Here is a 47,636-nt window from a genome sequence, read left to right as displayed (position 1 = left end):
CCCCTGCCCCCTGCCCCCTGCCCCCTGCCCCCTGCCCCCTGCCCCCTGCCCCCTGCCCCCTGCCCCCTGCCCCCTGCCCCCTGCCCCCTGCCCCCATTTTCGTGAGCAGACTGGCTCGGTACGTCAAGCAATCGAGCGTATTCCTCTTTAATCATGAAATAACATTCGCAAGATGTATCTTCCAAACCTGACCGATTCAGGATGGTAATCATTCCTCGCTTGTAGCTAATGATTCCGGCTCGGCTGAGTCTACCTGCTACCTCCGTAACACTAGTGCGACGACAGCCTAGCGTCTTAGCAATATATTCCTGAGTTAGCACGAATGTATCTGATTGTACGCGGACAGCGATAAAGAGCAACCAACGAGCCAGCCGTCGTTCTATAGTGTGGAGGCTGTTGCAGGCGAGTGTTTGTGTAACCTGAGTGAACAGCCCATGAGTGTAACCCAACAGCAAACTTTGAAGCTCTCCACCTCGCTTAAACTCGGCTTGGAGCAACTCTGTCTTCATCATCATAGAGCTGCCTGCAATCTGTACAAACGCAGTTGTATTTGTAATGTTACTGCCCCAAATTACAGGAATACCTACCATGCCATCATTGCTCACTATGCCAGCTTCGACAGTCGAGCCATTTTGCTGGATACAGATCAAAGAAACCATTGACTGATGGGGAAAATAGACGTGTGTTATTGGTTCATTGGCTTTGTAGAGGATTTGCTTAACTGAAAGCTCGACTCGCTCTAGATAGGGAACTAGGCGTTGATATTCAGCCTCTGAAAGAGCAGCAAGGATCTGATTTTCTATTGGTAGATGAGGTTGGTTAGAAACTGACATGGAGAACCTACAAGTACAACTGTTCCTGCAAAAGCAACTGATGAACTTGAGAGATAGCCAGTAACTAGCCCCAATATGTCAAAAGGTGGTTTTATATCTAGAAGTTGTAAACTTCACAACTTAGAACGCTAGATTAAATCGTATTTTGAGAAAATTGTAATTCAGTACCGATTTCTTTCAGTATAGTTCTAAAAAACAAACGAAGAAGCAGGGAGAAGAGTTTCCCCTCTGCCTCTGTATCGAATGGCACTAAGAAAAGCTGAAACCTCCTTGCTGGCAGGGTGTGGGAGGTGTGGGAGGATGGGGAAGCAATGCAGCATTTGTTGATATGCAGTTATTCAATTTCTCCTCTTTCTCCCCACACTTCCCCCACTCCCCCCACTCAAAAATCTTGTTATATCAGGGCTTTGCGATTAACAAGCGTGCCATTCGCCTCTGTATCCTCATTCCCTTTTAATAGGGCCACTTCCAATCGCGAATTTCTGGCATATCGTCGCCGTACTTCTGAATATAATGTTTGTGTTCGATCAGCTTATCTTGCAAATGCTGTTTGACATAAGCTGCCTTATATCCTAATTTTGGTACGCGCTCAATTACGTCCATCACTAGATGGAAGCGATCGAGTTCGTTAAGAACAACCATGTCAAAGGGGGTGGTGGTAGTTCCCTCTTCCTTGTAGCCACGCACATGCATCTGCTCGTGGTTAGTGTGGCGATAGGTTAAGCGATGAATCAACCAGGGATAGCCATGAAAGGCAAAGATAATGTGTTTATCTGTGGTGAAAATCGTGTCAAAGTCTTTTGCGCTCAAACCGTGGGGATGTTCGCTTTTTGGCTGTAGTGTCATCAAATCGACTACGTTCACTACCCGCACCTTTAACTCAGGGAAGTGCTGGCGCAGAATATCCACAGCCGCTAAAGTTTCTAAGGTGGGAATATCCCCAGCACAAGCCATTACTACATCTGGATCGCCGTCTTTGTCGTTGCTTGCCCATTCCCAAATACCGATGCCTTTGGTGCAATGCTTGATAGCAGCATCCATGTTTAGGTATTGCAATGCTGGTTGCTTTCCAGCAACGATGACGTTGACATAGTTACGGCTTCTGAGACAGTGATCGGTTACTGATAGCAAAGTATTGGCATCGGGCGGCAGATATACGCGAACGATTTCTGCTTTTTTATTAACTACATGGTCAATAAAACCGGGGTCTTGGTGGGAAAAACCGTTATGGTCTTGCCGCCAAACGTGGGAAGTGAGTAGGTAATTGAGGGAAGCAATCGGTCTACGCCAAGGAATATCTCTGGTCGTTTTCAGCCATTTGGCGTGCTGATTGAACATTGAGTCAATGATGTGGATAAACGCCTCGTAGCAAGAGAAAAATCCGTGGCGTCCGGTGAGGAGGTAGCCTTCTAACCATCCTTGACAATTAGTTTCGCTGAGAATTTCCATCACCCGACCGTCGGGGGAAAGGTGGTCATCTTCCGGGAGGATCTGGGCTGCCCAATCCCTGTCTGTAGCTTCTAGCACAGCACCCAAACGATTCGATACCGTTTCATCAGGGCCGACGATGCGGAAGTTGCGGCTTTCTTGGTTAAGTTGCATGATATCCCGGAGGAATTTTCCGGCAACTTGAGTAGCTTCAGCGATCGCTTGCCCTGGTTTGAGAACATCTACGGCATACTTTTGAAAGTCGGGCATCTTCAGGTCGCACAGCAAAATACCGCCGTTAGCGTGGGGATTATCACCCATACGTCGATGACCTTTGGGAGCCAATTCTGCTAATTCGGGAATCAGCTTACCGTTGCTGTCGAAGAGTTCTTCTGGTTTGTAACTCTTCATCCAATCTTCTAGGAGTTTCAGGTGTTCTGGCTGTTTCGCTATGTTGCCAAAGGGAACTTGATGCGATCGCCAAAAACCTTCAGTTTTTTTGCCATCAACTTCCTTGGGCCCTGTCCACCCTTTGGGGGTTTTCATCACAATCATCGGCCACTGCGGACGTTCGGTGAAACCATGTACGCGGGCTTCTCTTTGGATGCTTTGAATTTCAGCGATCGCTATATCTAGAGTCGCCGCCATCTGCTGGTGGACATCTGCGGGATCGTCACCTTCTACAAAGTATGGCTTGTAGCCGTAGCCCACCAATAAGCTTTCTAATTCCTCATGGCCGATCCTTGCCAATACTGTTGGATTAGCAATTTTATATCCATTCAAGTGCAGAATCGGAAGTACAGCCCCATCATGTACGGGGTTAAGAAACTTGTTGGAATGCCAGCTAGTTGCTAAAGCACCTGTTTCCGCTTCGCCATCTCCGACAACAGCAGCAACAATTAAGTCAGGGTTATCAAAGGCAGCACCAAAAGCGTGGACGAGGGCATAACCTAATTCCCCGCCTTCGTGGATCGAACCAGGAGTTTCCGGTGCAACGTGACTGGGAATCCCACCAGGGAAAGAAAACTGCTTGAAGAGTTTCTGAATTCCTTCAGCATCCTGGGAGATGTTGTGGTAGTACTTGGTGTAAGTGCCTTCTAGGTAGGTGTTGGCTACCAGTCCAGGGCCTCCATGACCGGGGCCAGCAATGTAGATTGTGTTGAGGTCATATTTTTTGATGACCCGATTCAGGTGAGCATAGATAAAGTTCAGCCCTGGTGTGGTTCCCCAGTGCCCTAAGAGTCTGGGTTTGACGTGTTCCAGCTTTAGCGGTTCTCTCAGTAGCGGATTGTCGAGTAGATATATCTGCCCAACCGAAAGATAGTTAGCTGCACGCCAGTAGGCGTTTATCTTCCGTAATTCTTCATCAGTTAAAGGCTTTGTTTGTGGAGTCGTAGCTAATGTCATTTCGACACTCCATTACAAAAGGATTTTGATGGATTCATCAGTAAGTAATGATACTTGTTTCCCAGATGATGGCCATCTAACCGATGATGAATTTTATCAGCCTTTGTGACTATATTCCTTGGCTTTGGGCACAAGATGGAGAGCAATGTCTAGAATGAGCTACCCTTATGCTACTAATTAATAGTATCAATCAGCATTTTCTTCGTCATAATTATCTAGTTGTAAAGTGTAATCTAATGCCACTTTTAGCATTAATAAATAATTATGAGAAAGAGTTCCTAATTTTCGGATTAATCGCTGCCTATCGATAACAACTATTTGATAAGAAAGTACCACTGACTCTTGCGTTAAACCGCCTTCACCTGAAGGTATGACAATTGTACCTGGTATAATAGCGCGTCGCAGATTAGTGGTTAAAGGAACTACTACAGATGTTGTTGTAAACTGAGTTAGTCGATCTCGCTGAACAATGATAACGAGTACAGCAAAACTAGCTAGAGGGAGATCGAGGAATAACCTAATTATTTATTTCCAATAATCCAGGCGGCGGCGTAATTTCAATGCGATTAGATTTCAAGTCTACTATTGGTGCGATCGCTTCCACAAATGGAATCAAAACAGTCTTTTGCTTTTTGTCATTTGTCGCTTGTTCTTTGTCATTTGTCATTTGTCCTTTGTCAGTGGTAAAAGATGGGTGTAATTTTACTTCTAACAAATCATTGCCAGCCGGGATGATGTCTACCACTGTACCCACGAGTTCGCCAGATGCTTGCATGAAAACTTCCAAGCCAATCAAATCGAGGACATGATATTCATCTTCGCTTAATTGGGGGCGATCGCTAGCTGGCACCATTAACTTACAACCGCGCAACGCCTCCGCGCGATCGCAATTTTCCACACCAGCTAATTTGATGACATACAAGTTTTTATTACTGATGTAACGTCCTGTTAATAATTCGATTGGTTGTGGTTCTATGTCACCTGAACACAACAACCAACGTTTTCCTGGCACCTCAAATCTTTCGGGAAAGTCTGATACAGGATAAACCCGTAATTCTCCAGACAATCCTTGAGGGGAAACAATCTTACCAATTTCTAGCCAATCGTCGAGATTGGGGGCTGGGGATTGGGGACTGGGAACTACGGGCTGGGGATTAGGGGTTGGAGATTGGACATTTTGAATTTTTGAATTTCCTCCTACTCTCTTGCCCCTCTGTTTCTCTGCACCTCTGCCCCTTTGCCCCTCTGCACCTCTGCCTCCAATCTCTTTATTAGCTTCTTCGTGTTTCATTTCCATTTTTCCTACTACTACAACACGGCGGAAATAAACCACCCCTGACGCTCGATGACTCGCTAACAGCAGTTCCTCATCGGGGGAACCCCCTTTGAGCGACTGCTCACCATTCCAAATCAATGAAACGCTTACGCTGTATTCATTTTAATTTTTAATTTTTAATTTTTAATTCCGCCTTGCGGTACTAGGCAGTCACCGCCGCACCTTTATAAGCTTCTTCAGCCACTTTTGCTAAACGTTGCATGGCAGTGGCAATTTCCTCATCGCTGCCGGTGAGGCTGATGCGGAAACATTGGTGCTTGTGCGCCCATTCTTCCTCTAAACCGGGGAAGAAGGTACTTCCAGGAACAATAATCACACCTACTTGCTTTAATTGCTGGTAAAATTCCCAATCACTGATGGGTAAATCTTGTAACCACAACCATGCAAAAATTGCCCCTTCGCCGCGATGGAGATACCAAGGTAAATTCTTGGGCATCGCTTGTTCTAAGCTAGTTTCTAAAACGGTAAATTTATTTTGGTAAAAGGGACGGATGACAGTATGGGAAATATCCACTAAAGCACCAGAATTGATTGCATAAGCTGCGATCGCTTGGCCGTAACGTGAAGAATGGAGACTCATATTTGCCTGAAAACACTCCAGCACTTCAATCCACTTTTCATCCCCAATAGCTATACCAATTCTTTCCCCTGGTAATCCCGCTTTCGATAAACTCATGCAGTGGAGAATATTATCACCAAACACTGGTGTCATTTCAGTAAAGTTTAATGCTGGGAAGGGAGGCGCATAAGCCGAGTCAATTAACACGGGTAGATTGTAAGGTGCAGCTAGGGCGGCAATCTTTTTCACCTCATCATCGGTGAGGACGTTACCAGTAGGATTACAGGGGCGAGAGAAGAGGACACAACCCGTATTTTCTGTAATTGTAAGTTTGCTGAAGTCGGGGCGATATTTAAATCGGTGGGCAGCTGCATCTATATCGAGAGTTGGTTTGTAGGCAGTTAAGGCTTTTGGAACTAAGCAAATGCCACCGTAACCTGTGTAGTCAGGGCTGAGGGGCAAAACGATTTGTTTTAACTCGCCGCTGGGAGTGTAGCCACCGAAGGTATTGGCAGCGTAGAAGTAGAGGGTTTGACTACCGGGGGTGATCAGGATATTGCGATCGCTTAAGTTTAACCCGTAGCGTTTGTTAAAATCGTTAGCGATCGCTTCCACAAATGGTGCATAGCCCTGACTTGAGCCATAACGGCAAACTACCTCACCATATTCTGGACTAGCCAAAAGCTGTGCAGTGCAATCCCGCCATAATTGTTCTACTTCTGGCAAAATCAACGGATTACCAGCACTCAAATTAATAAAATGCTGCCCTGCACCCGCTCGTAATGTTTCGATGATATCCTTCATGATTGCTCTGACGCCAGTCAGGTTGGACATTTGAGCGCCAATTTGAGTTAGGGCAGGGTTCATAAGCTGTAATAAAATATATTAATTTAGGGGTGGACAAATTATTTGGGGTTGCTGCTGACATCCAGTTTACATCGTTGCCAAAACAGCTGTTGCCGCCTTTAACCAATCTAGCTAGAGAATGACATTTTAACAAAGGTGATAATATTTATCGTTATAGCCGCGATCGTGCTGAGTAAATCCGATGAAGTAATACAAAAGTTTATCATGCGTTCAATGCGTGTGAGGAAACTGGGGAGTAAAGAAGAGAATAGGTTACAGGGTAAAGGGTACAGATTATTCCCTATCACCTGTCACCTCTCCCCTAATCCCAATGACAAATGACAAATGACAAATGACAAAACTATACAGGAGCGCTGACATTGCAAGTTAAAGCAGCAGTAGCTTACAGCGCAGGTAAGCCGTTGACGATTGAAACCGTTCAACTATCGGGGCCAAAAGCCGGCGAAGTGTTAGTTGAAGTGAAAGCAAGCGGGGTTTGTCATACCGACGCTTTTACCTTATCTGGTGACGATCCAGAAGGTTTGTTTCCGGCTATTTTGGGACATGAAGGTGCTGGCGTGGTAGTGGAAGTAGGCGCTGGTGTCACCAGTCTCAAACCAGGGGATCGTGTGATTCCCCTCTACACTCCCGAATGTCGTCAGTGCGAATATTGTCTGAGTTTCAAAACTAATCTCTGTCAAGCCATTCGCCTAACTCAAGGACGCGGTGTGATGCCCGATGGCACTAGTCGCTTTAGTCTCGATGGGCAAATGATTCATCATTATATGGGTACATCCACTTTTGCTAACTATACAGTGCTGCCGGAAATCGCCTTAGCAAAAATTCGGGAAGATGCTCCTTTTGATAAGGTTTGTTACATTGGCTGCGGTGTGACTACTGGTATTGGTGCAGTTATCAATACTGCCAAAGTGGAACCTGGAGCAAATGTTGTGGTTTTTGGTTTGGGTGGTATTGGCTTAAATGTCATCCAAGGGGCGCGGATGGTAGGGGCAAATATGATTGTTGGGGTGGATATTAATCCCAACAAACGCGCCTTGGCGGAAAAGTTTGGTATGACGCACTTTGTCAATCCTCAAGAAGTAGAGGGTGATTTAGTTCCTTATCTGGTTGATTTAACAAAAGGCGGTGCCGATTACAGTTTTGAATGTATCGGTAATGTTAAATTGATGCGTCAAGCATTAGAATGCTGTCACAAAGGTTGGGGTGTGAGCGTGATTATTGGTGTTGCTGGTGCTGGACAGGAAATCAGTACTCGTCCTTTTCAATTAGTCACTGGACGCGTTTGGAAAGGTTCAGCATTCGGTGGTGCTAGAGGGCGTACAGATGTGCCAAAAATTGTTGATTGGTATATGGAAGGTAAGATAAATATTGATGATTTAATTACCCATGTAATGCCCATTGAGCAAATTAATGATGCTTTTGAATTAATGCACAAAGGTGAATCAATTCGCAGTGTGGTAACTTTCTAATTCGTAATTCGTAATTTGTACCTGATGCTTATGTGACAGTACTGCTTCAAAGAATGTTTAAATTTCTATCTTAGGCAATTTCCGTTAATAAATCTACCGTCGCCGTTGGTTTCGACTCCGCTCAACCAACTAAGGGATCGAGAGTTGAGCGAAGTCGAAACTCGTCAACCTGGGTATATTAGACCTCTTGCATAATTCTTTTGTGGTATGATTATAGGTTTTATAAAAAATTCATATCAGAATCTATATAGAGAACTTTTGTCACCTCATTAGGATGTCTGATAGAGATAGAAAGCAAATTTTTAAAACCCTTAATTGTACCATAATTTATTTTTGCAAGAGGTCTATTCTTTGTGAGAAATCACCTTAAACATAATTATGAATTTTAAAATTATGTAGACTATACAAACCTGAAAAACAACAAAAAAGCTGATGCCAAACTTATATGAAGCAGACTTCTACAGTTGGACTCAACAACAGGCTAACCTTTTGCGTCATCATCAATGGAACAGGCTTGACCTACCCAATTTAATTGAGGAAATTGAATCTTTGGGAAGAAAGGAACGCCAAGAATTGAGAAATCGTTTTAGTGTGTTAATTGGACATTTACTCAAATGGGAATATCAAGCAAAGCAACGCAGCCGCAGTTGGTTAGCAACAATTAGAGTACAACGACGGGAAATTCTTAAGTTGCTGAACGAAAATCCTAGTCTGAAACCTTACATTGAAGAAGCACTCCAGGAATCATATCAAAATGGTAGGGATTTAGCATCAGGAGAAACAAATCTGCCACTTTCAACTTTTCCCAACCAATGTTTATATCTTTTTGAGGAAATTCTGAGCGATCGCTTTTATCCCGGTGAGTCTACAACAGATGATTTAATGGATTAACACTCCTCAGTCAAAATTCACAAGTAGCAAAATTTCTCAACTTGATAATACTTCATCAAAGTATCGATCGATTTCTGCTATCAGTATTTCAAAGTCTACAGGCTTGGTTAAGTGGCATTTGAAACCAGACTTCAGCGCAAGTTGCCGATCCTCTTGGCTACCGTAGCCGGTAAGTGCAATCAGAATTGAGCGAGTAAACTTGGAATCTTTACTTAGTTCCTGTGCAACGGCGAATCCATCCATTTCAGGAAGTCCGATGTCACAAATAATTACATGAGGCTCAAGCTTCTTTGCAGTTTCTACCCCTAAAATTCCATTCTCGGCAATGAAAACTTCATGCCCAAAATGCTCAAGCACTGCTTGTAATGTTATGGCTGAATCCTCGTTATCTTCGATGACTAAAATCTTCAACGATTTTTTCGCCGCTTCTATAATCTCCGAGTCGTTATCCCAAGCTGTAATCTCTTCGCATACTGGGAGAGTGACTTTGAATTCTGCTCCCAAATTTATCCCTCTACTTGAGGCTTCAACATTACCACCATGAAGTTCTACAAGACTTTTGACTACCGAAAGTCCCAAACCTAGCCCGCCCCGCGAACGATCTAAACTACGATCGGCCTGGGTAAACGGCTCGAAAAGTTCTGGTAATATTGTCGGGTCTATCCCTATGCCTGTATCTCTTACAGATAAGGCCGCCACACTACTTGAGCCATTCTCACCTGGAATAACTGAAAAATCTACCCAAATCGTTCCATCTGGTTGGGAAAACTTTAAGGCGTTATCAAGAAGGTTCCCAAAGATTTGGAAGAAGCGAGTGGTGTCAACATAAGCCCACACAGGTATGCTTGGCAAGTCTTGTACTACGTTAAGATTCCATCTTTTTATTGCTTGTGCGTGGTCATTGAGACTTTGGCGAACCAATTCCACCAGATTAACCTTCTCAAGATTTAATGAAATCTTCCCATAAGTGATAGACGATACGTCAAGTAACTCATCGATCAATTTCGAGAGGTGCTTAATCTGGTTTTGCATCATTAAAACTGTTTCCCCTACTGCGCCAGTCTGTCCTAGCTTGAGTTTGAGTAGTTGAACGCCGTTGGAGATGGGGGCAACGGGATTCCTCAGTTCGTGAGCCAGCATCGCAATAAATTTGTCTTTTAGGGCATTTTGGTTCGTCAGTTTTTGGAAAAGTTGCACGTTTGCGATCGCAACTGCTGTAGTATCTGTCAAAATCTCAAGCATTCCGATCTCTTGGGGCGTGGCTAGATGGCGTGTACTCCAGTAGGCTCCAATCGCACCCAGTGGATCGGAAACTCTTATAGGAACCATCACTAAACTTTTGACAAAAGTTACTTTGTACGCCTCAATCGGAATTCGCGCATCCTGGTAAATGTCCTCAATTACGGCTGCTTTTTTATTGAGCATTGCCCAACCGGAGATGCAAGACTTGAGCGGAAAACGCATACCTTTCCAAAGTGGGCCAATGGCGTTTTCATCGACATAGTGGCAACATTCACCATCCCGCAATACAAAGGTGACTCCATCAGCATTTGTGAGATCGCGAGCAGCCAAACGCACAATCTCAATAATTTCTTCAATAGTCCGCACACAAGCCAAATCCTTCACCACCGAAAGCAGCCTGTTGTAAGACGAAATACTATAGCTTTGATCTAAATTCTGTGCTTGAGGGATGGAGGTTTGTAATATATTTGTCATAAAGAACTCCGAACAAAAGGGATGTCTGTATAAAAACTCAGATAAAGCGGGTAGGTTTCAGCAGACACCTACTCTTAATCGTCATCTTAACTTTAGATATTGAAAGTGCAATCTCTTAAGGCATTTTTTCTTCACTCATGGTATAAACACCTTTAAGTTTTCTAAGTAAATACTCGTAAATTATTTATGTGTTCTAATACCACTTGTGATGTTTAATCTCCTGCGGTTACGTAGTTAGTAAACTCGTTATTTAGCGATCGCTAAATAATACTCAAATCGCTCTCGGAGCTGTTCAACCGTCAAATTTTGAGTCCAGTACTCCACTAGGGCGTGACCAAATGCCCAGGCGTTGCGATCGGGTGCAGCGGTGTTTTCCAGCAGTAGCGGCCAAAGGGATAGCAATTCAAAGTTGAGCGCGTTGGGGTTCAAGAGTGAGAAAAGGTCATATCCCATTTGCAGTTTACCAATGACAATTGGCAACTGTTCCACAGGAATTTGCTCCGCCAGCATATATGCTAAAGCTGGAGATCCGGTTGAGAGCGTAGAAACAAACTGAAGGACGGGACTTTTGAGCAATGCCGTTAATCCTTGTGTTGTCGTCATCTGGAAGGTGTAGTGGTCGATGATTTTGGCGGCGGCGACGATGCGAGTTTCTAGGTTACGCAAAAAGCGGGCGAGACGGAGTTGCTTAGTAGGTGCGATCGCATCCACTAATCCCAACGATAGCGCTTCTACTCCCCAGGCAACTCGATTTGTTTTGCTGTCACCTGTAACCACGGGTAAAACTAGATTACAGAAGTTTCCTAGCAGTTTGGCGCGATACTCAGTGGCTTCGCGAATCGCAATTTCTTTGGGGCGATCGCCCCATTCCCAATCGTAAGGCGGTTGCCATTCGCGGATGGGACGCAGCCGATCTACTTGAGTGACAATCGCGATCGCAGGTAAATCTGCAATTTCTGCTTTGATGTCTTGTAAAAAGTCCACATCCATTTGCAGGGCAGGATCGAGGGCAGGAGTTGCTAACAGCAGCAAATCGGAATTTATAGCATAATCAAGCACCAAATTTCGGAGTTCTGCACGGTTGACTTGTTCGTAACCAGGTGTATCCAAAAGCGTCAGGGTTTCCCCACCTTGAGTCTGCCATTGATAATTCTGAATGCGATCGGTACTGGGTAAAACGTCAACTGCTGCGAGATCCGCCTGAAATAGGGTGTTAATCAGGCTACTTTTTCCCGAACCCGTGCGCCCCACCAGCAGAATATTCACGGGTTTTTGCTCAACCGCCTCAGCTGGTTGAGCTTGAGTCAGGATTTCTCGGAGTGTTTGGGTTTTTGGCTGGGGTAAAGTTGGTGGGGAAGCTACGGTTGCTGGAACTGGTAAGGTGCTACGTCCGTAAAGTGCGATCGCTTGTCGGCATAAGTTTCTCAGGGCAGCTTCCCGAAATAACTGGCTCAAATTCCCCAATAATTGCTGAGTTGCTTGGTTACTAGAACCCTGACTGGCTTGTTTTGCCACCGCCGCCACCGGATTTAAGATCCATTGTGCCCAGTTCCAAACTTTCCAGAATTTCCGAGCCGATGGTTCCAACTTCCGGTAGACCTCATATCCTTGGTATGCTTGTCCAACCGTTACCTGATTGAGGATCGGGGATAACTTTTGCATCCACTTATCCATATCATCCACAGTTCCGCGAATCAGCCCGTAAGCTTGGGGGACGTAGATGTTTAGCAGGGGATATTGAATCTGAGGATTGTAGATATGAGCGATCGCTACGACTAAATCTTGACATCGCGTCCAAAAAGTTTGCCAGTCTTCCCAAATCGGGCGATCGCTTTGTGCCACTTGGAGAATTTCTTGAAGGGCGGCTTCTGCAAGCTTTGTGGTGTCACTTCCCACAGGTCGCCTTACTGTATCCTCTGCTGTCGATTCCAATTCTTCACGGACTTGAGTTAATACAGCTTCCACCTCGTTAACAGCTGGTTGAGTCCATTTGACTAGCAGCCAACGCCAACCCACAAATAAAACGGTGAATACACCCCAAATCCAATTAATGCCCCACGCATGAATTTGTGAACCGGCGGATACCAGTAAGAAAATAATGATAAACGCGATCGGGATTGCTAAGACCACCCACTGCCACAGTTTTAATCGCACCATTGCCCATACCTGCCTTGGTTAGACTTCTTATATTGCTATTGTCGATCTAAATCTTGTGGTGAGTTCTGGATTACCGCGTGTATTAGAGTGTAATCTAGCTACTAGTTCGTGTGATGTGTTGTGGTAAAAGTGGAGATTTGCTTGCCTTTAAGATAAGATTTACGTGAATAAATCACAAAAAACTGCCTTGTGGGCGTTGAATTATGCTTGTAGATTTTACGGTTGAAAACTACCGCTCAATTAAAGAACCTGTAACCCTAAGTGCGGTTGCTCAAAAACAAAGCGATCGTCAGACAAGCCAAAACAGCAAACGCAAACGGGTGAAGTCAGATCATGAAATTGCACCTGGATATCATGTTGAAGGCTGGGACATTGAGCTTTTACCTGTTTTGGCAATTTTTGGAGCTAATGCATCAGGTAAGAGTAATGTTATTCAAGCTCTTGATTATTTATTGCTCATGATGGCTCATGGCACACAGGAAGCAGTAACATTGCAGAGAATTTTTAAATATGCCAAAGTAGACCCTTTTAAATTAGATAGTATCTCTGCTCAAAAACCTACAAAATTTGAGTTAAGAACTATATTTAATAATGCTATCTATACCTATTCTTTAGTACTTAATCATAATCATATACTCTTAGAAAAATTGGACTATACTTTAAATACAACTAAACGTCCACGCCGTTTATTTCATCGTCAATGGGATGAAAATAACAAAAAATTTATTTGGAAAACAGGTGATTATTTTACTGGAGCGCATAATCAACTTCAGGATAATATTAGAGAAAATGAGTTATTTATTAGTACATTAGTCAAATTAAAAGTAGATATAATTCAGTCTTTTGTAAACTGGGTAGCAAGTGGATGGCGCGGAATTAACTTGGGAAGTGAAGATTTTGACCGTGTTTCAATTATGGTTATACAAGATACTAGTATTTATGTATTCAATGAATTCCTTAAACAAACATTAAATATTGTAAAAAAGTTTGACATTGGACTATCTAGAATAGAGTTAAAAAAGAAATCTGATGCTCAGGCTGACTACAACATATATGCTGTGCATAACACTCATGACGGTAACGAAATACAGTGGCTTTTTGATGAAGAGTCTCTTGGTACTCAGCGCTTATTTCAATTGGCATTCCGTATAGTAGTATCTTTGAACATAAGCGGATTGGTAATTGTTGATGAATTAGGCACAAATATTCATCCTAATATTGTAAAAAGCATTATCAGAATATTTCAAAATCCTAAAACAAATCCCAGAAACGCTCAACTGATTTTGACAAGTCATGATAACACGTTACAAAGAAACAACTTGTTACGACGCGACCAAATTTGGTTTACACAAAAGCGAGACGATCAAAGCACTGAGTTGTATCCTCTGACTGATTTCCATGTGCGAAATGATTTAGCGATTGACAAAGCATATTTAGATGGTCGTTTTGGAGCCGTTCCGTTTCTCCCATCTGAAGAGGAAATAATTTTACAAGGTAATAAGCAGTGCCAAGAAAGTTAAATCGTCGCCCACCTAGCAGGAATATTGCTCAGAAAATACTAATTGCTTGTGAAGGAAGTAAAACAGAACCAATTTATTTCAATAGTATTCGCAATGAATTACGTTCGCCAACTTTAGATATTATTGTATTGCCTCATCAAAACAAAACTGATCCACGTAGCATTATTGAACGACTCATCGAAGAACGACAGCAGAGGAAAGATAACCAGCAGTGGAGTAAAGAAGATAAAGCCTGGGCTGTTTTTGACGGAGATGAGCATATTGAAAAAAGTCTGGCAAATTGGCAAAGTGCAATAAATCGAGCTATAAGCCAAAAGATTAATCTGGCAATTACCAATCCTTGTTTTGAACTTTGGTATCTAATTCACTTTCAAGACCATTTTGCACAAATCACTCGTGATAGGTTAATTAATTTACTCGAAAAGCATATACCCGACTACGACAAATCAATGTGCTTGTATCCAAAACCATTGAAATCGTTAACTGAACAAGCGATTCAACGTGCTGAGAAGATGGCAAAGCAGATAGAACGTAATGAATTATCTGAACATTCAAATCCCTGCTGTAGTGGCTTGCCTAAACTGATTAGTAGTTTATTAAGTTTAAAGAATAGTTAGAGAAATTACTTAAAATTATTTTAATCAGTTTTATCTAATTATTGCTTGTTATAAAAACTTCAAATACTCGGAAGCTATGTCTGACGACAAGTCGCTTTGCGTCTATACAAGCAACAATAAAGATAGCGATCGCTTGTCATAAAACCTAAAATACTAGTAATGCTACACTTTTGTAGAATTTAGGAGCAAAGGCTGTGGCTTCCATCACAATCAATATTTACGATGAACAATTGCAGTGCAAGCTTGGCGTAGCCTCTCGTAGAGAAGTTGCAGTCTGCTGTATCTTGAATTTCTCAACGAAGTATTGATAACGAAAGTGCCAGAATTGGACAGCACAAAATTTGTCTGTCAATCAATCGCTCTTAACGTTTTAAATATTTAATATTAGTTAATCTTAAGAGTAGTTGGCAACAAAAAGTTTTAACAGAAGTTCCCAAGCGATAACATTTGCGGAGGATATCTAAGGCAAAGTATGGTACGCGCAGTCGAAGTGGGTAAAACACGGGCAGATATAACCAGTAGTAAGCCTTTTTTAGGTTATTCCACTTTGAGCAAGCTTCTTGATGCAGGAAATCTGATATATCTACAACTAATCCTCTGCCTTGGTACATCATGACATTACGCCCGTGGACATCATGAGGGTGGAGTCCACAACTTCGGGCATAGTCAAGAGCTTCATCAATGTCCTTTATTACCTGCTTGGGAATTAGTAAACCGAAGTGCATACAATCGTAGAGGGTTGTTCCATAAAGCCGTTTCAAGACTAAAAACCCATCCTTGGCGTACAAACACTCAGAAAAGGCTGGATGAGAACCTAGACGATGGTAAACTTCTACTTCCTCTTCAAAACCTGGCCGTCCTGGGGCATAAATCTTAACTACATAGTCAGGGGAATCGGGGTGATAAACTACTGCGGCGTAATTTCCTTTGCCAAGCAGCCGCCAAGGTTGGGGAAGATAGCTTACCTTAATTGGATCGCAGGGATTGACACTTTCAATCTGTAATCTAGGCAGTAGTTCCTGATAAATGTTTTTGACGAACTGTTTTGGGCGCAATTTGTCCATATCAATTCCTTAGCCAATTTACGAGGTTTGGGAATAAGGTTGACTTGAGTGAATACGACCTAAATGACACCGTTGCTACTTACCGTTAACGCTAGAGATGGCAATTTTTATCCAAAACTCATTGCGATATTGATTCTTCTATCAACAATTCCGATCCTGCTTCACCCTCACCCAGGTTATCAGAATTAGCAGATTTAGAAAAACCATCTGTTACATCTTTGATAAAACCAGCTACAGGTACCGCGATTAGCAAACCCAAGACTCCGCCAACATTGGTTCCTACAAGCAAAGCAATTAATACCCATATTGGTCTAATACCAGTAATTTTACCTAAAAGACGCGGTGCGATCGCCTGATCGATTAACTGATCGATAACAACAGCTACCGCAAAAACCTTAGCTGCTAGCCAAAAGTCATGTGACGCTATTATTAAAGTTATTAAAACCAGACTGACGACATCACCAAAGGGAATTAAGCTCAAAAGTCCAACTCCCAAACCAAAGAGCAAAGCAAACTGGACTTGAAAAGCTAAAAACAATAATGTTATTGAAACACCCATCAGCAAAGCCAAAGTTCCCTGACCAATCAAGTAATTTTGGAAGTTTTGCTGAATAGACTGGCTTATTTGCTGGGCAAGATTTCCAGGTAACTTCTTAAATATCGCCTCCCAAATTCTTGGGCCATCTAACAATAAGTAAAAAGTTAGCACTACTGTGATTAACGCCTCAGAAATACTATCAATTGTATCTATAATAATACTTAAAAGTTTATCGGAAACAAACTCTAATTCATTAGGTAATTGGTCAGTGACTTGTGCTAATAGCTGACTTAAATTAACATTTATTTTATGTTTCAAAAACCAATTATTGACACTCTGAAGTTTTTCTTCGCTAGAATCAATCCATTGGGGAAAGACTTTAACCATTTCATTAAATTGCTCTAAAACAATGGGTAGTAAAGTGATACCCAAAGCCACAACAATTATCAATGCTAATATAAAAACTAATGCTACTGCATAGCCGCGTTTAACTCTCCGCTGTTGGAGAATCGAAACAGGATAGTTTAAAACGAATGCAAGCAAAGTAGCCAAAACAAGAATTGTGACGACAGGTTGAAAGTTTCTAACCAGCAAGGATGCTAGCCAAGCATTGAGAAATACTAGAGGAAATAATAGCGTAAAAATTAACCATCTAAGTAGCTGATTCAGTGAAAAATTCATAATTAATTTCAAAGCGAAAATTATTCTAGTTACTAGATTGAACTGAGTAATGAAATCTGAGCAAGAAGAAGTAGACAATAAAAATCTTCCTCGATTACAGACGCATTAATCGTGTCTCTCGCAATTCCCCATTCCCTACTCCCCATTATTCCAATTACTAAATTTCAGCAAAGGCTGAAAATTGTTCTTCATTTATTCGCCCTGCTTGATAGAGAGTATTAGTAATTTCCGAAATAGTTAAAACCGCATGACTGCAATAACCATTTTGCTGTAACCTATCTTTCACCCCCTGTTCGTGGTCGATAAATACCACAATATCATTAACCTTTAATCCGGCTGATTCCAACTTTCCTGCTCCTTCCATAACACTTTTACCACTAATGAGAATATCATCAACCACTACAACTGTTTCACCAGTATGAAAGTTACCCTCAATTACTCTCCGAGTTCCGTGTGCTTTCACCTCTTTACGCGGGAAAATCATCGGACAGTGAAGGCGCAAAGCTAAACCAGTCGCAGTAGGTAATGAACCATAGGGAATACCTGCTAATCTATCAAAATTCAGGTTCTTCAAAATATCCTCATAAGCTGTGAGAACTTGATTAAAAACTTGGGGGTTGGAAATAATTTTGCGTAAGTCGATGTAATAAGGAAATATCGCTCCTGATGCTTGGACAAAGCTGCCAAACATAATGCAGTCAAGATCGTAAAGTTGTAAAATCAAATCTTGATGGGGGTGCTGATTTAGAAAACAAACATCAGGAAACCACACAGAACAAGTAGAATTTTCGTGAATAATTTCAGTTTTAATTTGATTGATTTCTGCACGTAGAGACTGGACTTCTTGTGATAATTGGGTATTTCCCAACATATCTTGAGGAACAGGAATCAGTAAACCATCACCATTACTATTCAAGCCAGCTTCTAAAATTTGTTTCAGGTTTTGACTCTCCGCCCAGATGCTACGCGCCATAATAATTCGTTCAGGTGCAACTGCTCGAATAAGTGCTAAAACTTCAGGATTTGTAGTTCCCACTTCCAAACCCAATTGTTCTGGAGTTCCCCAGGTTTTTGATTCTTTTACTACCTGTAAATAAAGGGGTGATTCCTTTGTAGGATATTGCTGTAGAACTTCTGCACCTGGATTAGAAGTACAGCATAAAATAAACACCGCTTTATCAGGATAGACCAAAAAAGGTGCTACGTGATCTTGTCCTGTATAGGGGCTGAGAGTGATTGCGTCCACCTGCCATTGTGTAAACACAGTCTGGGCAAAGATGGTACTAGTATTTAAGTCACTGTGTTTGGCATCTAAAATCACTGGGATATGGGCTGGAATAGCTGCTAAAGTTTTGTAGAGCAGTTCTAAACCAGGAATACCTAAAGCTTCGTAAAAGCCAAGTGTCGGTTTATAAGCACAAACGTAATCAGCAGTTTCCGCAATAATGAATTGTAACCACTTCTCCAAACCAGCTATCAGTTCTTCAGATTCATAACGCTCAGGCATCATCTCTGGATTTGGATCGAGTCCTACAAATAGTAAGCTTTGATTTTGTAAGATATTTCCATTCAATTTATCAAAAAAGTTCATTTTTTTGTTTAAAAAAGGATTGTTACTTAAAACATTGATTCTGTTAATTCAGTACCACCAGCCTTACGCCCTAATTGATAGTGAATTACTGCAAATAAAATAACTATCGGCACTGAGGCAAAGTGAACAATTCGCAATGCTTGCCAATCGCCAAAGCAATCCACAATCCAGGGAAATTGAGCAGGTTTATACATTCCTATCCCTGTAAATAATGCCAGCAGCAAAATAGGAATAATTGCTGTATAAGCAATCCGATGCCAAGCATAAATTCGACGTTGGGAATTTTGAGTTTTTTGTAATGCTTTCAAGTCATTAGCACCGACAAAGCGATGTCGCCAGCGTCGGGTAATTAAAATGTAAATTCCATACCACAAGAGATTCAGTGAGAATAGCCACATTGCTGCAAAATGCCAGTGTCTACCTCCTGCCAGCCAACCTCCTAAAGTAAATATCGGCGGAATGTGCAAACCTGCACGTCCACCAAAAACAGGGTTGGCGTTGTAAATTTGTAGTCCACTGGTGAGCATGATAAATAGACTAATGATGTTACACCAGTGGAAAATTTTGGCTCCTATTGCTTGAGTGGGTCGCTTTCGAGTTAGAGAGGGAACGGTGGAAGTCATAAATTTTGACTGATAAAATTTGCTGTTTATCTGTCTTGGGTAAATAGCCCAGCAAGTTTAGAGGTGGGCATTGCTTACCTTTATTTTCTCATCATTAGATTCAGTATTCTGACATTAATGGTCTACCATCTGCTGTTTTAACTGTCAGTTTAGGTATGGCTAGGGTTGTTCTCAGCTAAATTACGCCTAATGTGAATTAAATAGGTTGAGACTCCAGTGTTTTGAATTTGATGAAAAACACCTTCTACAGGCTGACGAACACGACTAATAAAACGCTTCAAAGCATCAGAATATTGAAAATACTGGTTGTCACGAGTGAGTGTCCAGATACGATTAAGATTAAAACATCAACAGGTATCAAACATCATTTAAGCAAGGAGAATAAGATGGCTAACACAGATAATCTCACAGGTGTGAGAAATTTGGGTCTTGCGATCGCCGATCCCTTCATTGCTAGCACTGCTCCAAAGACTGCTCAGATATTGGAAGTTACTGGTCAAGGAGAGGTAAATGTTGCTACCACTTTAACTGCTGTAGAATTGGGGATTAAAGTACAGGGAAAAACTGCAACCGAAGTTCAAGAACAAGTTGCTCAACGTTCAACTGCGGTGGTTGATGTACTGCAAAAGCTTGGGGCGCAAGAACTTCAAACTACATCTATTCAACTAAATCCTATCTATAGCTATGAAAATAGTACTCAAACTCTCACCGGCTTTGAAGGCCTCAACACACTTCAGTTTGAGTTACCAACAAATCAATCTGGGGCAGCAATTGACAAAGCTATCCAAGCAGGCGCAAATATCATACAGAATATTAGCTTCACTGCCTCAGACGAAGTATTGCAGCAGGCACGCCTGCAAGTTCTGAGCGAAGCTGTTAAAGATGCTAAAGCTCAAGCTCAGGCTGTTTTTAGTACCTTACAGTTAACCCCCGGACAGATTATTGACATTGATATTAACCCAGATGACAATCCTAGACCATCTCCCTTGGTGTCTAATCTAACAGTAGATAGGGTTTCGGCAGCAGCTAGTACAACTCCTATAATTGGTAGTCCTCAGACGATAGAAGCTAGTGTTTCTCTAGATATCGGTTATTCTCCAAATTCAGCAGGGACTCTTGCTTCGGCTGCTGATAATCTCATCGGTGTGAGAAATCCGGGTGTTGCGATCGCCGATCCCCTCATTGGTAGCACTACTCAGATATTGGAAGTTACTGGTAAAGGTGAGGTCAGTGTTGCCACTACTTTAACTGAGGTGCAATTGGGGATTAAAGTAGAGGGAAAAACTGCAACCGCAGTTCAAGAACAAGTTGCTCAACGTTCAACTGCGGTAGTTGATGTACTGCAAAAGCTTGGGGCGCAAGAACTTCAAACTACATCTATTCAACTAAATCCTGTCTATAGCTTTGAAAATGGTACTCAAACTCTCACCGACTTTGAAGGCCTCAACACACTTCAGTTTGAGTTACTAACAAATCAATCTGGGGCAGCAATTGACAAAGCTATTCAAGCAGGCGCAAATGTCATACAGAATATCAGCTTCACTGCCTCAGATGAAGTATTGCAGCAGGCACGTCTGCAAGTTTTGAGCGAAGCTGTTAAAGATGCTAAAGCTCAGGCTCAGGCTGTTTTTAGTACCTTGCAGTTAACCCCCGGACAGATTATTGACATTGATATTAACTCAGATGATAATCCTAGACCATCTTCCTTGGTGTCTAATCTAATAACAGATAGGGTTTCTACAACTCCTATAATTGGTGGTTCTCAGACGATAAAAGCTAGTGTTTCTCTAGATATCGGTTATTCTCCAATTTCAGGAGTGATTCTCGATCTACCTCTTAATGGATTGCAGCAAATTGCTTAATTAGGACTTATGCCAATACGGTTCGGTTAAGGTTTTTTGATGAAAATTCTAGATCGCAATGCGAGAAATCATCACAAAGACGCGATAAATCGCCGTCTCTACAATAATCAGTCGTTTTGTCTTGACGGCGATTCATCGCATCTCTTGCCTTAACTAAAAGTTGGCGTGTTTTCTAATCGCGGCATAGTGTCTTGCTGTTGTATTCATCTCAATCACCAACTCTGTCCCTTGACCTAATTGAGAATTACACTTAAGTTTACCTTGATGTTTTTCAACAATAATTTGCCGACTAATTGATAACCCTAGTCCTTGACTTTTGCTTACTGGCTTGGTTGTAAAAAACGGTTCAAATATATGTTTTTGGATATGGGGAAGTATACCTTTGCCATTGTCAAAAATGCGAATGATAACTTTGTGTTTTTTCCCTAATAGTTTGTCATTTACCCAAGGTTCATGATTATTGACCAATGATAAATGACTGCTAACAACTTCTGTATGAATCAAAATTTTTGGAGTAAAAGAATAATCATGCTTCATCCTCTCTTCTAAAGCATCAATGGCATTAGTTAAGATGTTCATGAATACCTGATTCAGTTCACCAGGGTAACATTCGATTAAGGGTAATTCACCAAAGGTTTTAATTACTTTAATCTCTGCTCTATCAGGTTTTTCTTTGAGACGATGCTGCAAAATCCTGAGAACACTATCAAATCCTTCATGTAGGTCAACCTTTTTCATTTGACTTTCGTCAGAAGTAGAAAAATTCCGCAAAGCGAAAACAATATCTTTGACGCGTTCAGAACCGGCTCGCATTGACCACAGTAATTTTAAAAATTCTGTCTTCACGAAACCAAGGTCGAGGCGTTGCAGTTGTAAGGCTATGACTGGTGTTGGTGTGGGATAGTGATGTTGGTAAAGTTCAATGATTCTGATTAAATCTTCAGCATATTGACTAGCCGGATGGAGATTGCCGGAGATAAAGCTAACGGGGTTGTTAATTTCGTTAGCCATATCCGCCACCAGTTGACCGAGATTAGCCATTTTCTGGTTTTGCAATAACTGCTTTTGAGTATATTTGAGTTCTTCGAGGGTAGTTTCTAGCTGCTCTGATTTTTCCCTAACTTGGTCTTCGGTAGACTGGCGTTGAGCAATTTCGGTTTGGAGTTGTTCAAATAGTTGATATTGTTGGGTAGCGTAGGCGCAGCCCGCACTTCGGCTGCGCTCAGTGACCGTCGTAGACATCGCCTTATCCTGATTAATATCCTTGTGCGTTCCCACCATCCGCACTGGTTTACCGAATTTATCCCGTTGAAATACTTTGCCACAAGTCAAAATCCACTTCCACTCCCCGGATTTAGTCAACATTCGCAACTCGACTTCAAACACAGGTATGCATCCTTGGAGATAATCGTGCAATACCTGGCGAATTCTTGGTAAATCCTGTGGATGTATAAGTTGTTCAAAGGATTTATAATCGTTGTCGATTTCGTCTACTTTATATCCCAGGATGCTTTTCCACTGGGGATCGTAATAGGTTTTGTCAGTTACCAGATTCCAATCCCACAACCCCAAGCCACTAGCGATTAATGCCATTTGTAAGGCGGCTTGTGAGCATTGGCAAGTATCTAAATTTTCTAGAGATAAGTCTTTGGCTTCGGGGAAACTTTGAGAATCTTGTACTGAAAGTGAAACTTCCGATTCATGGGTAGCGGGTTTTTGGATATGCATAGCTGCTGGTACGATGAGGAAGATATTCTGTAGCTTTCTCTCTACGCTGTTTTAGCACCCTGAAGATTCAGTTATGGGCAAATCGCCTAGTTGGTTTATTAGGCTGTAACTTAAGTCAGGGATATATCAGCCCATATCATAAATTGGGATGAAATTTAGAAAAAAGTAAACGGACGAGTATAACCTCTGTTGCGATCGCAATAGCAATCTTTTAGAAAACAATCGCTACATTGTGTGCATCTACATTCTAAGATATGTCTAAAAAAAGTAGTTCAAGTCACATATAATTACCTAAAAACCCCGAAAAATTTGTAAAAAAAATTCTATGATTAAATCACGCCAGATAATTTAAGGATGCAAAAAATTGTCAAGGCTTTTTTGTAGCTTTTTTAGTCAGGGCTGGCTGCTATGCATACAAGGCAGCCGATATTGACTTCCAAAGCTGAATGGTGTGAAAAAATATCATACTGAATTAGAGTCAATGAGTAATGACTATAGATGAACTAGTATTGCTACTAAAAGCCAGTCAAGCAACCGGTTTAACGACGCTCCAAGAATTGATATTGCGTTCTTCGTGGCAAGGAAAAACCTACACCAATATAGCTAGTGAAGCGCACTACGCCGAGGAACGTGTCAAGAAAACCGCTGCTCATTTATGGCAAATACTGAGTAATTTTTACAAAGAACCAATACATAAATCCAACTTTCGCCAGACTCTAGAAAATCACCCTTTTAGCGAAGCACATCAGCAGTTAATTAAGGAATTCAACCGAGCCGCCACAGCGATATCCTTAGAATTCCCTAATGGCCCAGTATCTCTTAATTCCAGATTTTACATTCCTCGCCCGCCAATCGAAGAACTCGCTTACGCAGAAATGGCTGAACCTGGGAGTGTAATTTGCATCAAAGCGCCCAAAAAGATGGGGAAAAGCTCTTTGATTCTCCGGTTGCTTGCACACGCTAACAAGCAAGGCTTTCGCACCGTAACTTTGGACTTTCAGCAAGCAGACAAAGCAGTATTTGCCAGTTTGGATAAATTTTTGCGCTGGTTCTGTGCCAATGTTAGTCGGGAGTTACAGCTAGAAACAAAACTCAATGATTATTGGGATGAAGATATGGGTAGCAAAGTCAGCTGCTCTATCTATTTCCAAAAATATTTACTGTCTGCGCTCTCAAGTCCCTTGGTTTTAGTATTAAATGAGGTGGATTGGCTATTTGAGTATCAGGAAATTACTGGAGAATTGCTACCATTGGTGCGATCGTGGCATGAACAAGCCAAAAGGGTAGAAATTTGGCAAAAATTACGTCTGGTTCTGGTTTATTCAACAGAAATTCTTGTTCCTATAAAACTGACTCAATCGCCATTTAATATTGGTTTGACAATTAATTTACCTCCCTTTACAAAAGAGCAAGTGCAAGATTTAGCACAACGTCACGGCTTGGATTGGACAGATGGTAAAGATGCCGATAGTTTGATGGCAATGGTGGGAGGAAATCCTTATTTGGTGCGATTGGCATTCTATCACCTTGTGGGTAAAGGCGGATTAAAAGGGGATTTAGTGCAATTATTGCAACAAGCACCCACAGAAGCCGGAATCTATAACCAGTCTTTAAGGCAGTATTTATTAGCACTTCGAGATGAGCCAGAATTGGAAGATGCTTTTTATGAAGCGATTAATACTACAAATTATGTGAAATTAGAGCCAAGATTGGCATATAAATTACAAAGTATAGGGCTAATTAATTTAGAAGGCGATCGCAGTACTCCTGCGTGTGAATTATATCGGTTATATTTCCAACAATATCTCACAAAAAGTGAGCATTTCAATAATACTCATGTTGAAGGGTTGAGGCAAGAAAATCAACAGGTTCTCTTCCTCTCTAGTTTAGATGAACTAACTCAATTAGTAAATCGCCGCTACTTTGAAACCTACCTGCGAATTGAGTGGCAAAATTCCGCTATTCAAAACACTCCAATTTCAATGATTTTGTGCGATATTGACTATTTTAAAATTTATAATAAAACTTATGGTGGATCTGCGGGAGATGAGTGTTTACGACAAATCGCTAATACTATCTGTAACTGTATTAAAGACTCACTAAGTCATAGCAGTTTCTCATGCAATAGGAATATTAATTGTTCTACCAGTAGTACTTTTGTGAGTTCACAAAAAGGAGATTTTCGAGACGAAAGCAGTAGAGTGTTAGTGGCTCGTTATGGTGGTGAAGAATTTGCCATTCTTGCTCAAATAGATGTTACTGCTGCAATGGATATTGCCGAACATATTCGAGAGCAAGTAAAAGCTTTAGGGATTAAATGCGAGTATCCTAGTATTGGTGGTTTACCTGCTGCTGTTTTAACTGTGAGCTTAGGGTTGGCTAGCGTGATTCCGCTAATAGGAATTGAACCTACTACTTTAGTTAATGCTGCTGAAAAAGCACTCAACCAAGCCAAAAGAAAAGGACGCGATCGCGTTGTAGTTTAATCTAAAAATTAGAATCAAATAAAGAAATTGAAATTGATTAATAAGGCGATTGTCTCCAACATACTCCGCAAGCTCAAGAATGAAAATAGCGATTGACAAGACTTTTTGTTGCCGATGAAACTTCCATCACCAGCTTGGGAATAATAAATCATGCTTGAGAAATATTTATAATAAATCTCAGCAGATTAGGTGTGTTTACCATCGGCAATCAAAGGAAAATTTGTTAATGAAAGTCAGTTCATCAGGGATTAAGCTAGGTTTTGCAGCTGTTAGCAGCAGTTGTCTTGCAGCAGTCGCGATCGCTATGAGTGGAGCAAGTGCAATTGCTGCTCAATTCATCACAATTGAAAGCACTGGTACATTATCAGGAACTATCGAACTTCCCAGAAATAATCCCAATTTCAATAACAGTATTACTCGTATTGATACGGATGATACTGGAACTTATTACCGGAACTTAGGCACTAATAATAATCCTAATTATGTTCCTGTATACCAGTCAGACTATTTAAAGGTAGAAACACGCTCTGATGGAAGTCTGCATTACTTTGTTGACTTTAAAGGTATTCCAATTGTCTCGTTTGATGGTATTCTGACATCGCCGGTGCTTTCTGGTGGTCAGTTGACTGCCTTCCTCTACCAGGGACAATTGCCAGGAACCACATTTCAAGGAGTAGTTCAAGACGAATTTAATCTCACAAAAGCTTTCTACACGGGTACTGTCACCGACCCAGACACCGGAAAGAAGTATCAAGGTACTTTTGAAGTGAGTGGATATGGAGAGCGATATAGTAATCCCAATGGTAATTTAACTCCCACAGTCTTTGATTTCCAGTCTGATCTTCCAGGTTTCCCAGGCGTAACATCCTTGACCATAACTAACGCTAGTTTGGCAAATTTAAGAATCATAGTACCGATCAATGAAACTTCTATTCCAGAACCCGCTAGCCTTTTCGGAACTCTAATGGTAGCGAGTTTTGGTATCGTTCTGAAAAGAAGAAAAGACAGCGGACTTAGGAAGACGTTTTAAAACTGAAAGCCTGTTGTAAGAAAGCTCACAAGGCTTAGGCTGAATTGTAAAAATCAGTGCCTTGTGAGCAAATATAGCGGTTATCAGTTGAGTGCAATACAGACCTAACCCCCAGCCCCTTCCCTATAAGGTCAGGGGAGTAAGATTCAAAGCCTCTCTCCTTTTAGGAGAGAGGAATGGAAGTGAGGTCAAACTGTATTGCTTCCATTCGAGAACCGCTATAATCTTAGAAAATAAGGACTAAAGTCCTTGCTACGAACTTATTTATCTATCAATTTAAAATAAGCCGGACTTTTGCAAATCCGGCTGAGTTTAATCAATCATCTATACGCAGTAGCTTGCGGTAAAACGGTTGTGGAAAATCGGTTATACGATAACGTTTATAGTTGTCCATAAGTTCAATTAAAAAATTAATAAACTCGAAACTAGCCATCATCAGTTCATAACTCAGGTCAGCATTGCCATCAAACTGAATTCGGCAACGGGTTAAGTCTGAGGGTAAAGTAGCAACATTCCAAGAGGCGACAAAGGGGACATGTTCGCTGGCTTCGATTTTCCGATGTCCTTCCAAGACACCTTTTTGATAAAGACTGATGGCATAGGGTAAGAAATTACGCCTAGCACCCTGAACATAAGGTAAGTAAACACTGGCTTGTTGTTGAGTTGCAGGCTGGAGTTGCTCAATAGACATAGTTAAATATTCCTCAAGTTAGTTAGCAACTGGGGATATTAGTGGATGTTAGTAGTATTCCCCAAAGATGTGTCTAAAGCACATAGTGGTCAGTGAAGAAGGGAATAGGGTACAGATTATTCCCTATCACCTCTCCCTAATTCCAATACCAATGCCCCATGCCTAATAAATGAAGTTACTACTAAGAAATATTAAAATTTCGGTTACAATGATGCTGCATTAACTGTTATCGAATCTGGGAACGGTAACACTAAAAATCCCTACTGTATAGTGGTGGATGCCGTTATTGCAGTTTTTCCCAACAAAAAGCTGCTGCTACCTTGCTATTACTTTACCCAAACCGGAGTTCTCATTAGAGAAAGTCCGACTCTACAAGCTTCCTGCCGAAGTGGCTATCAAAGGAATCAAGCTTCTGTCTAAGAGTAGCAAACGCGGTTAATATGAGGTAATTACGCACAGTGGCGGTGACAACAAAGGTAGTCCCAGCGGCTTTTGGCTTAGGGATAGCGGGTATTGCAGTTTGCCCATTCCGATTAATATCGGGAAAAGTAGCTTAGGGATATTTGTCCGTAAAATTACTAACTGTAGACAAATAGTGGTTTTTGAATCAAGCAACCTAACCTATGCCAGCGAATTCCTGGCCCGAAGAAGATTCTTATCAAGAGCTCGATCCGCTCAACTCCTTGTTGTCTGACCTATCAGTAGATGAGGAGTCAGTGTTAGAGACAGATTCTATGTCTCTACCATCCCGGTTTCAAGGTCGTAGAGGCAAAGCAGCTCTAGTCTTGACTATCGTCTGGAGTGGCACGATCGCTCTACATTTAGTTTCTTGGGCTTCTATTTTTATTCTAGGACTGACCACCATTCTAGGATTTCATGCTTTGGTGGTGGTGTTTACTAAATCCCGTCGCTATCCAAAAGAAATACAGGGAGATTTGCCTTCTGTTTCTGTGCTAGTGGCTGCGAAAAATGAGGAAGCGGTAATTGCTAAATTAGTCAAAAATCTTTGTAATCTGGAATATCCAGGTGGGCAGTACGAAATTTGGATAATTGACGATCGCAGCAGTGATAGCACGCCACATTTATTAGCGGAACTCGCACAGAAACACGACCAACTGAAAGTACTAAGGCGTTCAGCAGAAGCTACTGGTGGCAAATCAGGGGCGTTGAATCAGGTATTGCCGCTGACAAAGGGCGACATTATCGCAGTATTTGATGCTGATGCCCAAGTAACACCAGACTTACTGCAACAGGTAATACCTTTATTTCAAAGAGAAAACGTGGGGGCGGTGCAGGTGCGAAAAGCGATCGCCAACGCTAAAGACAACTTTTGGACTAAGGGTCAAATGGCAGAAATGGCACTTGATACCTGGTTTCAGCAACAGCGGACTGCCCTTGGTGGCATTGGCGAACTGCGGGGCAATGGTCAATTTGTCCGGCGTTCAGCCTTGGAAAGCTGCGGTGGCTGGAATGAAGAAACCATTACCGATGATTTGGATTTGACAATCCGTTTACATTTGGATAAATGGGATATTGAGTGTGTTTTCCATCCAGCGGTGCAAGAAGAAGGAGTGACAAATGCAGTTTCACTTTGGCATCAGCGCAACCGTTGGGCAGAAGGCGGTTATCAGCGCTATTTGGATTATTGGGATTTAATTCTCAAAAACCGGATGGGAACGCGTAAAAGCTGGGATTTGCTGATTTTTATGCTGATTATGTATATTTTACCGACAGCAGCAGTCCCAGATTTATTAATGGCGATCGCTCGTCATCGCCCACCAATGTTAAGTCCGATCACAGGCTTATCCATTTCTATGTCGATGGTAGGGATGTTCACAGGTCTGAAGCGGGTACGTCAAGATCAAAAATTCCCACTTTCTACATATCTTACGATGCTATTGCAAACCCTGCGTGGCAGTTTATATATGTTGCACTGGTTAGTCGTCATGAGCAGTACTACTGCCCGGATGTCGGTAAGACCAAAGCGCCTGAAATGGGTGAAAACCTTGCATACGGGGAATGGGGAATAGCCCCTTTGGGGAATTAAAAATTAAAAATTAAAAATGCAAAATTATTTTTGGTAATTTTGCATTTTTTTATTCATCATCCACGTCTGCTTCTTCTACCCATTCTGGTGTAGTTATAGAGTCGGACAATTCTGGGAAATCATCTGCAAAACGGATAATTTGCCCATTGAAAAATTCTGCTACACGTTGAGCTGCGATCGCTACTTCGTCAGGTTCCCAATCAGTTGCGGGTGTTTGTTTTGGGGCTGGAGGCAAAGTTTGCATCCCGTTTCCATTTGCTCCGTTTCTATTTGCCCCATTTCCATTTACGCCATTTCCATTTACACCATTTCCATTTTTTGCTGCTGTCGATGTTGGTGGTGGATTAGTTGGCTGCGGTACTGACGCTGGAGGCGAAATTTGCTGGTTGTAGCTAGGTGTGGGTGCTTGCTGAACGCGAGTAGAGTCTTTTGGCGGAGGATTTTTTTTGGCTGAGGTAGAGTTTGAAGAAATTCCTTTTTCTATATTTATCTGAATTTCACGCTGGAAAGTCTGCTGGAAAGCTGCCGTAATCATCGGTAGATAAGATTTTCCTTTGTCATACCATGCCTGTTTGATCGCAATTCGAGCCACAACACCGTCGAACTCAATAAGTTGGCTCATTTGACGCAGCATTTCTTGCCTTGATTTTGGCTGGAGGTTGGCAAGCACTTGTTGCCAAATCTGAGTTAAGTCATATTCTGCTTCGCCAACAACTTCTGAAGTTACTGGTTCAACATTCACCGATGGTACAGGAACAGCAACAGGTTCTGGAGTTGGCGGTGAAACTGAGTTAGCACCAGAATTGTGATTTGTTTGCTGTTCAACTGGGGGAGATGAAGTGACGGGCTGATTTTGGGCAGCCGCTTGATGATGGTTTAGAGAATTATGATTTGTTTGCGGTTCAGCTACAGGTAAAGAAGAGACTGGGTGATTTTGGGCAGCCGCTTGATGATGGTTTAAAGAATTATGATTTGTTTTCGGTTCAGCCAGAGGTACAGAAGAGACTGGGTGATTTTGGGCAACTATTGGAGGATAGCTTGGAGATACAGCAGGTGTATTATTAACTCGTGGCGCGAAACTTGAGGCTTGTGGCTGAATATTCGCCGTCGCACTGGGTAACAATCCTAGTAATGTTACCTCCAACCACAAACGCGGCTGAGTGGTATTTTTAATTTGTACTTCAGCTTCTCGCAAGTGTTGCTGCCCCGCTAAAATCACGCTCATATCGAAGTATTGAGCAAACTCAACCAACGCTGTCCAGGTTTGCTGAGTACAAGCAACTAAATTGTGGCGGTGAGGTGCTGTTTTAGCAATCAGTAAATCGCGGTAAAAAGCAGCGAGATTTTGCAGAATAGTTAGGGGTTCTCGACCACGATCTAGGATGTAGTGAGTACAGTCTAGAACTGCTTCCGGTTTATCTTGAGCGATCGCATTTAACAGCCCCAGCAAGTCCTGTTCGCTCACTGTACCAACTAAATCCCAAACTCGCTCTGGTGTGACTTCACCCGCTAACAAACCCAATTGATCGAGTAGACTTTCGGCATCCCGTAATCCCCCCTGAGAAAGTTGGGCTACCAGGGTGACAGCATCAAGTGAAATATGAATGTTTTCATAAGATGCGATCGCACTTAAATGCTTCACCATCGCTTCTAACTGAATGCGTCTAAAATCAAACCTTTGACAGCGCGAAATAATCGTTGGTAATACCCTTTGCGGGTCTGTTGTCGCCAATACAAAAACCACGTGTCTCGGTGGTTCCTCTAGTGTCTTAAGTAGCGCATTGAATGCCTGGGTACTGAGCATGTGGCATTCATCAATAACATAAACCTTATAACGACACTGCACAGGAGCAAACTGAGCTTTTTCAATCAACTCGCGGATATTATCGACACCAGTGTTACTAGCGGCATCGATTTCAATTACATCTAGGGCGTAACCCTTAGCGATCCCCTGACAAACCTCACACACGCCGCAGGGTTCAGCCGTGGGCTTATCGCCTTTGAGACAATTGAGGGATTTAGCCAAAATCCGGGCACTAGAAGTTTTCCCCGTACCTCTTGGCCCGGTGAATAAATAGGCGGGGGCGATTTTGGATGTGCCGATCGCGTTCGTGAGGGTGGTCGAGATCGCCTCTTGTCCCACCAGTTCAGCAAAACTTTTGGGGCGATATTTGTGGTGCAGGGGTTCGTAAGACATGGAAAAATAGACTTCAATGCCTTTCAACGTGAATTAGTAGCACCGAGTCGAGTTGAGGATTCAATTATTTTAAACTCTCGTACCTGGCTTTATTTATCGATGTTGCCATAGCCCAAGACTCAACTAATGCCGTAAATTTTGGCACTCAGCAAAGCAAGTAACTAGAGCTTATCCTCTACTATGATTTCAACATCAATGTATGGGAATTATAGCATACCATTTAGTACATTTGTTCTAATTAATAAGTAGAGAGCAGGGAAAAAACTCTTGACAAATGACAAGTGACAAATGACAAATGACTATACGTTTTATTGACTGAACTAACGCCATAGTCCAGTGCGATCGCTACAATTTTATAGATAAAGTAAAACTCGATGGTGCAGCAGATGCTCAAGCGGCTATTTCAATGGCTCAAAAAGCTTTTTCAGAGCTTGTTTGGTGGAAAACAGACTACCTCAAAATCTAGGGGAAATGTGGAAAAAGAACCAGCACCACCCTTGAGCGATACGGATCTGGAATTTCTCTTCAACGAACTGTTGCAAGGAGTACATCAAGCACGAGGGGAAGCATGGGCACAGAAGTGGCTGCATAATATCGAACATCGCATTACAACTCAAGAGTGGGTTGAGTGGTTAGGGCGCTTTGGCGACAGATTGCTCGCATCTCCGACACCCAATAATGAAATGGCTGCGCGGTTAGTGCAATTGGGTGAGTTGGGCGTCGGAGAAATTGGAGATGTTGCCTATAATATCGGGATGCAGTTGTTGACACGCAATGAAGGCGAACCAGTTTGGGAATATGAAGGGCCAGATGCTTTTAGCACTCCTTTGCCCTCTGAGGTAGTTGCCCCAGTATTAGAGTCAGCAGATGCATCTGAGAACCCCCCAGAGGGAGAATACCAAACTGTCACTTTAGAACAGTTGTTTGTAATGTTACAGGAGGATGAAAATTTACGTCAGCAGATTGCTCAACAGCTTGCCGTTGAAACGGACGATCCACAAGTGCTTGTCCAGGCATTAATTAGTCAGTTATATCCTGCTGGTCAACCGACTACAGAGCAAACTGAAAATTAACTGCTTGCCAGAATCAAATTCAAGAGTGAAATCTGGGAATTGTAACGTTGTAATGCTATGCTCTTGAAGATTTGTATATTTTTTGCTAACCTGCTACGGAAGCGCTGTCCGAATCTAATGGATTTTTACGTAATTGATGATTTTTTTAACACAACGATGGCTACAATCTAGAAAAACAAAATCCAAGAGTGTGGCAGATGCTCAGGCGGATATCGCAGTCGCTTAAAAGGTTTTTAAAGCGCCTCATTGCAAGTAAACAGAACAGTTCTCTCAAGGGTGCGAGAGGACGCAATCTGGTGGGGGTACTACCAGAACTAACCAATGCGGATCTGGAACAATTGTTTATCCAATTGTTAGAAGGCGTGCATCAAGCACGAGGACGACAGTGGGCATTGAGGTATCTGCAACGGATCGAAAATCGCGTTCCGGCTGAACGTTGGATAGACTGGTTGGTGATGTTTGGTGAAAGCTTACTAGCTTCACCTACACCAAATCCTCTTTTAGCAACACAGATGGTGCAATTGGGGGAACTTGGTGTTGGCAGAATTGGAGAAGTTGCTTATGACATTGGCATTCGGCTAATGCAAAACTTACCTACAGAAATAGAAAATTATCAGGACAATCAGGCACAAGATGATGTAGAAATCACTCCTGGGCAAGAACACAATCAGGCACAAGATGATGTAGAAATCACTCCTGGGCAAGAACTGATCCGCGATTTGGGCGAACAGTTATGGGAGCATGATGAGCCAGATGTAATCGAAACTACTCCTGGACAAGAACTGATCCGCGATTTGGGCGAGCAGTTATGGGAGTATGATGAGCCAGATGTAATCGAAACTACAACCGATGAAGAAATTCTCCCAATTTCTCCCGGACAAGAGCTAATCCTTAGCTTTGGCGAACAATTATGGGAATATGATGTGCCAGATGTTGAACCAATAACGTCAGCACCCCAAAATGACTCTTTTGAGGAGACATCGCCCGAAAACTTAGAGGAAGTGGTATGGGAATATGAAAGGGAAGACGCCCAAACCACAATACCAGAAAATATCCCTCTCCCGGCAGAGCAAGATTCAATCAGCTTGTTAACCCAACTTCGGTTCGACGAAGAAGAAGTTGTTCAAATTACAACACCAGCAAATCTCCTTTCCACTAGACAAAGGACTGAATTAGCAACGTCTTCCTCGGTGGAAACCTGGGATAACACTTTGACGAATTTAGAGCCGAATGTGGCAAATACTTTAGATGAGTTGTGGGTGAGGTTGGATCAAAGTACCAATTTAGTCCAGCAACTTGCTTCGGATTTGGCAGTTCAAAGCAGTAATTCCCCTGGTATTATTGAGCGACATAGTGATAATCCGATTACCCACGCTCAAGGGTGGTTTTACCAAGGTCTTCAGCAAGCGAAAACAGGCGATTTGCTAGGCGCGATCGCATCTTATGACCAAGCTATTGAAATGCAACCCGAATTCTCAGAATATTGGTTTAATCGAGGCTTAACGCTGTTCCATTTAGAACGTTTTGATGAAGCGATCGCGTCTTATGAAACAGCCATAGAACTGAAACCAGACTTCTACAAAGCTTGGTACAACCGGGGTGGAACTCTCGGAGAATTAGGATACTTTGAAGAAGCGATCGCTTCTTTTGACAAAGCTATAGAAATCAAGCCAGACTATCAAGAAGCGTGGTCTAGCAAGGGTTTGGCACTGCTGAAATTAGGTTGGTTACCAGAAGCTATTGCTAGTTATGACCAAGCGCTGCAACTCGAACCAGAAGACCAGGAAAACTGGTATCACCGAGGTATAGCTTTAGCTGTCAGCGAACAATTTGCCGAGGCGATTATATCTTACGACAGAGCTATAGAAATTAACCCAGAGTACCACGAAGTTTGGATAGACCGGGGCGTAGTGCTGTTTAATTTAGGCAGGTGGTCAGAAGCGATCGCCTCCTGGGATAAAGCACTTTCAGTTCAAGCTGATTTCTACTTAGCTTGGTACAACCGTGGTATAGCATTAGACAACTTAGGACGGAGAGAAGAAGCGATCGCCTCCTATCAGCAAGCGATCGCCATTAAACCCGACTTCCACCTAGCTTGGTATAATCAGGCAATAGCACTGTTTCATTTAGAACAATTTGCCGAAGCGATCGTCTGTTATGACAACGCTTTGCAAATCAAACAAGATTATTGGGAAGCTTGGATTGGTCGGGGAACTGCGATCGGTCATTTAGTAGATTCTGACGAATTACTGAATTTGTCGAGTAGTATGATCGCGACAAATCCTGCCTTACAACAGGGCGGCTACGAAGGAAAATTAGCCAGCTACGAAGAAGGGTTAAGGCATCTACGGACAGATACCCATCCAGAAGGTTGGGGTAGATTGCATTTTGCGATCGCTAATACTTACTACGAACAAGGTAAAAAACATACCAATACTCGCGATTATTGGCGCAAAGCTGCATCTGAGTACCATCAGGCGCTGTTAACTCTGACATTAGAATATTTTCCCCAGTTGCATTTAGAGGTTTTACAATCTCTCAGCAAAGTGTTGATGGGTTTGGGACAAACCACACAAGTTCAAGAATTGCTGCAACGTGGGACAGATTTATTGCGACAATTACTGAGTGAAGAAACTCGCTCAGATGAAAGTAAAAAACAGCTAGCTCTAAAATTTGTCGGCTTCGATCAATTGGCAGTTGACTTAGCTGTAGAGTCGGGTGATTTAGTAGAAGCTTGGGAAATTGCCGAACAAGGCAAAAATGCTTGTTTAAACTGGCTGCTTTCTGGTTGGAATCATAATATTTACTCGCCTTATTATGGCGCAATTCAACAACTATTCAATCCCACAACAGCAATTATTTACTGGCATATTAGTCCAGTTGCCCTACATACTTTCATTCTCAAAGACCAAGCGCCATCACCAATTCTCCTGTTTACACCCATGCAAGATACTGGGGTAATACCTTTAGGAGAAGATGCTATTCGTCTCAATGAATTGCCTCTACCCGAAGCAGTACAGCGCCTAATTGAATTTGAAATTTGGCTAGAAGATTGGCATCAACAATACCAAGAATATCGCAGCACAGCCCAAGACAAAGAAAGTAAAAGTCATCATTCTTGGCGAGTTGAGATGGAAGAGAAACTGTTGCAATTGTATGAAATCCTGAATATTTCCACAATTGCACAGGAACTCGAAGGCATCACCCAACTAGTCTTAATTCCTCACCGTGACTTGTACAGATTGCCCATTCATACACTTTTCCATCTTTCTTCCCCATCACCAGAAGAGTTACCCAACGTAGAATCAAATTTCAGCGTCACCTATCTACCTAGTGCCCAAATAGGTTTATCAATCAGAACTGAGGATATTTGGCAGTGGCAAAATAAGTTCTTGCTTAGTGTTGAACATCCAGAAAGTACAGGTTATCCCACACTTAAATTTGCCAAACTTGAGTCTGAAATTGTTAGTCAGATGTTCAATAATATCCAGCGAATTCAGGGGGCAGACGCTACAAAAAATACTATCGAAAATGCCTTAGCTGATAATTATAACATCTTGCATTTTACGGGTCATGTTAGTAATAATTTAGCTGAACCTAAAAAATCAGAATTAGTATTAGCAGGTGAAGAAAGGCTTACTCTAGATGAAATCTGCCAACAAAATCTAGATAGTTACAACCTTATTACCCTCTCTGCGTGTGAAAATTTAAGTACTAACAACTACACTATCAGCAGCGAATATGTGAGTTTAGTCAGTGGTTTTGTAACTCAGGGCATACCTCATGTAGTGAGTACTCTCTGGAGTGTAGAATCTTCGGCTAGTGCCTTGGTGACGATCGAGTTTTACCGACGATTACAGCCGAATAAATCAGCCGTTACTGCCTTAGCCGAAGCAACACGATGGCTGAAAGAACTAACTGCTGGAGAACTGACAAAATGGTATGAAGACATCTTAAATAATCTGCATCCAGAGGAAGTAAGAATTCAAACTTATTTAGCGACACAACTATATAGAAATAGTAAAATGTCATCAGATAAAATTCTTTATAACCATCCTTACTACTGGGCGGCTTTTACGATTATGGGTAAACCTAATTAATCCTTTGAAATTGTCAAACATACTTCCTGGGATAATTACTCTAATACAGCTTTGTCTAAACCGATAATTACCGTTCGCCTAATTACACGCGACGAACTTCCCCAACTTTTGGTTTTATATAACCACCTAAATCCTGTCGATGCACCTCTACCGGCTGATGATGTTTTACAATCTATCTGGGATGGGATTTTACACGATCCCCGTTTGTATTACATCGTAGCTGATGTTGATAACCAGCTAGTAGCAACATGTAATTTAACTATTGTTCCCAACTTGACGCGTGGCGCACGTCCATACGGCATTATTGAAAATGTTGTTACCCATCTCGATTTTCAACAACAGGGATTTGGTACAAAAGTGCTACATTATGCCTTAGCTTTAGCATGGCAGCAACAGTGCTATAAAGTGATGCTTCTAAGTGGCTCAAAAAACGAGGAGACGTTGCACTTCTATGAAAAAGCAGGATTCAAGCGTGGGCTAAAAACCGGATTTGTTGCCCAACCTCCAGAGGAGTTGTGAGCAAAATTGATACAGATTAGCCAGCTTCCAAAAATCCTAGTTTATCTTTGGGTTCCGTTTTAGAAAATAGCCTTTTGTAAAAAAATAATTCCTAGCCAAAAATCTTGGCGCAATCCGGCTCGAAATTTTTGATTGCGATCGCTAATTTTCAGTCTAGTATTTGAAAATTTACGCTTAAGGACAACTATCTAAAGAGTGAAAGTTTTTCCTCAAAATCCAGCCCTGAGTTAGTTGTATAATTTCGATTAAAGATTAACAATACATCATATCGCCAAGACGCATTTTATTTATTAAATCTTGCTAAAGATCATGATACATTAAGTTTGACGGTATAAACTCTCCTCGGCAATTATAAAGAGATGGCTATTAAAGGCCAATTATTTTACTGCTTGACTGCAATTTTAGAACTGATAAAATCGCCTACCTGCATTAATTATCTTTATTGTTGCAACAGAAGAGATGACCATAGTATGTCTGCTTCTCTTTAGTGCGATCTGGGGTTCTTTAAAAAACAAATAGGAATCCGATACTACATGTGGTAAACATTTGGATAAATGTTATGAGATATCAGAGCAGCTACTCATAATGTCCCACATTTGAATTTTCCAGAGTTAACGGGTTTCATTTTTGGTTTCCATATCAAGGCGAACCAAGTAATCCTCTGGATATCTATATTCACTTAACCTTACATCCAGTATTTTCCAATAGTCAACCCAAGAAATTGAAAAGAGGATATTTCCATGTCTAGTTTGTTTCGTTGGTCATCAACAAAGGTTACTTTGCTAGTTCTGGGAATGACAGCTGCTACAATAACCCCCATCGTAATTTCTGCCCCAGCTTCATCTCAAACTCCTGTTCCATCTGCGACACCATCACCTGCGACACCATCGCCGACTTCAACAGTTAACCTGTCTGATGTTTCCTCAGATTATTGGGCGCGTCCCTTCATTCAAGCCCTAGCTGAGAATAACGTGATTAGTGGCTTTCCTGATGGTACTTATAGACCAAATCAGCCTGTGACTCGTGCTGAATTTGCTGCCTTGATTCAAAAAGCTTTCAGTACCCAAAACCGAGTCCGGCAATTAAGTGCAGGTGGATTTAGTGATGTTCCTGCTAACTACTGGGCGGCTGCTGCAATTCAAAACGCCTACGAAACTGGATTTTTGGCAGGCTATCCTGGGAATGTGTTTAGACCAAATCAAGAAATTCCTAGAGTGCAGGGGATCGTTGCTTTAAGTAGTGGTTTAGCTTTAACTGGTGGCGATACAAGTACTCTCACTACTTACTATAACGATGCCTCAGCTATCCCAGAGTATGCTGTTGGCAGTGTGGCAGCAGCGACAGTAAGTAATCTTGTTGTCAACTACCCGGATGTAAAACAACTCAATCCGCAACAGTCTTTGACTCGTGCTGAAGCAGCAGCACTTTTATATCAAGCTTTAGTTAAACAAGGACGGGCGCAACCCATTGCTAGCAATCTTCCAGCTAGTCAGTACGTTGTAGCTGGAACTCCTGGCGGTACTGATATTGTTGCTCTAGCGTCATCCAGTAGTTCTTTTACAACTCTGACTTCTTTATTAAAGACAGCTGGTCTAGCAGATATTCTTCAACAGCCAGGCCCTTATACAGTCTTTGCTCCCACCAATGACGCATTTGCTGCTTTACCTGCTGCTACCTTACAACAGTTAGAGCAACCAGAAAACAGAGAAGCGTTAGTTAAGATTTTGAGGTATCATGTGATTCCCGGTGCGGTAACTGCTAGTCAACTCTCGGCAGGGGAATTGACAACCGATGAAGGAAGACCTGTAAATATTCAAATCGATTCCGCTAACAGTCAAGTCTCGGTGAATAATGCCAGAGTTCTCCAGGCAGACGTGAAAGCTAGCAATGGTGTTATCCATGCAATTAACCAAGTCCTGATTCCGCCTGATGTTAACATCAGTCAGTTAAATCAGCCACCAACAGGAAATGGGACACCTGATGTTAACGTAGGTAGAAGTACTCGTGGTGGCAGAAGCTATATCGGAGTTGGTGGTAACATTGGTTTGAGCGGCGATGATACAGCTCTGAGCGACACTAACTTTACAGTGATCAGCAAACTTGGTCTGACAAACTATCTATCAGTGCGACCATCGGTAATCTTTGGGGACAATACAATATTTCTAGTTCCTGTAACTTTAGATTTTTCTCCTCGCAGAGCAGGTTCAGTGGGTGAAAGAACCTATAGTATATCTCCTTATATCGGTGCTGGTATAGCAATTGAAGCTAATGCTGATACTGATATTGGATTACTGTTAACAGGTGGTGTAGACGTTCCTCTCGGTTCTAGACTTACGCTAACAGGTGGTGTAAATGCTGCTTTTGTAGATGATACTGATGTAGGACTACAGTTAGGAATTGGCTATAACTTCAGGTAAATAGAAGTAGAACATGTAATAAGGGCGCACAGCTAGTTGTGCGCTCTTGCTGTATTAAAGTCGCTTTATTGCTAAAGTAAGTCCATCGGCGATGGGGACAAGGGAGAGGGTAACTCGCTCGTCATGATGTAACTTCTCGTTCAGCGCCCGGATTGCTTGGGTGCTTTCATCTTGATTTTGCTCGTCAGCTACTTGTCCAGACCATAAAACATTATCGATCGCAATCAATCCACCTGGACGAATTAATTGCAGCGATCGCTCATAATATCCATCATAATTTTCTTTATCAGCATCAATAAAGGCAAAATCAAAAGTCTCGGCTTGTCCAGTTGCCAATAACTCATCTAAAGTTTCCAAAGCTGGTGCCAATCGCAGATCGATTTTATCGGCAACCCCAGCTTCTTGCCAATATCGTCGAGCGATCGCAGTAAATTCTTCACTCACATCACAAGCAATAATTTTCCCATCAGCCGGTAGTGCCAAAGCTACAGAAAGTGAGCTATAACCCGTAAACACTCCAACTTCTAGGGTTTTCTTCGCTCCAATTAACTGTACCAGAAGGCTCATAAACTGCCCTTGTTCTGGCGAAATCTGCATTCCACTCCGGGGATGATTGGCGGTTTCTTGGCGCAACTTTTCCAGAATTTCTGGTTCTCGCAGCGAAACGGATAAAAGATAATTGTAGAGTTGATTATCAAGACCTATAGACTGTTTTGGCATGGTAGATGAGAAAATTGAGAGAATCTACAGTTATACTATCGCTGATAAGTGGAATCTCAGGAATAACATGGTGCGGTTAGTTTTGACAGCAATATTGCTGGTGCTAGTAACAGCTTGTGGCAGTATTGGACTGCTACCGACTAGCGAGTTAGTGCAAAAAGCGATCGCACTTGGGCTAGAACAAACTCAACAAAAACTTACCCAACAGTTGGATTTAGATTTTCAAGGATTTGAAATCAAGCGGCTATCAATTACCCAAGAACAACCCCTGACGATTGAAAATTTACCAGCTTTCCACGTCCAGGGAACCTACGATTTGATTGTTAAGCTACCAAAACGACGCTTGACGCAACCACAACAAGCATTTGACGTTTACCTACAAATTCAGCAAGAAGGTAAAACTTGGCGATTGCTGCTTCCAGAAAAAGGTAGCAAAGATACTCAATCAATTTGGCGTAGCTATTTAGTTGAGTAAAACTGTATTATCAAAATGCTTTTTTCCGATTGCGTAAGAATTGCAAACCAATAGCGTAAACACCAAATGCCAGTAAACCTGACATAAAATTGGGTTCAGGAACACTAGCAGTAGATATAGAATTGATACCTACAGCAAAGTCTTTATTCGAGTCTACATTATCAGCAAATGAACTGTCGGCAGCACCAATAAATATAAATTTTGCATTAATGGGAACTTGCACAATAGCACCATTAAAATCTACACGTGATATGTAAAAAATACTATTGTCTAAACATTGGAATGGAAGACAACCATTGGGAAGAATTGCATTAATAGCCCCAGGAACTCTATCAGTTGTTGCGCCATTATACTCTCCGCTACTTGGTAGCAATCTATTGTCTGTGCTGAAAGTAGCCCACATTGCACCAAAGTATTCATCAGTCGGATCGCCAAAAGGTGAAAAACTGCCAAACCGTTCCAGTTTAATTGTTTCCCCTGAATTAATTCCCAAGTTTGTTAGAGAAAAAGGCACGCTATCAGGACTAAATGTATATGAAGAAATAAAACTTGCACTGGGGTCGATGTTGAATTTAGCTGCAAAGGCTTGAGCAGAATCAATTTTGAATAATAGTATTAAGCTGAAGGCAGTTTTAGCTGTTACAACTGATAATTTGGTGAATAATTTAGGAATTTTTTGATTGAAAAAAAAGGTTGACATAATGATTTTTTACAAATTGTTAATTACTAGAGTCAGATAGAAATTGATGTCTTAAGTAATACCCAGTTATATTACTGCTTAATTTATAACTGTGAGTATACTTAAAAACTTAGTCGTTAAATTATCTTATAAAAGATATAATCGTCAATCTACCAATAGCTAGTTGACAATTAATTACAATATTGCATACAAGCTTTTATCTACGTTTTGCTTGATGAATTGAAATCTTTTTATAAGGGCAAAAATTCTGCGCTGCCTCTTCCAAATTTTGATAAATGTTACATGAGCTATTGTTCCGAATTCAAAATTACCAAGTCTGCGGATAGAAAAACTTTTTATGGGTAATTAGCACTAAAAAAGTTCAATAAATAAAGCTAAGTTTGTCGCAGTTGAGTAAGAACAACATTAAGGAAGGATTTTTAAATTTTGAATTTTGTAGAGTGGGATATGTGCTACTAGAAAAACCATCACAAGCATTTACGTATAACTGCTAGGGCAAAGTCATGATCGAGGTATAGTTTCACCGGAGACAGGGCAAGATGTATATTAACTTTTTCATCAGTTCTATTGCAGGGATTGTGGTTGTGGTGCTGGCAGCTTTTGGCTTACTGCAATGGTTGCACATCCCTGCTGGTAACTTTCTTGACTGGGTGATTGGTGGTGCTAGTTTTTGGTGGCTGTTGGTAATTGTTACCGTACCGTGGAATGTGCATTTTCAAGCCAAAGAAGTCTTAGCAGAAGCAGCACAATCAACTGAGAAAGGAATTCCAGTTGATGAGAAACAAGTGAAGTATGTCACACTTTTGGCAAAGCGATCGCTCTGGGTTGCTATTGCTTTACACTTATTCTCAGCCATTGGTCTTTATACTCTTGCTGTCACTGGTATTAGTACAGTTGGATATATCAGTTCTGGTGCAGCTTTGTTATTAACAATTCTGCGTCCCGCGATTCGCGCTTACGAGTATTTATATGCGCGGTTAGCGATGATTCGCCAAGAATGGAAGTATCCGCGCGAAGATATTTTTGAACTGCGCGATCGCTTCTCTATATTAGAACAAAAAATCCAGTCATTGGAAGATCAGCTCAACCCAGAACAACCCTATTCCTTATCCGCAACTCAACAACGTTTTGCCGAAGAAACTCGCAGAGATTTAGCTCGAATTGCGGCTAACTTAGAAGAATTACGGGCGACAAATCAAACAGAACATGAGCGTTTGGGGAGAGAAGCCAGAAATGCGATCGCGCAACTTTCCACCGACGGGCAATTTCTCGATCATGTCCGCGAAATCATTCGATTTTTTAAGACAGCTTAATTATTGCTCTAATAACCTGACCGAATTTTAAGTTTTGGATTGTGATAGTGAATATTCATCATCCAAAATTTAAAAAATTTCTTCAAAAAGGGTTAACTATACTCTACAACCAAAAAGGAAAGTTTGATATAAATTGCAGTAATTCGGTATGCAATGTTTCTATATGTTGTAAAAAAGGAAAAAATTGCAAATGTTGGATTCTCTTCTCTTGTTTTTTCTACTAGCCACAATTATTCCTTTTTTTATTGCTCAGATTATGCCGAACAGCAAGTGGCTAATAGGTTATACTATTTGTTTTGGAACTTTTGCTATTTCTCAGTATTATAATCACTTAACAACGCCAATCGAGCAACGAGGAAATGGTTTTGTTTACGCCTGGGCAATGATTGCGAATTATTTAATTAATACATCGGGAACTGTGGGAATAATTGACAGGGCTATTGTATTATACTTTAAGTCAAGAGGGTATAAAATCAATATATGGTTCATAGTTAATATAATTTTTTTTGATTGTATGCTTGTTTACATAGCAGTATTGATAGTTAACATTCCTAAATAGATAGGCATTATTAAACAGAAAACAAGGAAGGATTATCAGGACTAAAGTCCTTACTACAAACTTTAATTTATTTATACCTAGCAACTTAGTGAGTATCTCTTCATTTCTACCTAATTTAAAATCCACTCACTATTGAAGTTCATAGTGTACCTCCCTAGAACAGGAAAGGCTATAGTAAAGCTTACATAACTTCAGGAGTACTCACGGTGAATCAGATACAACTGACTTTAACTATTGGTTACTTATTAATGACATGCTATTTTGTAACTAATTGGTTAATATTTTCCCTACGTCAGACTGCTTCCAATCCAGAAGATAAATTTTTATCGTTTGTGATGTTTGTGGTGACAACTATCTTCTGGCCTCTGATGATTCCGATGTCTTGTTTAGAAATGGTTCAACAAAAGCGAATAGACTTTAGTAAAATGATGCCTGTTCTCTTAGCAATATTTGTATTTAGTATTTCATATTATTTAACCGAATAATTAATAATATCATGTCCGCTTAATTGCTTATTAAACTCGAAGAACCCCACCCCCGCCAAAGCTACGCTTTGTCTCCCCTCCCCACTTGCGGGGAGGGGATTAAGGGGTGGGTTGCAATGACTGTGGTTAACATAACTAATTATGCGGACATGATATAACTCCTCCTCGCAAATTGCATACATATATATAAAGAGAAGCCGGAGGTTTGACTTGTTACCCTCCGGCTTCTTTATGCACAACTACCTTTACTTGTTAGGCAGTCTATTTATTCAACTTGGAATTGATTAACGGCGTCTGCTGCCAAAACCACTTGAGCGGCGGGGTGCTGTACTACGCCCACTACCAAAACCACTACCAGAATTGCGTCTAGGTGAAGTGGCTCTACCAGAGGGTTGCAATGTGCTACCACCAAAACCAGAACCAGAAGGACGGTTATTACCTGTAGTGCTACGCGGTGTATTGCGTATGTTTGAATTTCCAGGATATGACCTTCTAATTGTCCCTGTATTGCGGAAGGCAGTGCGATTTGTCACCGCTGCGGGTGGCGCATTGTAGCGAGTTTGGTAGTTTTGAACTGCTTGGCCATAGCTTCCGCCATATCCACCAAAGCCACTTAATCCTTGTCCTGATTGATAGACAGGGGGTACATAATACTGGGGTCTAAACAACATACTACCAATTGCCTGTCCCGCCAAGCTACCAGCCACAGACCCAGCAAATGGCGCCCAGAAGCTATTTTCTCGACGGACTACAACCGTCTCTTGTTGTCCTGTTTGGGGATTGGTTTTATTCTCGGTAACGTTGTGGACGTACTCAAGTTTAAAGTCTTCCGTCAGATATAAAATCGGTTGTCCTTTTTCTACCTTCAGATAGGTTTTTTTACCCTCCTTAATTTGATCGTCAGTTAACCGCGCCATTTGCAAATTTTCAGTTGAAAAGGTTGGAGGCTTATTGTTTAGTAAAAACAGGTTATACTCACCAGTTGCATCGTCATAAGTCGCTTGTTGTATTTGATACTCGCCATCACTCAACTTTGTATTAGTAGAAGTTTGGCTAACGTTCTTAGCTGGAGGAGTACTTTGGTTCTCGCCACCACAAGCAACAGTTGTGATACACAAACTCAGAGCTAAAAAAACGGCTGTAAATTTACGTACTATGGTCATGATCATTGGATTATTGTCCTATCTCTGAGCTTAACAATTTATCATCTGAGTAGTAAGTACGGACTACCCAACAGATTACAAAGGAATTAATTCTGGGTAATATTGCAACAGTTGATCGCTAGTAAGTTCATCGCCTAACTGTGCTGGTGAGAAATGTACTTGGATTGCCTTTAATCTATGCTTATAATGCAAATTTATCAATGCTTTCAATCCTTCCTTGAGCGCCTGAACGTTAGAAAGATCGGTTTCCAAATCTGGTACTTCTCCTTCGTAAGCGACTGTAATCATCACAATGACGTTGCGGGTTACAGGTATAGATAAAGGTTCATTCAATCCAGAGTCAGAACTGTAATTTGGTTCGCTGAGATATCTTTCGGCAGAGTCAGTAAATAATTCATTCACGTAATCCCCCGCTTCGCCCTCATTAAAAAATACGTCACCTTCGTTGGCAGCAGAAAGCCAATATTCATCATATTGCAGCAGGGTTTGGCTAATTTCTACCAATCCTTCTCCTAAAACTTCTAAGTCACCATCGACATCGATCGCATCTCGTCCAGCACTATTTAATACTCCCAAAATTGGCGCTACTTCACCTCCTCCTAAGTGCAGAAATAGGCGAAACACTACATAGCGAGTTCGACCAATCATTTTATTAAAGGTATCGCGCATTTTTTCCTCCAAAATTTTTGTTTTTTGTCATTGGTCATTTGTCATTAGTTCAATGCCCAATGCCCCATAGCTAATGACTAATATAATGAAATCCTTTGACAAAATCTATGATTATATCTAATGAAGGTAATATATTTTTTGTTGAATCACTGGCTATATCATAAGCTGAAGCATTGAGAGCAGAACGATTAATAAATCTTTTCCCAAAGTTGGGATGGTCATAAACAATCAAAGTGTGGGCGCTGGAATTCGTTAAAACTATTTGGGTTGGGGCTTTACAAAAATTTAACTTTGCGGCTACTTCAATATTTTTTTTCATCTGTTTAATTGTTTTAGCCTGATTCATAGCTCGTTCTAAAAGAGTATTTAATTGTTTCACTATATGAGGCGATTTTAGCGATTTTAAATTTTGGTTTGCAACAACTTCACTGTTAATCATTTCCACTATACTGGAAATATTCTTTTGGGTAGATGCTGCATCTAGAAAGGGAAGAATGACAATGTAAGCAGTGAGAAATAATGCTTCGTCACTATCTACATAAAAGGTGAAAATAGTCCGGCGACGGCCACTTTCGATGCTTGGAGGTTGTTTCAGCCCCCGATATTCTTGAGCAATTTGGTAGTAAGCGCCAGCGATCGCAAAATTAGCTTCGTGTTCTAAGGCTGCATCAACAATAATCCGAATTGTTGGCGGTGTTTCGTTAAAAAAATCTCGTGACTCTTCAGAATGGAAGTTTTGGACAATGGAGCGATCGCCATTTGGGCTAAGATCGACCCATTCACAAACCATGCCTTCGGTTTTTAAACCAAATCTGGAAGTGGCATAAAGCTTGGCTCCCGTTAAAGTTGCTCCTGTTAAGTCAGCACCGATCCATTCTGCCCTAATTAATTTTGCCTGAGTTAAATTGGCGTGGACTAAACTTGTATTTGTTAAATTGGCATTGCTTAAATCTGCGCCAATTAAATCAGCCCCGCTCAATTTTGCACCGCTCAAATCTGCCCATCGGAGATTTGCGCCGCTCAAATCTGCCCAACGGAGATTTGCCCCACTCAAATCAGCCCCGCTCAAGTTAGCATGGCTGAGATTGGCTTGTCTGAGTTCGGCATCTCGCAAATTTGCACCATTCAAGTCAGAACGACTGAGATCGCTGGCGTTTAAGTTAGCCATCTCAAAGTTGGCTCCAGTTAAGGAAGCACCTCTCAAGATAGCCTCACTTAAGTTTGCGTGACGGAGATTCGCTTGGCGCAGTGTCGCCTCTCGCAAATCAGCACCAGTGAGATCGGCCTCCAACAAATCAGCGCGACTGAGATCGGCACGAACTAACTCGGCGCGGATTAATGAGGCTCCTCTGAGTTGAGCGCGACTTAGATCCGCTCGAATCAAATTAGCGACGTTGAGACTGGCGTTATTGAGGATGGCGCTGCATAGATTTGCACCACTCAGTCTGGCTACATTCAGCTTGGCATTGCTCAAGTTAGCTTCACTCAGATTCGCGCCACTCAGGTTGACTATACTCAGATTAGCATCGCTCAGATTTACACCACTGAGTTTTACTCCACTCAGATTGGCTTCTGGGAGGTCAACACCACTAAAGTTTAAGACTCCTGCTGCGTATTGTTCCAGTAATTCCTCTACAGTCATCGATGCTACCCCTTGGATGCCAACTTTAATAGTTGGTAAAGTCATAAAAAACGGAATGTCAAAATCAAAAATGAATATTGGAATTTTAGGATTGGGACTGATTGGCGGATCTTTGGGTTTTGATTTGCGATCGCAAGGACATCATATCTTAGGAGTTAGTCGCCGTGAAGCAACCTGTCAAAAGGCAGTTACCTTGGGCAGTGTTGATGAAGCATCAGTCAATCTGAGCCTATTAGCAGCCGCAGAAGTTGTATTTATTTGTACACCTCTAGCCCTTATTGTGCCCCAATTTGAACAGTTAATCGCTCATTTGCCTACGGCTACAGTCGTCACTGATGTGGGTTCGGCGAAAGCACAGATAGTCAAGGATATTACTCCCCTTTGGAAAAATTTTGTCGGGGGTCATCCAATGGCGGGCAGAACAGACAGTGGGATAGAAGCTGCACAGCGAGATTTATTTGTT

36 protein-coding genes (1 of these 36 only partly in view) are annotated in these 47,636 nt (G+C 41.7%); 17 read left to right on the top strand and 19 right to left on the bottom strand.

The window, feature by feature from the left end; all coding sequences use genetic code 11:
* The 5 genes from V7K84_RS11815 to V7K84_RS11795 all read right to left on the bottom strand — a co-directional run.
* The coding region (locus V7K84_RS11815) for a Crp/Fnr family transcriptional regulator (RefSeq protein WP_334838232.1) at positions 1-833 on the bottom strand (833 nt) is incomplete at its 3' end.
* Positions 834-1,286: 453 nt separating this feature from the next.
* Positions 1,287-3,668 (bottom strand): phosphoketolase family protein, encoded by a 2,382-nt coding sequence (locus V7K84_RS11810; RefSeq protein ID WP_334838230.1) that lies wholly within the window; start codon positions 3,666-3,668, stop codon positions 1,287-1,289.
* A gap of 186 nt (positions 3,669-3,854) precedes the next feature.
* A complete protein-coding gene (locus tag V7K84_RS11805; protein ID WP_334838241.1) occupies positions 3,855-4,139 on the bottom strand; it encodes a type II toxin-antitoxin system PemK/MazF family toxin in 285 nt (94 codons plus the stop codon).
* A gap of 46 nt (positions 4,140-4,185) precedes the next feature.
* Complete coding sequence (rimM, locus tag V7K84_RS11800; RefSeq protein ID WP_334838238.1) at positions 4,186-4,959, bottom strand: ribosome maturation factor RimM; 774 nt, start codon at positions 4,957-4,959, stop codon at positions 4,186-4,188.
* 187 nt (positions 4,960-5,146) lie between these two features.
* Positions 5,147-6,430, bottom strand: coding sequence for a valine--pyruvate transaminase (locus V7K84_RS11795; RefSeq protein ID WP_334838229.1), 1,284 nt, complete (start codon positions 6,428-6,430; stop codon positions 5,147-5,149).
* A gap of 359 nt (positions 6,431-6,789) precedes the next feature.
* On the opposite strand from V7K84_RS11795, the gene V7K84_RS11790 reads away from it, so the two are divergent.
* Together V7K84_RS11790 and V7K84_RS11785 are read left to right on the top strand one after the other, a co-directional pair.
* Positions 6,790-7,899, top strand: coding sequence for an S-(hydroxymethyl)glutathione dehydrogenase/class III alcohol dehydrogenase (locus tag V7K84_RS11790; RefSeq protein ID WP_334838227.1), 1,110 nt, complete (start codon positions 6,790-6,792; stop codon positions 7,897-7,899).
* Between the two features lie 432 nt (positions 7,900-8,331).
* Complete coding sequence (locus tag V7K84_RS11785; protein WP_334838225.1) at positions 8,332-8,790, top strand: DUF29 domain-containing protein; 459 nt, start codon at positions 8,332-8,334, stop codon at positions 8,788-8,790.
* A gap of 36 nt (positions 8,791-8,826) precedes the next feature.
* Here V7K84_RS11785 and V7K84_RS11780 read toward each other — a convergent pair whose 3' ends face one another.
* Together V7K84_RS11780 and V7K84_RS11775 are read right to left on the bottom strand one after the other, a co-directional pair.
* Complete coding sequence (locus tag V7K84_RS11780; RefSeq protein WP_334838224.1) at positions 8,827-10,506, bottom strand: hybrid sensor histidine kinase/response regulator; 1,680 nt, start codon at positions 10,504-10,506, stop codon at positions 8,827-8,829.
* 246 nt (positions 10,507-10,752) lie between these two features.
* Positions 10,753-12,663: a GTPase family protein gene (locus V7K84_RS11775; RefSeq protein WP_334838222.1), complete on the bottom strand. Its 1,911-nt coding sequence runs from the start codon at positions 12,661-12,663 to the stop codon at positions 10,753-10,755.
* A gap of 203 nt (positions 12,664-12,866) precedes the next feature.
* Between V7K84_RS11775 and V7K84_RS11770 the strand changes: the two genes are divergently transcribed.
* Entirely contained in the window at positions 12,867-14,183 is a 1,317-nt protein-coding gene (locus V7K84_RS11770) for an AAA family ATPase (RefSeq protein WP_334838221.1), read from the top strand.
* Positions 14,168-14,800: an RloB family protein gene (locus tag V7K84_RS11765; protein ID WP_334838219.1), complete on the top strand. Its 633-nt coding sequence runs from the start codon at positions 14,168-14,170 to the stop codon at positions 14,798-14,800. Before V7K84_RS11770 ends, V7K84_RS11765 begins: the two co-directional genes overlap by 16 nt.
* Before the next feature lie 362 nt (positions 14,801-15,162).
* Here the strand turns inward: V7K84_RS11765 and V7K84_RS11760 are convergent, their stop codons facing one another.
* The 4 genes from V7K84_RS11760 to V7K84_RS11745 all read right to left on the bottom strand — a co-directional run bounded on the left by V7K84_RS11760 (position 15,163) and on the right by V7K84_RS11745 (position 19,297).
* Entirely contained in the window at positions 15,163-15,864 is a 702-nt protein-coding gene (locus V7K84_RS11760) for a serine/threonine protein kinase (RefSeq protein WP_334838218.1), read from the bottom strand.
* 118 nt (positions 15,865-15,982) lie between these two features.
* Entirely contained in the window at positions 15,983-17,083 is a 1,101-nt protein-coding gene (locus V7K84_RS11755; protein WP_334838216.1) for an AI-2E family transporter, read from the bottom strand.
* Positions 17,084-17,240: 157 nt separating this feature from the next.
* Positions 17,241-18,674, bottom strand: coding sequence for a bifunctional orotidine-5'-phosphate decarboxylase/orotate phosphoribosyltransferase (locus tag V7K84_RS11750; protein WP_334838214.1), 1,434 nt, complete (start codon positions 18,672-18,674; stop codon positions 17,241-17,243).
* 26 nt (positions 18,675-18,700) lie between these two features.
* Positions 18,701-19,297, bottom strand: coding sequence for a cytochrome b/b6 domain-containing protein (locus V7K84_RS11745; RefSeq protein ID WP_334838212.1), 597 nt, complete (start codon positions 19,295-19,297; stop codon positions 18,701-18,703).
* A 386-nt stretch (positions 19,298-19,683) separates the two neighbouring features.
* Here V7K84_RS11745 and V7K84_RS11740 point away from each other — a divergent pair, with 386 nt between their 5' ends.
* Positions 19,684-21,159, top strand: coding sequence for an SIMPL domain-containing protein (locus V7K84_RS11740; protein ID WP_334838211.1), 1,476 nt, complete (start codon positions 19,684-19,686; stop codon positions 21,157-21,159).
* A gap of 153 nt (positions 21,160-21,312) precedes the next feature.
* On the opposite strand, the gene V7K84_RS11735 is transcribed toward V7K84_RS11740, so the two are convergent.
* Positions 21,313-22,887 (bottom strand): PAS domain-containing protein, encoded by a 1,575-nt coding sequence (locus V7K84_RS11735; RefSeq protein WP_334838210.1) that lies wholly within the window; start codon positions 22,885-22,887, stop codon positions 21,313-21,315.
* 488 nt (positions 22,888-23,375) lie between these two features.
* On the opposite strand from V7K84_RS11735, the gene V7K84_RS11730 reads away from it, so the two are divergent.
* On the top strand, positions 23,376-25,373 hold the full coding sequence (locus V7K84_RS11730) for an AAA-like domain-containing protein (protein ID WP_334838209.1): 1,998 nt from the start codon (positions 23,376-23,378) through the stop codon (positions 25,371-25,373).
* A 226-nt stretch (positions 25,374-25,599) separates the two neighbouring features.
* On the top strand, positions 25,600-26,403 hold the full coding sequence (locus V7K84_RS11725) for a PEP-CTERM sorting domain-containing protein (RefSeq protein WP_334838207.1): 804 nt from the start codon (positions 25,600-25,602) through the stop codon (positions 26,401-26,403).
* A gap of 316 nt (positions 26,404-26,719) precedes the next feature.
* Here V7K84_RS11725 and ebsA read toward each other — a convergent pair whose 3' ends face one another.
* Positions 26,720-27,094 carry a type IV pilus biogenesis protein EbsA gene (ebsA, locus tag V7K84_RS11720; RefSeq protein WP_334838206.1) on the bottom strand — a complete coding sequence of 125 codons (375 nt, stop codon included), beginning with the start codon at positions 27,092-27,094 and terminating at the stop codon, positions 26,720-26,722.
* A gap of 623 nt (positions 27,095-27,717) precedes the next feature.
* Between ebsA and V7K84_RS11715 the strand changes: the two genes are divergently transcribed.
* Complete coding sequence (locus tag V7K84_RS11715; RefSeq protein ID WP_334838205.1) at positions 27,718-29,124, top strand: glycosyltransferase; 1,407 nt, start codon at positions 27,718-27,720, stop codon at positions 29,122-29,124.
* Between the two features lie 66 nt (positions 29,125-29,190).
* Here the strand turns inward: V7K84_RS11715 and V7K84_RS11710 are convergent, their stop codons facing one another.
* Positions 29,191-31,338: a DNA polymerase III subunit gamma/tau gene (locus tag V7K84_RS11710; protein WP_334838204.1), complete on the bottom strand. Its 2,148-nt coding sequence runs from the start codon at positions 31,336-31,338 to the stop codon at positions 29,191-29,193.
* 374 nt (positions 31,339-31,712) lie between these two features.
* Between V7K84_RS11710 and V7K84_RS11705 the strand changes: the two genes are divergently transcribed.
* From V7K84_RS11705 to V7K84_RS11690, 4 genes are all read left to right on the top strand, one after another.
* A complete protein-coding gene (locus tag V7K84_RS11705) occupies positions 31,713-32,411 on the top strand; it encodes a hypothetical protein (RefSeq protein ID WP_334838202.1) in 699 nt (232 codons plus the stop codon).
* 197 nt (positions 32,412-32,608) lie between these two features.
* Positions 32,609-36,511 (top strand): CHAT domain-containing protein, encoded by a 3,903-nt coding sequence (locus V7K84_RS11700; protein ID WP_334838201.1) that lies wholly within the window; start codon positions 32,609-32,611, stop codon positions 36,509-36,511.
* A 51-nt stretch (positions 36,512-36,562) separates the two neighbouring features.
* On the top strand, positions 36,563-37,030 hold the full coding sequence (locus V7K84_RS11695; RefSeq protein WP_334838199.1) for a GNAT family N-acetyltransferase: 468 nt from the start codon (positions 36,563-36,565) through the stop codon (positions 37,028-37,030).
* A gap of 740 nt (positions 37,031-37,770) precedes the next feature.
* A complete protein-coding gene (locus V7K84_RS11690) occupies positions 37,771-39,447 on the top strand; it encodes a fasciclin domain-containing protein (protein ID WP_334838197.1) in 1,677 nt (558 codons plus the stop codon).
* Positions 39,448-39,501: 54 nt separating this feature from the next.
* On the opposite strand, the gene V7K84_RS11685 is transcribed toward V7K84_RS11690, so the two are convergent.
* On the bottom strand, positions 39,502-40,167 hold the full coding sequence (locus tag V7K84_RS11685) for a class I SAM-dependent methyltransferase (protein ID WP_334838195.1): 666 nt from the start codon (positions 40,165-40,167) through the stop codon (positions 39,502-39,504).
* Between the two features lie 67 nt (positions 40,168-40,234).
* Between V7K84_RS11685 and V7K84_RS11680 the strand changes: the two genes are divergently transcribed.
* Entirely contained in the window at positions 40,235-40,642 is a 408-nt protein-coding gene (locus V7K84_RS11680) for a hypothetical protein (protein ID WP_334838237.1), read from the top strand.
* A 10-nt stretch (positions 40,643-40,652) separates the two neighbouring features.
* Here V7K84_RS11680 and V7K84_RS11675 read toward each other — a convergent pair whose 3' ends face one another.
* Positions 40,653-41,342, bottom strand: coding sequence for a hypothetical protein (locus V7K84_RS11675; protein ID WP_334838193.1), 690 nt, complete (start codon positions 41,340-41,342; stop codon positions 40,653-40,655).
* A 539-nt stretch (positions 41,343-41,881) separates the two neighbouring features.
* Here V7K84_RS11675 and V7K84_RS11670 point away from each other — a divergent pair.
* From V7K84_RS11670 to V7K84_RS11660, 3 genes are all read left to right on the top strand, one after another.
* Positions 41,882-42,655 carry a hypothetical protein gene (locus tag V7K84_RS11670; RefSeq protein WP_334838191.1) on the top strand — a complete coding sequence of 258 codons (774 nt, stop codon included), beginning with the start codon at positions 41,882-41,884 and terminating at the stop codon, positions 42,653-42,655.
* Between the two features lie 190 nt (positions 42,656-42,845).
* On the top strand, positions 42,846-43,214 hold the full coding sequence (locus tag V7K84_RS11665; protein WP_334838189.1) for a hypothetical protein: 369 nt from the start codon (positions 42,846-42,848) through the stop codon (positions 43,212-43,214).
* Positions 43,215-43,462: 248 nt separating this feature from the next.
* Positions 43,463-43,699, top strand: coding sequence for a hypothetical protein (locus tag V7K84_RS11660; protein WP_334838187.1), 237 nt, complete (start codon positions 43,463-43,465; stop codon positions 43,697-43,699).
* A gap of 284 nt (positions 43,700-43,983) precedes the next feature.
* Here the strand turns inward: V7K84_RS11660 and V7K84_RS11655 are convergent, their stop codons facing one another.
* From V7K84_RS11655 to V7K84_RS11645, 3 genes are all read right to left on the bottom strand, one after another.
* A complete protein-coding gene (locus V7K84_RS11655) occupies positions 43,984-44,868 on the bottom strand; it encodes a hypothetical protein (RefSeq protein ID WP_334838185.1) in 885 nt (294 codons plus the stop codon).
* 69 nt (positions 44,869-44,937) lie between these two features.
* Positions 44,938-45,531: a DUF1517 domain-containing protein gene (locus V7K84_RS11650; RefSeq protein ID WP_334838183.1), complete on the bottom strand. Its 594-nt coding sequence runs from the start codon at positions 45,529-45,531 to the stop codon at positions 44,938-44,940.
* 70 nt (positions 45,532-45,601) lie between these two features.
* The gene (locus V7K84_RS11645; RefSeq protein ID WP_334838235.1) at positions 45,602-47,173 is read right to left on the bottom strand and encodes a pentapeptide repeat-containing protein; all 1,572 of its coding nucleotides are present in this window, start codon (positions 47,171-47,173) and stop codon (positions 45,602-45,604) included.
* 70 nt (positions 47,174-47,243) lie between these two features.
* Between V7K84_RS11645 and V7K84_RS11640 the strand changes: the two genes are divergently transcribed.
* Positions 47,244-47,636, top strand: the 5' portion of a protein-coding gene (locus tag V7K84_RS11640; RefSeq protein ID WP_334838233.1) for a prephenate/arogenate dehydrogenase. It continues 444 nt past the right edge of the window; 393 of the gene's 837 nt are visible here — the first part of the coding sequence; it begins with the start codon at positions 47,244-47,246; its stop codon lies beyond the right edge, outside the window.

This window comes from Nostoc sp. (assembly GCF_036917315.1).
GTDB lineage: Bacteria > Cyanobacteriota > Cyanobacteriia > Cyanobacteriales > Nostocaceae > Nostoc.
This window is presented reverse-complemented; position numbering and strand designations above follow the sequence as displayed.

What these genes read in the sequence shown, in the direction of transcription:
- V7K84_RS11810 (WP_334838230.1), bottom strand. Translation starts at nt 3,668, where the DNA reads ATGACATTAGCTACGACTCCACAAACAAAGCCTTTAACTGATGAAGAA.
- rimM (WP_334838238.1), bottom strand. Translation starts at nt 4,959, where the DNA reads ATGAAACACGAAGAAGCTAATAAAGAGATTGGAGGCAGAGGTGCAGAG.
- V7K84_RS11795 (WP_334838229.1), bottom strand. Translation starts at nt 6,430, where the DNA reads ATGAACCCTGCCCTAACTCAAATTGGCGCTCAAATGTCCAACCTGACT.
- V7K84_RS11785 (WP_334838225.1), top strand. Translation starts at nt 8,332, where the DNA reads ATGCCAAACTTATATGAAGCAGACTTCTACAGTTGGACTCAACAACAG.
- V7K84_RS11780 (WP_334838224.1), bottom strand. Translation starts at nt 10,506, where the DNA reads ATGACAAATATATTACAAACCTCCATCCCTCAAGCACAGAATTTAGAT.
- V7K84_RS11775 (WP_334838222.1), bottom strand. Translation starts at nt 12,663, where the DNA reads ATGGTGCGATTAAAACTGTGGCAGTGGGTGGTCTTAGCAATCCCGATC.
- V7K84_RS11770 (WP_334838221.1), top strand. Translation starts at nt 12,867, where the DNA reads ATGCTTGTAGATTTTACGGTTGAAAACTACCGCTCAATTAAAGAACCT.
- V7K84_RS11760 (WP_334838218.1), bottom strand. Translation starts at nt 15,864, where the DNA reads ATGGACAAATTGCGCCCAAAACAGTTCGTCAAAAACATTTATCAGGAA.
- V7K84_RS11755 (WP_334838216.1), bottom strand. Translation starts at nt 17,083, where the DNA reads ATGAATTTTTCACTGAATCAGCTACTTAGATGGTTAATTTTTACGCTA.
- V7K84_RS11750 (WP_334838214.1), bottom strand. Translation starts at nt 18,674, where the DNA reads ATGAACTTTTTTGATAAATTGAATGGAAATATCTTACAAAATCAAAGC.
- V7K84_RS11745 (WP_334838212.1), bottom strand. Translation starts at nt 19,297, where the DNA reads ATGACTTCCACCGTTCCCTCTCTAACTCGAAAGCGACCCACTCAAGCA.
- V7K84_RS11740 (WP_334838211.1), top strand. Translation starts at nt 19,684, where the DNA reads ATGGCTAACACAGATAATCTCACAGGTGTGAGAAATTTGGGTCTTGCG.
- V7K84_RS11735 (WP_334838210.1), bottom strand. Translation starts at nt 22,887, where the DNA reads ATGCATATCCAAAAACCCGCTACCCATGAATCGGAAGTTTCACTTTCA.
- V7K84_RS11730 (WP_334838209.1), top strand. Translation starts at nt 23,376, where the DNA reads ATGACTATAGATGAACTAGTATTGCTACTAAAAGCCAGTCAAGCAACC.
- V7K84_RS11725 (WP_334838207.1), top strand. Translation starts at nt 25,600, where the DNA reads ATGAAAGTCAGTTCATCAGGGATTAAGCTAGGTTTTGCAGCTGTTAGC.
- ebsA (WP_334838206.1), bottom strand. Translation starts at nt 27,094, where the DNA reads ATGTCTATTGAGCAACTCCAGCCTGCAACTCAACAACAAGCCAGTGTT.
- V7K84_RS11715 (WP_334838205.1), top strand. Translation starts at nt 27,718, where the DNA reads ATGCCAGCGAATTCCTGGCCCGAAGAAGATTCTTATCAAGAGCTCGAT.
- V7K84_RS11710 (WP_334838204.1), bottom strand. Translation starts at nt 31,338, where the DNA reads ATGTCTTACGAACCCCTGCACCACAAATATCGCCCCAAAAGTTTTGCT.
- V7K84_RS11705 (WP_334838202.1), top strand. Translation starts at nt 31,713, where the DNA reads ATGGTGCAGCAGATGCTCAAGCGGCTATTTCAATGGCTCAAAAAGCTT.
- V7K84_RS11700 (WP_334838201.1), top strand. Translation starts at nt 32,609, where the DNA reads ATGCTCAGGCGGATATCGCAGTCGCTTAAAAGGTTTTTAAAGCGCCTC.
- V7K84_RS11690 (WP_334838197.1), top strand. Translation starts at nt 37,771, where the DNA reads ATGTCTAGTTTGTTTCGTTGGTCATCAACAAAGGTTACTTTGCTAGTT.
- V7K84_RS11685 (WP_334838195.1), bottom strand. Translation starts at nt 40,167, where the DNA reads ATGCCAAAACAGTCTATAGGTCTTGATAATCAACTCTACAATTATCTT.
- V7K84_RS11680 (WP_334838237.1), top strand. Translation starts at nt 40,235, where the DNA reads ATGGTGCGGTTAGTTTTGACAGCAATATTGCTGGTGCTAGTAACAGCT.
- V7K84_RS11675 (WP_334838193.1), bottom strand. Translation starts at nt 41,342, where the DNA reads ATGTCAACCTTTTTTTTCAATCAAAAAATTCCTAAATTATTCACCAAA.
- V7K84_RS11670 (WP_334838191.1), top strand. Translation starts at nt 41,882, where the DNA reads ATGTATATTAACTTTTTCATCAGTTCTATTGCAGGGATTGTGGTTGTG.
- V7K84_RS11665 (WP_334838189.1), top strand. Translation starts at nt 42,846, where the DNA reads ATGTTGGATTCTCTTCTCTTGTTTTTTCTACTAGCCACAATTATTCCT.
- V7K84_RS11660 (WP_334838187.1), top strand. Translation starts at nt 43,463, where the DNA reads ATGACATGCTATTTTGTAACTAATTGGTTAATATTTTCCCTACGTCAG.
- V7K84_RS11655 (WP_334838185.1), bottom strand. Translation starts at nt 44,868, where the DNA reads ATGATCATGACCATAGTACGTAAATTTACAGCCGTTTTTTTAGCTCTG.
- V7K84_RS11650 (WP_334838183.1), bottom strand. Translation starts at nt 45,531, where the DNA reads ATGCGCGATACCTTTAATAAAATGATTGGTCGAACTCGCTATGTAGTG.
- V7K84_RS11645 (WP_334838235.1), bottom strand. Translation starts at nt 47,173, where the DNA reads ATGACTGTAGAGGAATTACTGGAACAATACGCAGCAGGAGTCTTAAAC.